We start from the raw sequence: 54222 nt of genomic DNA on the forward strand, positions 1-54222 counted from the left end.
CGGATCTACGAGTTCGAGGTCCACGGCTGAGCCTTCTGCCGCAGCTCGTCGTGAGTGTTCAGGGCGGTTCTAACCGCCCTGAACACTCACGACCGCGACCCCCACTGCTCGCGCGTGATCGCGTACTCGACTTCGCCGTGTTCCGCACCCGGGGCGAGGTCGTGCTCCGGGAACTCGTCGAAGTACGTGCGGATGAACGTCATCCCCAGCTTTTCCATGACGCGCCGCGAGCGCTGGTTCACCGTCATGGTGAACGCCGTGACGCGCTTGACCCCCAGGTCGTCGAAGCCTTTCGCGAGCAGCGCCATCGAGCCTTCGGTGCCGTAGCCCTTGCCCCAGGCCGCTCGGTGCAGCCGGTAGCCCAGTTCGGGTTCGTCGGGCGGGTCCGCCGGCCGCGGGCGGAAGTGGAACCAGCCCAGGAAATCGCCCGTGCTCTTCTCGATCGCGGCCCAGAACCCGTAACCGGGGAACCGCTCGTAGTAGCCGAGGAACGCGGGGAGGTCGAGGGTGACGATCTCCGTGCGATCCGCGGGCCGGCCCCCGTTGAGGTACTTCATCACCGCGGCGTCGTCGTAGAGGTCGAACAGCGCGTCGGCGTCGCTCTCGGTGAACCGGCGCAGGATCAGCCGCTCGGTCTCGAGGAATACGTGCATTCGGGCGATGCTGGCAGGGCCCCCACTGCGCGGCAACGCAATTACGCGGCGGTCGCGAAGACCTCACCCAGTGCTTGCGAACCGGCTTCGGTGAGTAGTGCCGGGACGCGCTGGCCGCACTTGCCCGGGCGGGCCGGCGCGATCAGGCCCAGGCGGGCGAGCCGGTGCACGGTGGACTGGTCGCAGCAGCTCAGGCCGTCGATGAAGAGGTCGGGCTCGCAGCTGCAGCTGATTTCGGCGTGACCCTCGGCCACGGCTCTCAGTGTGGCCCGCTCACGATGGTTCAACGTGGTGATCATGGCGGTGCCTCCTTCCGTCGTCAATCATTAGACGCTTCACCACCGGCAGTTTCCCCTCTCAGCGTGCGAATCCGGGTATTCAGGGGGTGTATTCAGGGGTGATGCGCAGTCTTCGTCCGGGTACCCCTTAGGCCAGTGGTTCCAACGTCGTCTTGCGCAGGTGCCGGAAAATGATCGAAGTGCGGAAGCCGACGATCTCCCGGCGGATCGCGAGGCGGTCGGTGAGGAAGGCGTGCAGCCCGTCGATGTCGGGGGCGGTGACTTCGATCAGGAAATCGTCGCTGCCGGCGGTCACGTAGACCGAAAGCACCTCCGGCAGTTCGGCGATCGAACGCTGGAAGGTGTCGATGACGGCCCGGCTCAGCGGCCGCACCTGCGCCGCGACCAGGGCCCGGACGCCGCGGTTGAGGCTCGCGAGGTCGATGTCGGCGTGGTAGCCGCGGATGACGCCGCGCTCCCGCAGCAGCCGGATCCGTTCGAGGCACGTCGACGGCGCGATGCCGACCTTCCGGGCGATCTCGCGGTTGGTCTGCCGGGCGTCCTCCTGCAGCATGCGCACGATCGCCGAATCAAGTTCGTCCAGCACCGGGACCTCCCGTTGGTAACCGAATTTAGTTCGGCGACATGTCGATATCGCCGATGATCACTCTAACTTCAGTGCTCATGACCGCACATGAGCAGCTCATCGCCCGCCGTGGCCGCCGATCCGGCGTCACCACGATGGTGGCGATCCATTCGAGCGTCCTCGGCCCGGCCGTCGGCGGCTGCCGCCTCAAGGCCTATCCGAGCCTGACCGACGCCGTCGACGACGTCCTGCGCCTGTCGGCGGCGATGACCGCGAAGTGCGCGGTCGCCGGCCTCGGCTTCGGCGGCGCGAAGAGCGTCATCGCGCTGGAGCCCGGCCGGGTGCTCTCTCCGGCGGAACGGCGAGACGTCCTTTTGGACCACGCGGAGCTGATCGCCTCGTTCGACGGCGCGTACCTCGCGGGCCCGGACGTCGGCACCGGCCCGGCCGACATGCAGGTGCTGCGCGAGGTCTCGCCGCACGCGTTCTGCACACCCGAGTCCGCGGGCGGCACGGGCTCGTCCAGCGGCCCGACGGCGATCGGCGTCCTCGCCGCGCTGCGGGCGGCGTCGGGCACACGCTCGATGGCCGGCCGCCGGGTGGTGATCAGCGGCTACGGCGCGGTCGGGGCCCACCTGGCCGCGAGCCTGCGGGCCGCGGGTGCGTCGGTCGTCGTGTCGGACGTCGACCCGGCGAAGCGTGCCGAGGCTCGCGACTTCGAGTGGGTTCCGCCGGAGAAAGCGCTCACCCTGACGGCGGACGTCGTGATCCCGGCGGCGGTGGGCGGCGTGCTGAGCCCGGAGAGCGTGGCCCGGCTCGACACGCCGCTGGTGGTGGGCCCGGCGAACAACCAGCTGACCGACGACGCCGTCGCGGACGCGCTGGCCGCCCGGGGTGTGCTGTGGGTGCCGGACTACGTCGCGAGCGCGGGCGGGATCCTGTACACGCTCTCGCGGGAGGCGGAGGGCCAGGACCACGACGCGGCGCTGGCCCGCGTCGAGTCGATCGAAGGGACGGTCGAAGCCATCCTCGCGGCGGCGCGGTCCCACTCGACGACGCCGTTGCAGGAGGCGGCCGCGCTGGCCGAGCGCCGCCTCACCGCGCCCGGCTCTCGCTGAAGCCGGAGGTCGTGAGGGGCACCTTCAGGGCGGTAAGCGCCGTGAGGGGCACCTTCACGGCCGTGAAGTCGTGAGGGGCACCCTCAGGGACTTGAGCGCCCTGAGGGTGCCCCTCACGGCACGGCGGCCGGGGCGCGCGCGGCTCACCCAGGCTCAGGGGCGCAGGGCGGCCAGCACCTCGGGCGCCGTCGTGAAGTCGCCGAGGCGCACCGGCTTGCGGTCGCCGTGGAAGTCGCTCGAGCCCGTCGCCAGCAGCCCCAGCTCCGCCGCGACCTCTCGCAGCCGGCGTCCGACCTCCGGCGGTTGCTCCGGGTGGTCCGTCTCGACCCCGGTGAGGCCCGCCGCGGCCAACGTCGCCAGCTGAGTGTCCGACACCTCCGCCCGGCGCTTCGACGAGCGTGGGTGGGCCAGCACCGCCGTGCCGCCGGCCGCGCGGACCAGGGCGATCGCGGCCGCTGTGGGCAGGACGTGCTTCGGGACGTCCGCGCGGCCGCCGTCGGCGAGCCAGTCCGGCGTGAACGCGTCGGTCGTCACCCCCGAGGCCACCAGCGCCGCCGCGATGTGGGGGCGGCCCAAGGGGGCGCCAGCGGCGATCGTCTCCACCTGGGCCAGCGTGATCGGTGCGCCCAGCTCGCGGCAGCGGTCCACCATCCGGACCGCGCGGCGGGCGCGGTCGGTGCGGATCAGCTCCAGCTCGGCCGCCAGCGACGCGTCCGCCGGGTCGGCGAAGTAGCCGAGCAGGTGCACCTCGGCGTCGTCGAGGCGGCAGGAGATCTCGACGCCGGGCACCAGCTCGATCCCGGCTTCCGCGGCGGCGGGCGCCGCAAGAGCCAGGCCTGCGAACGTGTCGTGGTCGGTGAGCGCGACCACGGTCAGGCCCGCCCGGGCCGCCAGCCGGGGCAGGTCCGCGGGCGGGGTCGTGCCGTCCGAGGCCGTGCTGTGGGCGTGCAAGTCGATCGTCACACAGCGGATCGTGCCACCGATCGACTTGAATGGGGGCGTGGAGATCCTCACCGACACCGCCACGCTCGCGCTGTACACGACCGACGCCTCCAACTACCGCCACGTGCCCCGGGGCGTCGTGCTGCCGGAGACCGTCGACGACGTCGTCGCCGCGGTCGCCGCCGCCCGCGCCCGGGACCTGCCGGTGATCGCCCGCGGCGGCGGCACCAGCGTCGCCGGGAACGCGTGCGGGCCCGGGCTGGTGATCGACACCTCGCGCCACGTCGGCGGGGTGCTCTCGCTCGACCCGCAGACGCGGCTCGCGCGGGTGCTGCCCGGGACCGTGCTGGACGACCTGCAAGCCGTCGCGGCGCCGCACGGACTGCGGTTCGGCCCGGACCCCTCGACGCACAGCCGCTGCACGATCGGCGGGATGATCGGCAACAACGCGTGCGGCTCGCACTCGGTGGCGTGGGGCCGCACGGCCGACGTCGTGCGCTCGCTGGACGTCCTGCTCTACGACGGCACGCGGCTGCGGCTCGGCCCGGACGAGCCTGCCGAAGGCCGGATCTTCGACGAGCTGCGCGCGCTGGTGCGGGACAACCTGGCCTTGCTGCGCAAGGAACTTTCGCCGTGGCCGCGGCGCGTCTCCGGCTACGGCCTGGAGCACCTGTTGCCCGAGAACGGCTTCGACGTCGCCAAGGCGCTGGTCGGCTCGGAAGGCACATGCGTCACGGTGCTGGAGGCGACGGTCGCGCTGGCCGAGCTGCCGCGGCACCGGGTGCTGGCCGTGCTGGGCTTCCCGTCCGACATCGCGGCGGCCGACGCGGTGCCGTCGATCCTGCCGTGGTCGCCGCTGACCGTCGAAGGCGTCGACGCCGAGCTGGTCGCGATGCTCCCCGGCCGCGGCAACGACCTGCCGCCGGGCGGCGCGTGGCTGTTCGTCGAGCTGGCCGGCGCGGACCCGGCCGAGGCCGCCGGACGCGCCCGCGCGCTGGCCGCGTCGCTGGAGCTGACCGGGTCCGTCGTGCTGGACGACCCGGTCGCGCAGCGCAAGCTGTGGCGGATCCGCGAGGAGGGCGCGGGCCTGGCGACCCGGCTCGCGGACGGCTCGGAGGCGTGGCCGGGCTGGGAGGACGCGGCCGTCCCGCCGGAGCGGCTCGGCGCGTACCTGCGCGAGTTCAAGGACCTCATGCGCGCGCACGGGCGCAAGAGCGTCGTCTACGGCCACTACGGCGAGGGCTGTCTGCACCTGCGGCTGGACTTCGATCTCCTGTCGCAGCAAGGGATCGCCGCGTTCCGGCGGTTCCTGGAGGAGGCCGCGGACCTCGTCGCGGCCCACGGCGGCTCCCTGTCCGGCGAACACGGCGACGGCCAGGCCCGGTCGGAGCTGCTGTCCCGGATGTACAGCCCGGATATGATGGCCGTCTTCGCGCGGTTCAAGGCGATCTTCGACCCGGCCGGGCGGATGAACCCCGGCATCATCGTCGAGCCGCGCAAGGTCGACGCGAACCTGCGCGTGCGCCCGGCGCCACTGTCCCTCGAGGACGTCACGGTGCTCGGCTACCCGGAGGACCGGGGGAGTTTCGGGCAGGCGATGCGCCGCTGCGTCGGCGTGGGGAAGTGCCGCAACACCAGCGGCGGCGGCGTCATGTGCCCGAGTTACCGCGCCACCCGTGAAGAGCAGCACTCGACGCGCGGGCGGGCGCACCTGCTCGCGGAGATGCTCAACGGCGAGGTCATCACGGACGGCTGGCGCTCCGCCGAGGTCCACGACGCGCTCGACTTGTGCTTGTCCTGCAAGGGCTGCCTGTCGGACTGCCCGGTGGACGTCGACATGGCGACGTACAAGGCGGAGTTCCTGCACCAGCACTACCGGCGGCGGCTGCGCCCGGCGGCGCACTACTCGATGGGCTGGCTGCCGCTGTGGCTGCGGGCCAGCGCGCGGGCGCCGCGGCTGGCCAACGCCGTCGGCCGCTCGCCGCGGCTGTCCGGCCTGCTGAAACGGCTGGGCGGGATCGCGCCGGAGCGCGCGCTGCCGGAGTTCGCGCGGAAGCCGTTCACGACGGCGCGGGCGGACCTGCGGCGCCGCGCGTCCGGCGACCGGAAAGTGGTGCTGTGGCCGGATTCGTTCAACAACTACCTGACGCCCTCGGTCCTCGACGCGGCCCACGAGGTGCTGACCGCGGCCGGCTACGACGTCGTGCTGCCCGGCCGCGGTGTCTGTTGTGGACTGACGTGGGTCTCGACCGGCCAGCTCGACGTCGCCCGCCGGGTGCTGCGCCGGACCCTGGACGTGCTGGCGCCCTACCTGGACGCGGGGTACGAGGTCGCCGGGCTGGAGCCGAGCTGCACGGCGCTGTTCCGCGGCGACCTGCCGGCCCTCCTGCCGGACGACGAGCGCGCGTCGCTGCTGGCGTCACGCACGGCCACCTTCGCGGAGCTGCTGGAGCGCGCCCCGATCCCGTTCGCGGCGCTGGACGTCGACGCGATCACCCAGGTCCACTGCCACCAGCACGCGGTCCTCGGCTTCACGGCCGACGAGTCGGCGATGGCGGCGGCGGGCGTCCGCAACACGACGCTCGACTCGGGATGTTGTGGCCTGGCGGGCAACTTCGGCTTCGAGCGCGGCCACTACGACGTCTCGAAGGCGGTGGCGGAGGACCGCATGCTCCCGGCGATCCGCGCGGCATCCCCCGAAACGGTGGTCGTCTCCGACGGCTTCAGCTGCCGGACGCAGATCGCCCAGGAGTCGGGCCGCCAAGCGGTGCACCTGGCGGAGTTGCTGCGGCGCGCGTTGCCCTGACGAGGCGGCACTTTCACGTGAAAGTGCCGCCTTGGTCGAGCGTTATTCGGTGCGCTCCAGCAAGGTCCGGGTGGCGGCCAGCACCAGACGGCAGATGTCTTCCGGGTCGGCGCTGGCCAGGGGTTCCTTCGCGGTGACCTCGCGGACCAGCCCGATGCCCAGCAGCCAGGCCAGCGCGAGATCGGCGCGCAGCTCGGCGTCCGGTGCGTCGGTCAGGCCCGCCAGCGTGCCGGCGTACTCGCGGCCCAGCTCCTGCCGCATCGCGGCCGCGGCGCTGTCGCTGCCCGGCGACCGCAGGTACGTCTCCAGCGTGCGGTTCCGCTCGCCGCCCGGCTCCAGCATGGCGCGCAAGGTCGCGCTGAACAGCCGTTCCGGCGCGTTCGAGGCGATCTGCTCACGCGTGTTCCGCGCGATGACCGCCTCGAACAACGCCTCTTTGCTGCCGAAGTAGCGGAAGAGCAGCGACTGGTTGGCGCCCGCTTCCTTCGCGATGTCCCGCACGGTGGTCCGGTCGAAACCCCGGTCGGCGAACAGGTCCGCGGCGGCGTCGAGCAGCGCCAGGCGCGTCGCGGCGGCGTCCCGCTTCCGGCCTGGCTGTTCGGTCACCGCTGAAGGTTAACCGGCAAACCGGACGCGGGTGCGGTGCGGTCAGGCGTCGGCGAGCCGGATCGCCGCGGCCGGGCAGGACAGCTCCGCCTGGCGCGCCGCGTCCCGCTCACCGGCCGGCGGTTCCTCCGCGAGGAGGACCACCGTGCCGTCGTCTTCGTTCTGGTCGAACGTCTCCGGCGCCAGCAGCACGCACTGGCCCGACGAGACGCACTTCCCGGTGTCGACGCTGATCTTCACGGGGTGCTCCTCACCAGGTGACGGGGACGCGGTCGACGCCGCCCGCGACGCGGTTCACGCGGACGGCGATGTCGTCGAGGCCGACGGCCAGGCGCATGTCCGGGAAGGCGCGGAAGAGGGCGGGGAAGACCGTCCGCAGCTCGGTGCGGGCCAGGTTGGCGCCGATGCAGACGTGCGCGCCGGTGCCGAAGGCGAGGTGGACGTTCGGGGTGCGGCCCGGGTCGAACTCGTCCGGGTCGGCGAACGCCGCGGCGTCGCGGTTGGCCGCGTCGCTGGAGATGAGCACGGCGTCGCCGCGCATGATCCGGGTCCCGGCGACCTCGACGTCCTCGTGCGCGTAGCGCAGCAGGCCGGTGCCGCTGGTGGCGGTCATCCGCAGGATCTCCTCGACGGTCTGGTTCACCTCGCCATCGGGATCGGCCACGAAGCGGTCGCGGCGGGCGGTGTCGGTGAGCAGGAACAGCACGCCCATCGCGATCCGGGTGGACGTCGTCTCGTGGCCGGCGAAGAGCAGCCCGGCGGCGAGCCGGGCGAGGTCGTCGTCGGTGAAGGCCGGGTCGTCGGCCTGGACCGCGACCATGTCGGAGATGACGTCCGGCTGCGGGTTCGAGCGCTTGGCGTCGGCCAGGCCGGTCATGTAGTCCTTGAACTCGGTCATCGCGGCCTGCGCGTCGGCGCCGCCGTCCATCACCGCGATCCGCTCCGACAGGTTTCGGAAGTGCTCGCGGTCGTCGAACGGGACGCCGAGCAGCTCGCAGATCACCAGCACGGGCAAGGGGAACGCGAGCAGCTCGGTCAGGTTGACCGGCTCGCCGGGGTGGGCGTCGTGCGCCGCCCGCATGTCGTCGAGGCAACGGGTGGTCAGCTCCTCGATCCGGTCGCCGAGGGCGCGCATCCGCGGCGCGGAGAACGCGGGCGCCAGCATCCGGCGCATCCGCTTGTGCTCCTGCTCTTCGGTGTCGAAGTCGCCGCTCGGGCCGTCCTGGATCGCGGCGTGGGAGATGCGCGACGCCTGCTCGGGCGCCGGGTGCGACCGGCCGAAACGCTTGTCGCGGAACACTTCCTTGGCTTCCTCGAACGACGTCACCAGCCACGCCGGGTCGCCGGCGGGGGTGAGCACCCGGCTGACCGGGGCCTGCCGCCGGAGCGCTTCGTAGTCCGGCGCGATCGCGAGCGCGTTGGCGCGGGCGAAGGGCAGCCGAGGGGTCTCTTCGGTGGTGGTCATGAAACCGCTCCTCGTTTCAGTTCGGCGAGCCAGGCGCGTTCGGTGTCGAACTGCTCGCAGACGTGCTGCATGGTCGCCCGGCTCCACGGATCGGCCTGCTCGGCGAGCAGCCGGGTCAGCCGGTCGCGCTCGGCCGCGAGCCCGCGGTCGCGGACGTCGATGACGCGGCTCCGCTCGCCTTCGCGCAGCCAGCCGAAGTTCCCCACCCTGGCGAGGAACTCGGCTTCGTTGAGCGCGAGGTCGTCCGGGAAGTCGGCGAGCATGTCGTGCAGCAGCTCCCGCCCGACGTCGGTGACGGTGTAGACGTGCCGCGGCGGTTTGGCCTCCTGTTCCTCCGCGCTGCGGCTCACCGCGCCGGCGTCGACGAAGCGCCGCAGCGTCGGGTACAGCGAGTTGTTCGACAAGGTGTGGCCGGTCGAGGCCTCCACGGCCTTGCGCAGCTCGTAACCGTGCATCGGCTCGCGGGCCAGTCTCGACAGCAGCAGGATCTCGATCCACACCTAGGTCACCGTAACCTAGGTTTCCGTGACTCGGCAATGGCTCGTGGTGACAACCGGCCGGAAACTTTCCGTCGTCCGGGGCGGCGCCGCGACCTGGCAGGATCGCGGCATGGAACGTGTGACCGGCATCGGTGGGTACTTCCTCCGCGCGGCGGATCCGGCGGCGCTCGGCGCCTGGTACCGGGAGAAGCTCGGCCTCGACACCGACGAGCACGGAGCCTGGCAGCAGGAGGCGGGCACCACGGTCTTCGCGCCGTTCGAGGCGGACACCGACTACTTCGGCGCGCGCTCCCAGCACACGATGCTCAACTTCCGGGTCCGCGACCTCGACGCCATGCTGGCGCAGCTGCGCGACCTCGGCGCCGACGTCGCGGCCGAGGCCCAGGAGTTCGACGGCGTCGGCAAGTTCGGCTGGGTCACCGACCCCGAGGGCAACCGCGTCGAACTCTGGCAGCCCGCCGGCTGAGCCGCCCGCGGTGTACGCAGCGTGGTCGCCGGAACGCTCGACGTGAGCCCCGAAGCTGTGTAGCGTTTGCAAGCGGTTGCTTACAAACGAGACCACGGGGGTTCCCGCATGACCACCACGCACACCGCGGCGCTCGCGTACCCGTTCAACGAGGAGGCCGGGCTCGACCTGAACGAGGCCTACGCCGCCGCCCGTGACGCGGACGGCATGGTGCGGGTCAAGATGACCTACGGCGAGCCCGCCTGGCTGGCCACGCGCTACGCCGACGCCCGGCTCGTGCTGGGGGACCGCCGCTTCTCACGGGCGATGGAGAAGGAGAAGGACGCTCCTCGCCGCTCGCCCGTGCAGCGCGACGGCGGCATCCTGCAGATGGACCCGCCCGACCACACGCGGCTGCGGACGCTCGTCGCGAAGGCGTTCACCATGCGCCGCGTCGAGCTGCTCCGGCCGCGCGTCGCCCGGCTCGCGGCCGAGCTGATCGCCGACATGAAGGCCGCCGGGGCGACCGCGGACCTCGTCGACGCCTACGCGCTGCCGATCCCGGTCGCCGTGATCTGCGAGCTGCTCGGCGTCCCGGTCGCGGACCGGCCGAAGTTCCGCGTCTGGAGCGACGCCGCGCTGTCCACCAGCGGGCTGACGCCCGAGGAGTTCGAGCGCAACCGCGAGGAGCTGCGCGACTACATGCGCGGCCTGATCGCCGAACACCGCTCGGCGCCGCAGGACGACCTGATGACGGCGTTGATCGAGGCCCGCGACACCCGCGACCGGCTGACCGAGCTGGAGCTGGTGGACCTGTGCGTCGGCATCCTCGTCGCCGGCCACGAGACCACCGCGAGCCAGATCCCCAACTTCGTCTACGCGCTGCTGGACCAGCCCGGGCAGTGGAAGCGGTTGCGGGAGGACCCGGACCTGATCCCGGCCGCGGTCGAGGAGCTGCTGCGGTTCGTGCCGCTGGGCGCCGGCGCCGGGTTCGCGCGCTACGCCACCGAGGACATCGAGGTCGGCGGCGTGCTCGTGCGGGCGGGCGAGCCGGTGCTGGTGGCGGTCGGCGCGGCCAACCGCGACCGCCTGCAGTTCGACGACGCGGACCGGCTGCGCTTCGACCGCGGCGACAACCACCACCTCGGCTTCGGTCACGGCGTCCACCACTGCCTCGGCGCGCCGCTCGCGCGCCTCGAGCTGCAGGAGGCGCTCCGCGCGTTGGTCACCGAGCTGCCCGGGCTGCACCTCGCGGGCGATATCGTGTGGAAGACGCAGATGCTCGTCCGCGGACCGCGGTCGATGCCGATCGGCTGGTGATTCGGAAGGTGACCATGAGCTGGCACGTGGAGGTCGACGAACACACCTGCATCGGATCGGGGATGTGCGCGTCCCTGATGCCCGAGGTGTTCGCCCTGGACGGTGCCGTCGCGCGCACGGTCACGAGCGAGGTCGACGCGGACGAGACGGTGCTCGACGCCGCCGACTCGTGCCCGGCGATGGCGATCCTGGTGACCGACGGCGGCCGCGAGATCGGCCCGCGTCCCTAGGGAACGTAGCGGCCGTTTTCGGTGACCACGGCGGTGATCAGTGCCGCCGGGGTGACGTCGAACGCGGGGTTGAACACCTCGGCGCCCGGCGGAGTGATGCCGGTACCGGCGTATTCGGTGAGCTCGCGGGCGTCGCGTTCCTCGATGGTGATGCCCGTGCCGTCCGCGAGTGAACTGTCCACTGTGGACGACGGCGCGACGACGACGAACGGCACTCCGTGGTGTGCGGCGGCGATGGCCAGGCCGTAGGTGCCGATCTTGTTGGCCACGTCGCCGTTCGCGGCGATCCGGTCGGCGCCGACGAGCACGCAGTCGACCATCCCGCGGGCCATCGCCGCGGCGGCCGCGCCGTCCGGCTGGACGCGGTAGGGCACGCCGGCCTGCGCCAGCTCCCACGCCGTCAGCCGGGCGCCCTGCAGCAGCGGGCGCGTCTCGTCGACGAGCACCTCCTCGACGAGCCCGCGCTCGTGCAGGTGCCAGACGACGCCGAGCGCGCTGCCCCACCCGACGGTCGCGAGCCGGCCGGCGTTGCAGTGGCTGAGCAGCCGCAGCGGCCGGCGCGGGCACGCGGCCAGCACGATCTCGGCGGCGTGCGCGGACGCCGTCCGGTTGAGTTCTTCGTCCTCGGTCAGCAGGGCTCGCGCTTCGGCGAGGACGGCGTCGGCCCCCTGGTCGAGCTTGGCCAGCGCGCGTTCTACCCCCCACCGCAGGTTGACGGCGGTGGGCCGGGCGGCCGCGACCAGCTCGGCGTCGGCCCGGACGTCGCCGCCGTGCTGGGCCGCGAGCGCGACGCCGAGCGCACCGGCACCGCCGAGCGCGGGCGCGCCGCGGACGGCGAGCCGCTTGATGGCGTCGACCAGCTCGCCGACCGTGCGCAGCTCCAGCAGCCGGTAGTCGCCGGGCAGCGCGGTCTGGTCGATGATGACGATCGCGCCGTCCGCCCAGTCGATGGTCCTGCGCACGCGCCCTCCCGAAATCCGGTTGCCCGCCCGGAGATGATGCGGGTCGTGACCATTCAACGGCAGAACCCGCCCGGCCTGCACGCGACGCCGGGCTACCACCACGTGACGGTGGCCGCGGCGGGCCGCACGGTGTACCTGGCGGGCCAGTGCCCGCTGGCCGCGGACGGCAAGGTCGTCGACGGAGACGTGCTGGCCCAGACCGATCAGGTGGTCGCCAACACCCTGGCCGCGCTGGCCTTCGCGGGCGCGACCCCGCAGGACGTGGTCCGCACGGTGATCTACGTGGTCACGGCCGACCGCGCGACGCTGTCGGCGGTCTGGGACCGCCTGACGGAGTCGCCGCTCGGCGCGGCCTTCACCACGGCGAGCACGTTGCTGGGGGTGGCGCAGCTCGGGTACCCGGACCAGCTGGTGGAACTGGACGTCACGGCGGCGCTCGCCTGAGCACGCCCGGCCTTCGGCGGGGCGGCCGAATGGCCTTCGGCCGCCCCGCTCGCTCAGCGCGATCCAGCGGACCCGGCTCCGTCCGAGCCGACTCCGTCCGAGCCGACTCAGCCCGAACCGGTCCGCTCGCCTGCGTCCGGCCCGCGATTCCCGGCCCTGCCGGGTTCAGAGTCCGGCCATCAGGTCCGTCTCCGTGATGCCCGGCCCCTGGCCCGCGCGGATGTACCACTCCGTGCCGAACGCGAAGGCGAACGCCTCGTCCGGCATGGCCAGCATGAACATGTCCTCGCTGATCTGGCTCGGGTGGGCGCGCATCGCCGCGCGCTTGGCGTCGACGTACTTCGAGACGTCCACCGCCGCCGTGATCTCGGCCTCGGGCTTGCCGAACTCGACGTTCTCCGGCGGGTTCGGCCGGGCCTCCGGCGGCATCAGGCCCTCCTCGACCGCCGCGTCGAAGCCGCGCTGCATGAACTCGCGGTTGAACGTCGCCTGGAAGACGCGGGGCGTGCCGGCCAGCTCGGCCGCGCGGACGCCGACGCGGTGGACCTGGATGTGGTCGGGGTGACCGTAATCGCCGTTGTCGTCGTAGACCGTCAGCACGCTCGCCGACTCCTCGCGCAGGATCGCCGCGAGCTGGACGGCGGCCGCTTCGACGTCGGCTTGCCAGAAGCACGCCGGATCGTCGTTCGTCGCTTCGCCCATCATCCCGGAGTCGCGGTAGCCGAGGAACTCGACGCGTTCCACGCCGAGGATCTTCGCGGCCGCGTGCGCCTCCTGGACGCGGCGGTCCTCGAGCTTTTCGCCCTCGGCGAGGAATCCGTCGGGTACTTCGCCGACCTCGCCGCGCGTCGCGACGACCAGCACGACGCGGTGGCCGTCCTCGACGGCCTTGCGCATGACGCCGGCGGTGCGCAGGCACTCGTCGTCGGGATGGGCGTGGAAGGTGACCAGTGTTGCCATGAAACCGACGCTACCGGCAACCCCCGACAAATTCCGCGCGGACCGCTAAGGTCCGCGGTCGTGGACGGCGAGAAGCGCATGCTGCTGAGGTACCTGCACGCCCAGCGGGCCGCCGTCCTGGCGATCCTCGACGGACTGGGGGAGCCCGCGCTGACGACCCCGGTCCTGCCGTCCGGCTGGACCCCGCTGGGCATGGTGGAGCACCTCGGGTACGCCGAGCGGTTCTGGTTCCAGGAGATCGTCACCGGCACCGCCGGCCCGGTCGCCTGGCCGGACGACGACCACGCGCCGCTGACCACCCCGCGTGCCCCGGACGTCGTTTTCGCCTTCTACCGCGAACAATGCCGCCGGTCCGACGAGATCTTCGCCGCGACGCCGCTCGACACGCCGTCGAAGGGACGGTTTCCCGACCTGCCCGAGGCGGAGATCGCCGACCTGCGCGGGGTCGTGCTGCACGTGATCGAGGAGACGGCCCGGCACGCCGGCCAGCTGGACGTCGTGCGCGAGCTGATCGACGGCCGCACCGGGCTCGGTCCGCGTTAGTTCAGCTGTTCCTTCGAGCACCACCAGGTCGACCGGCCGCCGACCGTGCCGTGCGCCATCTCCGCGCCGCAGCGGGGGCAGTGGTCGCCGGCGCGGCGGTGCCCGATGATCTCGCCGGTGTGCACCCCGCCGTGCTTGATCGCGGCGCGCAACGCCTTCTTCAGTGCCTTGTGGAGCTCGGTGAGCTCGTCGCCGGTCAGGCCGTCCACCGGCCGCGACGGGCTCAGCGCGGCCTGCCACAGGGTTTCGTCGGCCAGCAGGTTGCCGATCCCGGCCACCACGGACTGGTCGAGCAGCCGTGCCTTCAGCGGCGCCCGGCCGCGGCCGACGCGCTCCCGGAAGTCCGCCCGTGAGATCTCGCCGGCGTCGGGGCCCAGCGCGTCGAGATCGGGGTCGAGCCGCACCCGGCCCAGCCGTCGCGTGTCGAACAGGAGCAGCTGTTCGCCGTCGGTGAAGGTGATCCCGAACCGGAACCACTCGGGTTTCTCCACGCGGCCGCTGAGCTGCTCCGGGCCGAGCGGCCCGCGCTCGTCGCCGAGCCGCAGCTGGCCGGCCATCCCCAGGTGCAGGCCGAGGTTCGGGCCCGGCTGCCCGTCGCCGCCCTCGGTTTCGCACCACAGTGTCTTGCCGCGCCGGCGCGCGGCGGTCAGCCGCCCGCCGGTCAGCGCGGCGGCGATCTCGCCGGGCGGGTGCGGGCGGCAGACCCAGTCGTCGTGGTCGTCGACGTCACGGATCTTGCGGCCGAGCGCGCCGATGAGGACCTGACGGGCGAGCTCGACCTCGGGGAGTTCCGGCACGCCGCCCAGTCTGCCTCAGCTCAGCCGGGTCGGCCGAGCCACTCGTCCAGCAAGGTGCGTTCGGCGGCGGTCAGCTTCGACAGTCCCGGCACGACGGCGCCGGGCGCCGGTGCGTCGCCGAGGATCGCGTGCAGCACGGCCTGGTAAATGGTGTCGGCGAGCCCGGGCTCCCGGTCGTCCGGCGGCACGGCCAGCAGCGTGAGCACGGCGCCGGTGCCGGCGGCGTGGATCACCTCGACGGCACGGCGTTCGGTGACCCGCAGGCGCCCGGTCGCCGCGACGCGCCGGACGCGGGCGCGCAGGACCTCCAGCCCGGCGGCCGCGGCGCCGCCGGACGTCCGCCGCGGGTCGATCAGCAGGCCGAACAACGCCGCGTTGGCGAGGCCGAAGGCGATGTGCGCGTCCCAGCCGGCGCGCAGGTCGGCTACGGGATCGGCCGTCTCGTCGATTTTCTTCCCGGTGACGTAGGTGCTGAAGACGTGCTCGGCGACGACGTCGAGCAGGGCGTCCTTGTCCGCGAAGAACCGGTAGATGGCCGGCGGTTGCAGGCCGGCCGCCTGCGCGACGGCGCGGATCGTGACCGCGGCCACGCCCTGTTCGCGCAGGAGCCGCGCCGCGACCTCGACGATGTTCGTGCGCGTCTCGCCCCGGACCGTCCTCATGGTTTCGATGATAACGCATCTGTGGTATCCATGATGCTAACGTCGTTACTATCAACGTTAGCGAGAGGTGGACCATGATCGTCATCACCGGTGGGACCGGCAAGCTCGGTTCCCGGATCGTCGAGCGGCTGCGCGAGCGCGTCCCGGCCGAGCGGATCGGCGTCAGCGTGCGCGACGTCGGCCGCGCCGGAGACCTCGGCGTGCGTGTGCGGCGCGGCGACTTCGGCGACCCGCAGTCCCTCGCGGAGGCTTTCGAGGGCGCCACGCAGGTGCTCATCGTTTCGGCGAACGAGACGGGCGGGAAGGCGGTCCAGAGCCACGTCACGGCGATCGAGGCCGCCCGGGACGCGGGTGCGGAGCGCATCCTCTACACGAGCCACCAGGGCGCGGCCGACGATTCGCTGTTCGCGCCGATGCCCGACCACGCGGCGACGGAGGCGTACCTGGCCAAGACGGGTACGCCGTTCACCGTGCTGCGCAACGGTTTCTACGCGAGCACGGTGCCCCAGCTGCTCGGCGCGGCACTGGAAACCGGCGAGCTGATCGCCCCGGCGGACGGCCCGGTGTCCTGGACCGCGCACGCCGACCTGGCCGAGGCGGCGGCGATCATCCTGGCGTCCGACGGCTCCTTCGAGGGCCCGACGCCGCCGTTGACCGCCCCGGTCGCGCTGGACCTCACGGACGTCGCACGCATCCTCTCGGAGCTGACGGGCCGCACGATCCGGCGAGTGGTGGCGGACGACGAGGAGTGGGTGCAGTCGCTGACCGGCCACGGCGTCCCGGCACCGCAGGCGCGGATGCTGCTGGGCATGTTCCACGCGTCGCGCCGCGGCGAGTTCGCGACGGTGGACCCGGAGCTGGAGCGGCTGCTCGGTCGTCCGGCGACGTCGATGCGGTCGGTGCTGGAGGAGGCCATCGCCGGGTCGGCGTAACAAAGTGACGCCCGGCGCGACCATCGGAGCATGACGGCGTTCGTGCAGTTTCCGCACCCGGGGGCGGAACACTGCCCGGACAGCGACGACATGCCCTGGAACGTCGGTCGTCACGGGCGCAAGTTCCTCATCTCGGACGGTCGTTACGTCGGCGCCGACGGCCGTTGCCGGGAGGGTGAAGTGGTCTTCTGGGGTGAGTGGGAGCCCCCGTCGCACGTGGAGCGCCGTTGGTCGCGGGACGGGCGGTTGCCTCGGGTGCTGCACCGGCCGTACTGGGTTCACGGGAGTGGGCAGAACACCGATCCGTGGGTGTTCGGTGATCGGATGCGCTACAGCAACTGCAAACAGGCCCTCGGCGACGCACGTAAGGCCACCTCGATGCAGGCGCTGTCGCCGGGATCGGTGATCTGCTTCGGATCGAGCCTCGACCACGAGTTCTGCGTCGACACGGTGTTCGTCGTCGCGGAGTCCAAGCCGTGGACGCCGGCACAGTCTGCCGACCTCGACGAGGACGAGGCGTTCATGGCCTGCACCGCCGAGCCGATGGCCGCCGGGGCCGATGCCCACACGAGGTTCACCCTCTACCGCGCGGCGACGATCGAGAACCCCGTCCACGACATGTACAGCTTCGTGCCGGCCAAGCCGGCTGACGGCGAGGGATCACCGTTCGTCCGGCCCGCGCTCGACATGCCCGGACTGATCAACCCGGCCAGTTGGCAGAGCACCCGCGGTTCGAAGCAGCCGCTTGCCGAAGCCGAAGTGCGAAGCGCCTGGAACACCGTCCGCGAGCAGGTCTTCCAGGCCGGCCTGGTCCTGGCCACCCACCTCAAGACCCCCGACCGGTCCGCGAACGCGCCAGAGCCCGAAGCAGTCAGCGGCGGCTGCTCGCCGGTAAATGAGTTGGACTGTTGAAGCCGAGCCGGTACCTTCACCAAAGACCGTGTACTGCCTGAGGAGGTGAGCCCCGTGAACGTATTGCCGTGGGTGCTCCCTCCCCGAGTCACGGCCGGGTGGTCGGCGTAGGTGTCGCCGGGAGCGTCCTGACTCTCCCGAAAGGCAGCACCTCATGCACTTCACCGCAGAAACTTCTTCGAACGGCGTTCTCGAACGCGACTTCACCGTGGGCGACGTCCCCGGTGTCCTCTGGTCACCCGCCGCGGGTGGCGAGCACCTTCCCCTGGTCCTGATGGGCCACGGCGGCGGCACGCACAAGAAGGCCCCCGCCATGACCGGCCGGGCCGAGCGGATCGTGGCCGGTTGCGGGTTCGCCGTCGCCGTTCTCGACGCGCCCGGGCACGGCGACCGGCCGCGCACCGCCCATGACGAGCGGGAGATTGCCGTCATGCAGGCGGCGATGGCCGCCGGCGAGCCCGTCGGACCGATCGTCGTCCGGTACAACGCGCACCTGGCGGAGCAGGCCGTCCCCGAATGGCGGGCGACGCTCGACGCGCTCCAGGACGCCGGTTTCGACGGGCCGGTCGGCTACTTCGGCCTCAACATGGGTACCGCGATCGGGGTGCCGTTGACGGCGGCCGACCCCCGGATCGCCGCCGCCGTCTTCGGGCTCTTCTGGCCCGAACCCCTTGCGGAGACGGCGAAACGCATCACGATCCCGATCGAGTTCGCGCTCCAGTGGGACGACGAGCACATCCCGCGCGAAGCCGGCCTCGCGTTGTTCGACGCCTTCGGTTCGAAGGAGAAGTCGTTGCACGCCAACGCGGGCGCGCACAAGGAGCTGCCGCGGTTCGAGGCCGACAGCGCCGTCCGGTTCTTCGCCCGGCACCTCGGCGGTGCCCGATGAACCCGCCGGACACGCACGAGAAGACGGTCGTCACCCGGGTCGCGGAGCGGCATTGGCACGCGCTGGAAGACGACCTCGTCGTCGGCCGCGGCGAGGCGTCCCGGCGGCCCGACGGGCGGGTCTTCCTCAGCGTCGACGCCTGGCACGGCGTCGTCTTCGACCACCTCGCCGAGGCCATGCTGCGCGATCTGCCACGGCCGCTGTACACCGTGGTCGACGAGGCCGACCTCGACCTGACTACCGACTGGTTGCGCGCCGGCTTCTCGATCCGCCGTCGCGAGTGGGAGTACGTCGTGCCCACCGGCGCCGACCCGGCACCGGCGCCGGCCGGCGTGACCATGATCGGCGTCGGCGATGCGGCGGCGGAGCCGTTAAAAGAGCTGGATCGCGTGATCCGCGACGAGGTCGAGGCCACGATCGGCTGGCAGGAGATGCCGGCCGAGGTGCGGTCCGTGCTGGACCCGTCGCGGTACGCGGTGGCGGCGCGGGCCGGCGACTACGTCGGCATGGTGCGGGTCGTGCCGCTCCGGCAGCCGCGGATCGGGCTGATCGCCGTTCGCGCCGATCTGCGACGCCGGGGCATCGCGCGGGCGCTGCTCGCCTACGCGCTGGGTGCGCTGCACCGCTCCGGCGTCGCCACGGTGTCGGCCGAGGTCAACGAAGCCAACGCGGCCGCCACGGCGTTGGTCGAGGGCACCGGCGCCCGGCGGGCGAGCAGCAACCTCGAGCTGGTGATCCGCTGATGGCGAAGACCGGCAGCATCGAAATCGAGGGCACGGTCGTGGAGTGCCTGCGCAACGCCACTTTCCGGGTGGAGCTGGAAAACGGGCACAAGGTGCTCGCGCACATCAGCGGGAAGATCCGGCGGAACTACATCAAGATCCTGCCGTACGACCGGGTGCTGGTGGAGCTCAGCCCGTACGACCTGAGCCGCGGCCGGATCCTGTTCCGCTACCGGAGCTGAACGCCCGCCGGTAGGCACCCGGCGTCGTGCCGACCAGGGTGCGGAAGCGGCGGCGGAGGTTGACCGCGGAGGTCAGGCCGACGCGCGCCGCGACCGCCTCCACCGGCAGATCGGTCTCCTCGAGCAGGGTGCGGGCCTCGGCGACCCGGCGCGACAGCAGCCAGGCGCCGGGGCTCGTGCCCAGCTGCTCGGCGAAGCGCCGGGCCAGCGTGCGCGGCGAGACGCTCAGGTGCGCGGCCAGGTCGCCCACGGACAACGACGTCCCGAGGCGCGCGCCGGCCCACTCGAGGAGGCCGTCCAGGGCGTCCGCGGGCGGGGCCGGCGGCGCGTACTGCGCCTGGCCGCCGTCGCGGTGCGGCGGCATCACCATGTGCCGCGCGACGAGCGCCGCGTGCGCGGCCCCGTGGTCCTGCCGGACGAGGTGCAGGCACAGGTCGATCCCCGCGCCCGCACCGGCGCTCGTCGCGACGTCGCCGTGGTCGACGTAAAGCGCGTCGGCTTCGACCCGCACAGCGGGGAACTCCCGCTGCAGCTGGGCGGCGCGCTGCCAGTGCGTCGTGGCCGAGCGGCCGTCCAGCAGCCCGGTGCGGGCGAGCGCGAACACGCCGGAGCAGATCGTGACGAGCCGCGCGCCCCGGGCGTGGGCCCGCAGCAGAGCGCGGCGCACGCGGGCGGGGAGCGGCGCCTCGACCGGCGCCCAGCCCGGGATGATCACCGTGTCCGCGGCCGCGAGCGCCGAAAGCCCCAGCGGCACGGACATCGTGTACCCGGCCGACGTCGGCACCGGGCCGGGCGTCTCGGCGCAGACGTCGAACTCGTAGTGCCGCGGCACGCCGGTCCGCGGCGTGCCGAAGACCTCGGCGGCGCAGCCGAGCTCGAAGGTCGACTGCACCGGCCGGACCAGGGCCACCACACGATGCATGGCAGAAAAGTACCCCAAGGTGTCTTTGTCGACACTGTCCCCGCGCCACCCGGGCGCGGCACGGTGGGGACATGCACCCCGAGATCCTCGCCCAGCCGGGCTACACCGCTGTCTCCGTCGAGGAAGCCCCCGTCCGGGAACTGTTCCCCGGGATCCGTCACCGTCCGTTGTGGACGGACCCGGCCGGCGCGCACGCCGGCGTGCTGGAGATGGACCCGGGCACGTCGTGGCCGCGCCGCGACGTCCACGAGCCCGGCCCGGAAGAGGTCTACGTCGTCGCGGGCACCTTCAACGACGGCGCCCGCGACTACCCGGCCGGGACGTTCCTGCACGCGCCGGCCGGCTCGTGGCACGTGCCCGCGACGGCCACCGGCTGCACGCTGTTCCTCTTCTACCCGCAGGGCTGAGGATCGAGGCTCTCCTCGGGCGACGGGACTTCGTCGCCGGCCGGCGGGGTCTCGACGTCGTCGTCCTCGGACAGCTCGGCGAGCCGGGCGAGCAGGTAGTGGTGGCACATCAGGACTTGGCGGCCATCGAGGCGGCTTCCCAGGTGAAGCCGTCGGGGTCGGTGAGGGGCGCGTCGCCGCCGACGACGGCGATCCGGTGCGAGCCCCGGCCCTCGGGGGAGACTCCGGCGTCCTTCGCGAGGGCCTTGTGCCGGTAGAGCCCCAGCTTGACGCCGGTGGTCGCGAACTCGACGTACATGCGGCCGAAGCTCTTCCCGACGGCGAGGCCGTGGTCGGCGTAGAACTTCTTGCTCGCCACGATGTCGGCGACGCCGAGCAGGAGCGCGACGTCGTCGACCTGCTTGGTGGCGGGGCCGGTGTCCTTCTTCGCGGAGGTCGCGACCTTCCAGATGGTGCCGTCCGGGGCCTGGACGACGCCGCCGTAGCCCCACATCGACTTCGCGGCGGGCTTGAGCGTCGTGGCTCCGGCTTCGAGGGCGGCGTCGATCAGGGCGTCGACGTTGGCCGGCTGGGACACGATGAGCGACAGGGTGAACCCGCGGAAGCCGGTGCTGGGGGCCTCGGAAGCCCGCAGGCGAAGCCGGTCGCCCAGCCCGAAGGCGGCGGCGTAGAAGCGTTCGGCGGCGGCGGTGTCGGCCACCTCGAGGGTGATGTTTTCGATGGAGGTCATGGCGGTAACGCTAGGCGTGACCCGGTGACCAGGGCTTCTCGATTCCTGATCGGTCTGGGGCGGGTCCGCGCGTAGGGTGGCGCTGCTGTTCCTCCTTCGCAGAGAGAGCGTCACATGGACTTGAAGCTGTCCGGCAAGATCGCCGTCGTCACCGGAGCCAGCAAGGGCATCGGGCTGGCCATCACCCGCGCCCTGGTCGCCGAGGGCGTCCACGTCGTGGCCGGCGCCCGCACGGTCCCGCCCGAGCTGCCCGGCGTCCGGGTCGTCCAGGGCGACCTCACCACCCCGGAGGGACCCGCGCAGCTGATCGACGCCGCGATCGCCGAGTTCGGCGGGCTGGACATCCTGGTCAACAACGTCGGCGGGGTCACGCCGCGCACCGGCGGCTTCCTGTCCGTCACGGACGACGACTGGCTCACGGCCCTGACGATCAACTTCCTCGCCGCGGTCCGCACGACCCGCGCGGCTGTCCCGCACCTGCTCGAACGGGGCGCGGGCAGCATCGTCACGATCGCGTCGGTCAACGCGACGCTGCCGGATCCGCTCGTCATCGACTACAGCGCGGCCAAGGCGGCGTTGCTCAGCTTCTGCAAGTCGCTGTCGAAGGAACTGGGGCCGCAGGGAATCCGGGTGAACACGATCAGCCCGGGCCCGGTGAGCACGGGCCTCTGGCTGGGCGACGCGGGAGTCGCGGCCACGGTCGGCCAGGCGAAGGGCCTGGACCCGGACGCGGTGGCCAAGCAAGCGGCGGGCGACGCGGTGACGGGCCGGTTCACCCAGCCGGAGGAGGTCGCGGACCTGGTGCTGCTGCTGGCCGGAGGCCGAGCGGCGAACGTGACGGGCACGGACATCCTCATCGACGGCGGGATGACACCGACTCTGTGATTCCGGGCGCGGAGTTCAGCCTCGTTCCGGCCACTTGAGCCAGACGAGGGCCGCGGTGCTCAGCACGACTGCGACGGTGTCGATGCGGGGTCAGTACTCGTTCTTGATGACGAAGTAGGAGCCGCGGATGGTGCCGGCCAGTTTGGACTTCTGGCGGGCGAACTTGAACGCTCCGAGCTCCTCCGGGATCTCCATCCCGTCCGACAGCTTGAACCCGACCGCGCGCTTCCCGCCGTCCTCGAGGGTGTACATCACGTTGATCGACAGGCCGCTTTCGTAGAAGACGTACGCCATCCGGATGTTCTCGACCTGGAACCCGGTCGCCTCGAGCGGGGGCGAGGCGATGACGATGCCGCGTTCTTCCTCGAGGATCCGGGTCACCCAGTCGATGGACTGCCGGGCGTCGCTCGCGGGCTCGACCGTGAAGGTGTGGTCGTACTTGTTCTTGAAGTAGCGGGCCTCGTTCGCCCGCAGGCCGGCGAGGGCCGCCGCGACCGGTGACGATTCCAGGCCGGCCGTCGATACGGTGGCGAAGTCCACGGTGTGGGGCATGGCGGATCCTCCGGGTGGTGTCGGGCGGTGAGCTGCCACCGCCGGCCGGGCTCAGCGTAAGCGAAGCCGGCGCCCGGCGCGCACGGTCGTGGGTACCGCTGGCTTCCCCGGCGGACTCGTCCTAAGTTCGAGCAGCGAGCCGAGCATGGAGGCGTGATGGCCGAACGGACCAAGTACATCCTGGACGAAGCCGATCTCCCGACCCAGTGGTACAACGTCATCTCCGATCTTCCCGAGCCGCCGCCCCCGCCGTTGCACCCCGGCACCCGTGAGCCGGTCGGGCCGGCCGATCTCGCTCCGCTCTTCCCGCAGGCGCTCATCGAGCAGGAGGTGACGACCGAGCGCTATGTCGACATTCCCGAAGAGGTGCTCGAGGTCTACCGGCTCTGGCGGCCGTCGCCGCTGTTCCGCGCCCGCCGGCTCGAGAAGGCGCTCGGGACGCCGGCGCGGATCTACTACAAGTACGAGGGCGTCAGCCCGGTCGGCTCCCACAAGCCGAACACCGCGGTGCCGCAGGCGTTCTACAACGCGCAGGAGGGTGTCACCCGGCTGACCACCGAGACCGGCGCCGGCCAGTGGGGCAGCGCGCTCGCGTTCGCCTGCGCCCAGTTCGGCCTCGAATGCGAGGTCTGGCAGGTCCGGGCGTCCTACGACCAGAAGCCCTACCGCAAGCTGATGATGGAGACGTTCGGCGCGACCGTCCACCCCAGCCCGTCCGAGCTGACCGAGTCCGGCCGGGCGATCCTCAAGCAGCACCCCGATTCGACCGGCAGCCTCGGCATCGCCATCAGCGAGGCGGTCGAGCAGGCGGCGCAGGACCCGGACACGCGGTACGCGCTGGGCAGCGTCCTCAACCACGTGCTGCTGCACCAGACGATCATCGGCGAAGAGGCGCTGCGGCAGTTCCAGCTGGCCGGCGACACCCCGGACCTGCTGGTCGGCTGCACCGGCGGCGGCTCGAACTTCGGCGGGCTGGCGTTCCCGTTCCTGCGGGAGAAGCTGGCCGGCCGGATGGACCCGGTGATCCGCGCGGTCGAGCCGGCCGCGTGCCCGTCGCTGACGCGCGGCAGGTACGCCTACGACTTCGGTGACACCGCCGGGCTGACGCCGTTGCTCAAGATGCACACCCTCGGCCACGACTTCATCCCGGACCCGATCCACGCGGGCGGCCTGCGCTACCACGGGATGTCGCCGCTGATCTCGCACATCCACGAACTCGGCCTGATCGAGGCGATCGCCATCGGGCAGCAGGAGTGCTTCTCCGCCGGCGTCCGCTTCGCCCGGTCCGAGGGCATCATCCCGGCCCCGGAGCCGACGCACGCGCTCGCCGCGTGCATCCAGGAAGCGTTGCGGTGCAAGGAAACCGGCGAGGAGAAGGTGATCCTCACGGCGCTGTGCGGGCACGCGCACCTGGACCTGCCGGCCTACGGCGCGTACCTGGCGGGGGACATGGTCGACAACGAGCTGTCCGACGCGGTCCTGGCGCAATCCCTGGCCACGCTGCCTTGACGTCCGGTGGGGCCTCGCCCGCGCGAGGCCCCACATCGGGCTCAGACGGTGAGGGCGACCTTGCCCCGGAGGTGACCGCCTTCCAGGAGCCGGTGCGCGTCGGCGACGCGCTCGAACGGGAACGTTTCCTGCACGTGGACCCGGAGCTTGCCCTGGTCGACGAGGTCGACGAGACCGCGCAGGGCGACCGGATCGGGTTCGACCGCGATGCCGCTGAAGCGCATTCCGGCCGCTTCGAACTTCGCGATAAGCTGCGCATCCTCGTCGGCGACCGCCGTCACCAGGTGGCCGCCCGGCCGGAGCACGCCGAGCGACCGCAGGGCGGTGTCACCGCCGATCGTGTCGAGCACGACGTCGACGTCGCGGACGACCTCGGCGAAGTCGACCACCGTGTAGTCGATCACCTCGTCGGCGCCGAACTCCTCGACGAACGCCCGCTTGCTCCCGCTCGCGGTCGTGATCACGTGCGCGCCGAGCGCTTTCGCGAGCTGGATCGCGACGTGGCCGACCCCGCCGCCACCGCCGTGGACCAGGACGCGGTCGCCCTCGGTCACGTGGCCGAGGTCGACGAGGCCCTGCCACGCCGTCAGCCCGGCGACCGGCAGTGCCGCCGCCTCGACGTGCGAGAGCGACGCCGGCTTGCGCACCAGGTGCAACGCCGGAGCGGCCACGACCTCGGCGTACGCGTTGGCCGCCCGCGGGAACAGCGGCATCCCGAACACCTCGTCGCCGGGCCGGAACCGCCACGTGTGCGCCTGCTCGACCACGCCGCTGATGTCCCAGCCGAGGACGAACGGCGGCCGGCCGAGCAAGGGGAACTCGCCGGCGCGCAGGCGGGCCTCCAGGGGGTTCAGCCCGATCGCCGCGACGCGGACGAGGACCTCGGTCGGCAGGGCCCGGGGCGCGGGCGCGTCGACGACGGTGAGCACTTCGGGACCGCCGAGCGTTTGCTGGGTGATGATTCGCATGACGCCCAGGCTAGGTTTCCCATAGGAACCCGCAGGTACCTTAGGTGTCATGAGCGGTTTCGGTCCCGGTGATCCCTTTCTCGCCGACTGCCCGGCACGCCTGGCGCTCGAGCTGATCGCCGACAAGTGGACGGCGGTCGTGCTCTACGGCCTCAGCGAGGGCCCGGTGCGCCACGGCGACCTGGTCGAGCTGATCGGCGGCATCTCCCGCAAGGTGCTCACCCAGACGCTCCGGCGGCTGGAGGCGCACGGACTCGTCCGCCGCCACGCCTACGCCGAGGTGCCGCCCCGCGTCGAGTACGAGCTCACCCCGCTCGGGGCGACGCTGATCGAGCCGATCCACATGCTGACGGAGTGGGCGCGGGCGCACGGCGACGCGGTGCTCGACGCGCTCGACACCGCGCCCGAGCGGACTGAATTGTCCTCTTAGGACGAATCGGCGTTTCGGCGTTTCGGCGTGAAAGTGCTGTCGCCGGGCCGGGCTCAGAGCACGTCGGGGACTTCGGGCCGGGCCAGCTCGCTGCGGGTGTCGGCCAGGACGACCTGGTCGCGGCCGGCTTCCTTCGCCGCGAACACGGCGTCGTCGGCCGCTTGCAGCAGGATCGTGTAGTCCGTGGCCGTCTCCGGGTACACCGCCGCGCCGATCGACGCCGTCAGGCCGGTGATCACCTCGGGCTTGCCCGGGCGGACCACCGGGACCTTCACCTCGATCCGCGCGATCGCCGCGCGGATGCGGTCGGCGACGGCCACGATCTCCGTGGTCGTCGTGCCCGGGAGCAGGACCACGAACTCGTCACCGCCGAAGCGCCCGACGTAGTCGCCGCCCCGCACCGAGTTCTGGACGACCGCCGCGATCGCGCGCAGCACCTCGTCGCCCGCCAGGTGGCCGTTGCCGTCGTCGATGGCCTTGAAGTGGTCGATGTCGATCATCAGCACGCCCGCGGTCGACGACAGCTCGGCCGCGCGCGCCAGCTCGTTGCGCGCCAGCTGCACCCAGAACTCCGGCGCCAGCAGCGAAGTCTTCGAATCCGTGCGCGCGGCGGCCTGGAATTGCGGCAGCAGCAGGCCGATGTGCAGCGCCACCGGCGTCACCATGAGCACGGGCAGCAGCCACGGCCGGACCGTCATGACCAGCGCGATGCCGCAGCCGACGCCGACCGCGGCGAGCACGATCAGCACGTCGGACGGGTTGCCGAACGCCTGCCGCGGCGGCTTGCCCGGGTTGCTCATCACGATCGCGAGGATCACCAGCACGTAGTTGAGTCCGAAGTAGACGATTCCCGAGGCGAGCAGCGCGGTCATCCCGCCGAAACCGTCGAGGTAGGGGATGTACGGCGCCACGTGCCCGCCCGTGCCGACGGTCAGCACCACGCCGGCGGCCGTGCAGGCCAGGATTACCGTGGCGCCGGAGAACACTTTCCGGTGAACCACGCCACGCCTCTTGTAGACGCGAACCCACGAATGGGCGTAACTGACGACGATCACCACGGTGGCCAGTGGCGGTGGCAGCAGGAGGAGCCCGGCGAAGATCCAGATCGACTGCAGGTGCATGTGCGGCCGGCCGTCGGCGGCGAGCTCGCGGATGCGCTCGATGCGTTGCGCCGCTTCGAGGTGCACGATTTCGCCGGCCAGGATGAGGCCGCACCAGAGCATGGCTTGACCGCTGATCGGCACGAGGCCGGCGGTCGCCAGGATCGCGACCAGGGCGAGCGCGTCGACCACGAGGACATAGCCGAACACCGGAGTGGGCAGCTTCCACATGGCCCACGTACGGATACCCGATCGTGGACGTTCTGAGCTGGGCTTACGCCCTTGGGACCCGGAGAATCCCACGGAACGCCCCTCTTTCCAGGACGGAACTCTTCGCGGAATCGTCACTGTAATCGAATGAACGCGGTGTGTCATTAGGCTGGTCGGGCTACCGTCCGATTACGCACCGTACAAGATCGCCCCACATTCGTACACCACAAGGAGAAATCATGTCGCACTTCCTGTCCAACGCCAACATCGTCCCGTCCCGCCGTCGCGCGCAGCGGCCGACCGACTGGACGCGGCAGCTGCCGACCGACTGGACCCGCGCCATCCCGACGGACTGGACCACGCGTCAGATGCCGACCGACTGGACCGCGCGCGAACTGCCGACCGACTGGACCGCGCACCAGATCCCGACCGACTGGGCCAATGCCGACACCGACGTCGACGTCGCACCACTGCCCGCGTGCCCGACCGACTGGACCACCCGCACCGGTCAGCGCCCGACCGACTGGACGCGGTTCTGAGAACCGGCACCCGGTGACGGGACCCACTGGGGACCGGTCACCGGGTCCGGACCGCCCGGCTCGCGGCCGGGTGGCCCGGAAAGCTCGGCTTGTCGGGTACCCGTGTTGGCCGTTCCGGTCAGCGTGTTGGCGCTTCCGGTCACCGTGTTGGCCGCTGGCGTGCGTTCGGTCGTTCGCGAACGGCCAACTTGGTGACCGGAGTGGCCAACACGCTGACCGGAGTGGCCAACACGGCATTGTCGGGCAAGCGCAGCGGCTCAGGACGGCTCGGTTGCCGGCTGGGCCTGGCGCCAGAGCCGGGCCGCGCCGACCGCCGCGAGCACGCCCAGGGCCCCGGCCGCGGCGACGACGCCGTGCGGGGCCGCCCGCTCGGCCGCGAGCCCGGCGAGCACCACGCCCAGGCCCTGCGAGACCCGCAACGCCGTCAGCGCGAAGCCGAACGCTTGCGCGCGTTGGGCTTCCGGTGTCAGCTGGACGAACGTCGTGTTGGCGATGAGGTTGTACGAACTGGCGATCCCGGACAGCGTGAGCAGCGCGAGCGTCGCTTCGAGGTCCGGCCGCAGCGCGCAGCCCAGCAGGGCCGCGCACGCCAGCACGGCGAGCGGCCCGAGCAACCGCGCGCGCCGCTCCGGTGGCACGCGGGACAGCGCGGCCATGCCCACGACGTTGCCCAGCGCGTACGCCCCGAGCAGCAGCCCGACGACCACCGCGCCGCCGCCCAGCTCGGCCGCGTACGGCGCCGCGATGGCCTCGCCCGCGATGTAACTGCCGGACACGCAGCCCAGCGCCACCAGTGCGAGCCGTCGCGGGTCGCCGACGACCACCGTCCAGCCCGCGCGGACGTGCCGCCACCAGCGGACGCCGGGTTCGGCGCGTGGCGGGCGCGGGCGCACGCCGATGGCCAGCACCACCGCCGACGCCGCGAAGCTGACCGCGTCGGCCAGCAGCGCCCCGGCGGTGCCGAGCCCGGCGACGAGCAGCCCGCCGAGCGCGAACCCGGCGACCTGCCCGGCCTGCACCAGGATCATCAGCAAACCCATGCCGGGCACGAACGTCTCGGCCGGCAGCACCTGCGGCATCAGCGCGGCTCGCGCGGAGTTCCACACCGGGTTGAACAGCTGGACGCCGACGAGCAGCGCCGCGACCGCGGGCAGCGGCAAGCCGGGCCAGGCCATCGCCGTCACCGCGACCGCGCGCACGACGTCGGCGACGACCATCACCCGCCGCGGCGGGTAGCGGTCGGCGAGGCCGGACAGCAGCGGGCCGCCGACGAGGTCGGGCAGGAACGTCAGCGCGTAGGTCAGTGCGGCCCAGCCGGGCGAGTTCGTGCGGTCGTACACCAGGATCGACAGCGCGACGCGCGCGAGCTGGTCACCGGTGACGGAGACCAGCTGGGCGCCGAACAGCGCCCGGAACTCCGGTACCGCGAGGACGTCCCGGAACCCTGCCGCACGTGCCGTCATGGCGCCCCCGGTGACTCGCGGAAGCACTCAGCGTACCGGCGCGGACGCAGCCGGTGAACGGCCGTTAGGAGGGGTCGCAGGTGATTTTCGGTTGCGGGTTGTAGCGGACGGTCCGCGTCGAGCGGCTGACCTCGCGGCCGGACGAAGCGTCCTTGAGCACGCGGGTGTCGGTCGTGGTGAACCCCGGCGCGCCGTTGGAGGCGTGGCAGTTCTCCGCCGGTCCCGGCTTGGTCTGCGGGTCGGTCGGGTTGGACCGGCTGCCCGGGATCGACTCGACGGTGTAGCGCTTGGTGCCCCACAGCTTCACGGTGATCGACGACGGCGTCCAGATCGTCTGGATCGCGATGCCGGTCGCCGAGTCGTTCGTGAACTTGATGTCGATGACGCTGGCCCCGTTGGGGTTCTGGAACACCGTCGCCTCGCGCGCGGCGGGGTAGCGGCTGATGTAGTAGCTGTGTTCCTTGTGGCCGGCGTCTTTCATGCCCGAGAAGTAGGACGCGTTGTACAGCGTCGTCGCGAACTGCGAGATGCCGCCGCCGACCTCACGCGCCGGGGCGCCGTTCTCGATCACGCCGGCCTCGACGTACCCCTGCGGCTTGCCGCGCGGGCCGGTGAACCCGTTGAGGCTGAAGGTTTCGCCCGGCTTGACGATGGCGCCGTTGACCTTCTGCGCCACCACGCGGATGTTCGTGCCGGAGTCGGCCGCGAAGCCGTTCGTGGTGAACTCGCCGACGACCTCCTTGACGCCGAGCTGGTTCGCCTGCTCGGTGGTCACCTTGGCCGGGCTGTCCTTGTAGATCGCCGGGACCTCGCGGCCGTCGGTCTTCTTCAGCACCTCGGGCAGCGGCTTGAGGCTCGGGTCCCAGTCGATCGCCCGGCCGTCGGTCGACGGGTCCACGGTTGGCTTGCCGCCTTCGAAGACGATGGTCGCCTCCTTGCCCTCCTTCTCGGTGGACTTCAGCTGCGGCCCGGCGGCTTCGGCGATCTTGGCGTTGTCGATCTTCGGCGTCAGCCCGCCGCCCTCGGCGGGCTCGAAGCTCAGCGCCGCGGCGATCGCGGCCGGCTTCACGGTGGCGTTCTTGCCGTCGCCCTTGACGACGAGCGGGCCCGAAACGGCGGGCTTCGCGAACTGCTCCAGCGCGGCCTGGACGCCTTCGGGCGTGGTGCGGACCGGTGTGCTCGCGACCGGCAGGGCGAGGGTCTCGCCGCGGGCCCACTTCTCGACGACGGCGGCCTTCGCGGCCTCGACGTCGAGCTTCTGCCCGGGCTTCGGCGCGACGGCGACCGGGTTCGTGCCGTCGAACTTCACGGTGCCCTCGGTGGGCTCGCGGTCGACCTGGCCGCGGAGGCTGTCGAGCGCGGCGGCGAGCTCGGTCTCGTCGGCGTGGCTGACGACGCCGACCTCACGGCCGGAGAACAGCGACGCGAGGCGGGTGAACGGGTTCAGCGGCTGCTCGCCGGCCTGGTCCAGGGTCTGCGTCCAGTCGAGGCGCAGCCCGGCCAGAGTGGGTGACAGGCTGCCCTGGACGTCGCCGGCCGTCACAGCCAGCGGACGGGTGAGCCGCGGCTCGATCTGCCCGCGCAGCTGCTGCTCGGCGGTGGCGCGGTCCATGCCGCCGACGTCGACCCCGGCGACGGTCACGCCGCGCGGGACGCTGCCCTGGCTGACCATCAGGTCGACGCCGTAGACCACGACGAGCAGCCCGAAGACGCCACCGGCGATCCAGCCGGCCTTGCGCAGGCTCTTCGGCCGGTTCGCCGGAGCTTCGGGTTCCGGTTCGGGTTCGGTGTCGGGGCGGACGACCGGCAGGACGTCCGTCTGCTCACCGTGTGACTCGGGCCAGCGCGGTTCGTACGGCAACTCTCCACCCCTTCAACGCGGCGCCCGATCGCGCCGGTGACGAGGTCAGCGTACGTGGCACCCGGACAAGCCGTACGACTCGCCCTAACGGGGGATGAACCGGTCACGGTAGGGGTACGCGAGGCAACCTTCAGCGTGCGTCGGGCTCCGGGTTGTGGCCCGCGCGGGCCAGGAAGTCGAAGTCGCAGCCTTCGTCGGCCTGGGTGATGTGCTCGGCGTAGAGCGCTCCGTAACCGCGCTCGAACGGGGGCGCCGGGCGAGTCCACGCGGCGCGACGCCGGGCCAGCTCCTCATCGGACACCTCCAGCCGCAGGACCCGTGCGGGGACGTCCAGCGTGATCGGGTCGCCGTCGCGGACCAGGGCCAGCGGGCCGCCCACGTGGGACTCGGGCGCCACGTGCAGCACGCACGCGCCGTAGCTCGTCCCGCTCATCCGGGCGTCCGAAATCCGGACCATGTCGCGGACCCCGGCCTCAAGCAGGTGCGAGGGGATCGGCAGCATCCCGTACTCCGGCATCCCGGGGCCGCCGAGCGGGCCCGAGCCGCGCAGCACCAGCACCGAGTCCGCCGTGATCGCCGGGTTCTCGATCCGCTTCTTCAGGTCGCGGTAGTTCTCGAAGACCACCGCCGGGCCGGTGTGGGTCAGCAGGTGCGGCTCGGCGGCGAGGTGCTTGATCACCGCGCCCGACGGCGCCAGGTTGCCGTGCAGGACCGCGACCCCGCCCTCGGCCGCCACCGGGTTGTCGCGCGGCCGGATGACGTCGTCGCTGTGCACCGACGCCGCGGCCAGGTTGTCGCCGAGCGACCGGCCGGTGACCGTGAGGCGGTCGGTGTGCAGCAGGTCGGTCAGCCGCGACAGCAGCCCGGGCAGGCCGCCCGCGTAGTAGAAGTCCTCCATCAGCCAGTCACCGCCCGGGCGGATGTTGGCCAGCACCGGCACGTGCCGCGCGATGGCGTCGAAATCGCTCAGGCTCAACGGGATCCCGCTGCGCCCGGCCATCGCGATCAGGTGGATCACGGCGTTGGTCGAGCCACCCAGGGCGAGCACGGTGGTGATCGCGTCCGCGTACGCGCGCTTGTCGAGGACCTGCCCGATGCGCAGGTCCTCCCAGACCATGCCGACGATCCGCGCGCCGCTCGCCGCGGCCATCCGGTGGTGGGCCGAGTCGACGGCCGGGATCGACGCCGCGCCCGGCAGCGTCATGCCGAGCACCTCGGCCGCCGACGTCATGGTCGACGCCGTGCCCATCGTCATGCAGTGGCCGGGCGACCGGGCGAGCCCGCGCTCCAGTTCGGACATCTCGGCGTCGCCGATCCGGCCGGCGCGCTTCTCGTCCCAGTACTTCCACATGTCGGTGCCGCTGCCGAGGACTTCGTTCCGCCAGTGCCCGCGCAGCATCGGCCCGGCCGGGACGAAGATGGCGGGCAGGCCCGCGCTCGCCGCGCCCATCAGCAGCGCCGGGGTGGACTTGTCGCAGCCGCCCATCAGCACCGCGCCGTCGATCGGGTAGGACCGCAGGATCTCCTCGGTCTCCATGGCGAGGAGGTTGCGGTAGAGCATCGGGGTCGGCTTCTGGTAGGTCTCCGAAAGCGTCGCCACCGGGAACTCCAGCGGGAACCCGCCGGCCTGCCACACCCCGCGTTTGACCTGCTCGGCGCGTTCGCGCAGGTGCATGTGGCACGGGTTGATGTCGCTCCACGTGTTGAGGATGCCGATCACCGGCTTGCCGAGGTGCTCCTCCGGGTTGTACCCGAGCTGACGGCTGCGGGCGCGGTGGCTGAAGTCGCGCAGGTCGTCGCCGCCGTACCACCGGTGGCTGCGGAGCTCCTCGGGCTTCTTTCGGGGACTCGGGTTCATGCCGTCCAGTATGGCATCTGATATATGATCCTGGGGGGCTGGTTGAATGGGCTCCGACACGACCGAGGGAGCCACGCCATGACCGGGACGTTCAGCCTGCCCGCATCCCGGACCGAAGTGGTCCTGGAGGAGATCCGCCGTGGCATCCTCACGCGCGAGCTGCTCCCCGGCCAGGCGCTGGTCGAAGCCGAGCTGGCCGCGCGGCTGGGCGTGTCCAAGACGCCGGTGCGCGAGGCGCTCAAGGTGCTGTCCAACTCGGGCCTGGTGACGTTCAGCCCGTACAAGGGCGCGTCGGTCTGCGTGGTCGACGCCGACCTGGCCCGGTCCGTCTACGACGTGCGGATGGTGCTCGAGCCCGAAGCCGTCCGGCGCACGGTCGAGCGGCGCGACGCCGACCTGCTGGAAGACGCCGCGGACGCGCTGAAGGAGGCGTCGGCGGCGATCGCGGACAAGGACCAGGTCGCGCTGAGCCTGCTCAACCGCCGGTTCCACCGCGCGCTCTACCGCGGCTGCGGCAACCCGCTGCTGGTCTCGATCCTGGATGACCTCAAGGACCGCGCGGCCCTGATCAGCGTCGTCGGCTGGGAGGCCAACCCCAGCTGGAAGAAGGAGTGGACCGAGCACCGGGCCGTGCTGGCCGCGGCCAAGAAGGGCGACGCCGAGGGCGCGGCCGCGCTGCTGCGCGACCACATCGGCGGGTTCCTGGAACGGATCCTGAAGGCCATCGAGTGAAGCTTCTCCTCATCTCCGACACCCACCTCCCGGGCCGCGCACGGGTACTGCCCGAGCAGGTCTGGCGGGAGGTCGAGGCCGCCGACGTCGTCGTGCACGCGGGCGACTGGGTCGACGTCACCCTCCTCGACGAGCTGGAAGCGCGCAGCACGCGCCTGATCGGCGTTTACGGCAACAACGACGGGCCGGAACTGCGCGAGCGGCTGCCGGAGATCGCCCGCGCCGACCTCGACGGCGTCCGCCTGGCCGTCATCCACGAGACGGGTGCGAAACAGGGCCGCGAGCAGCGGTGCGACGCGCAGTTCCCGGACACCGACGTCCTCGTGTTCGGCCACAGCCACATCCCGTGGGACACGGTCGCGCCGTCCGGCCTGCGCCTGCTCAACCCGGGCTCGCCCACCGACCGCCGCCGTCAGCCGTTCTGCACCTACCAGACGGCCCGGATCTCGGAAGGTGCGCTGACGGACGTCGAGCTGCACGAACTGCCCCCGAGGGGGTAGGAAGGTCCCATGGATCCGGCGTGGGCGTTGCGGGAGATCGCGTTCCAGCTCGAACGCGCGGGGGAGCCGAGCTACCGGGTGCGGGCGTTCCGCAACGCGGCCGCCACCGTCGACAAGACCGACGCCGAGCGGCTGGCTTCGATGGCCGGGAACGGCACGCTCACCGCGTTGCCCGGGATCGGGAAGGCCACCGCGGGTGTCATCGAGGACGCGCTGGCCGGCCGTGATCCGGCCTACCGCGAGAAGATCGTCGAGGCGAAGCTGCCCGACGGCGAACCGCTGCGGTCCGCGCTGAAGGGCGACTGCCACACCCACTCCGACTGGTCGGACGGCGGCAGCTCGATCGGCGAGATGGCCGTCGCGGGCCGGGAGGTCGGGCACGAGTGGATGGTCCTGACCGACCACTCGCCGCGGCTGACCGTCGCGAACGGGCTGTCGCCGGAGCGGCTGCGGACGCAGATGCAGATCGTGGCGAAGGCCAACGAGCTGATGGCGCCGTTCCGGCTGCTGCAGGGCATCGAGGTCGACATCCTCGACGACGGCGCGCTCGACCAGGAGGAAGAGCTGCTCGGGCAGCTCGACTTCGTCGTCGCGAGCGTGCACTCGAAGCTGCGGATGCCGGCGCGGGACATGACCCGGCGGATGCTCGCCGCGGTGCGGAACCCGCACGTCCGGGTGCTGGGGCACTGCACCGGCCGGCTCGTCGTCGGCCGCGGCCGGCCGGAGTCGGAGTTCGACGCCAAGGCCGTGTTCACCGCGTGCCGCGAAAACGGCGTCGCGGTGGAGATCAACTCGCGGCCCGAACGCCTCGACCCGCCGATGAAGCTGCTGCGCCTGGCCGCGGAGCTCGGCTGCGAGTTCGCCATCGACAGCGACGCGCACGCCCCCGGCCAGCTCGACTGGCAGGGTTACGGCTGCGAGCGGGCGATCAAGGCCGGGATCGGGCCCGAGCGGATCATCAACACCCGGTCGGTGGACGAGCTGCTCAGCCGCTGACCGAGATGTCGGCGACCGGGTGCCGCGCCGGGTCGAGCCAGCGCATCACGGCGTCGAGGTCGGCACCCGGGATCGAGACGCAGCCCGCGGTCGGCTTCCCGTTCGAGACGTGCAGGAAGAACGCGGACCCGGCGCCCGGCACCGCGGGCGAGCGGTTGTAGTCGAGGACGACGGCGTGGTCGTAGACCGGGCCCGCTTTGCCGAGATCCTCACCGGCGGCCTCGTTGAACGGGCACGTGCCGGGAACGCAGGAGAAGTGCGTGTTGTAGTACGGGGACTTCACATCGGACACCCACCAGTCCGACGTCGTGACCTGCCGGTACGGCAGCCGGGTCCCGTTGTTCGGCTGGATCCCGAAGGCCTCGGTCAGCTTCCACACGCCGGCCGGGGTGTGCGACGTCGCTTCGCTGGCCTGGCCGACGCCGTCCTTGCCGACGAACGCGCTGACCGGACCGTAGGCCCTGGACCAGCCGGTTCCGGTGCGCTGCCAGGCGGTGAGCACGGCGGTGGTCGCGCTCGCCGAGTCCGCGACGACGGTGACGACCTGGCCCGCGTCGCCGCGGAAGGACAGCGGGACCGCGTCGGCGGGGGTGGCGGCGGTGCTGGTCAGCAACGTGGCCGCGACCAGTGCGGCCACGACCAGCGTGGCGCCGAGGAATCTCCTGCCCATGCCGGAGACCCTAGCGGCGCCACGCGGGTCGCGCACCTACGTCAGTTGATGGTGTAGGAGTCCCCGTAGACCTTCCACTTCAGCGGGGTGTGCAGGTCGAAGTTGCCCGCGTTGAGGAACGTCACCTGCTCGGTGTCGATGCGTGAGGTGTCGGAGTGCGCTTCTTCCTCGTTCATGACGATCTTGCGGGCGGCGAAGAACGCCTTGAGGTAGGTCGCCTCGTCGCCACCCTGTGACGGCGGCTTCGCCTTCTTGATCGCGGCCGAGCGGATGCCGCCGAAGCTGCTGTGGTCGGTGCCGGGGCCGTGCATGACGATGGCGTCGTAGTACGCGAACTGACCGAGGTTGCTGAGGCCGTCCGTCTTGCCCTGGCTCACCGCGGGGTTGAAGTAGACGCGGTCGCGCTCGTTGTTCTGCGCGGTCTGGAACGCGGTGGTGGCCGCGGCCGACTTCCACGCGCTCTCGAACGCCGAGCCGAGCCCGCTGTGCGAGTCGGTGCCGTTCACCTTCTTCAGCGCGGGAAGGTACTTCGCGAGCGGGTTGTTCGGGACGGCGTCGGTGTAGGCCTGGACGAGCTCGAGCATGTCGCCGGTGCCGGAGCAGAAACCGATGATGCCGGCGGTGTACCCGCGGCCGTCACCGATGTCCTCGATGTACTTGTACTGCGCTTTCCAGTCCAGGGAGGAGTTTTCCGCGCTGGAGACCAGCTTCATCGCGATCTCCTTCTTGGCCGCGACGGAGAGGTCGCCGACGGCTTTGACCGCACTGACCGAGGCGGCGCTCGGTGCGGGGGCGGCCGAGGAGAGCGCGGGCGTGGTGATCACGAGGGCCGCGACGGAGGCCGCGCCGAGCGCGCCGATCAGGACCGGCCGCAACTTCTTGCTCATGGGGGAAAACCCTTTCCGCGGGAACGTGCCGTGGGGGATCACGGCGTCTCGGGCATGGCGGACAGCACCCGGAATTCGACGGCCTTCGGCTGCCGGAAACGGGATACTGGGTGGTGCTGCGGCGTAGCGCCACGGTAGCGAAGGGTCAGCACCGCCACAAGGGGGGACGAAGTTGTTTGCAAATAGGGAAAAAAGCCCGGGGAAAGCAGACGATTTCGGTGTGGTCAGCGGGCGCCGGCGAAGATGCGGATGACGTCCGGCAGCACGTTCACCGGGATCGTCGGGTCGATCGCCCGCTGCACGCCCAGGCCGATCCCCAGGCTGAGCAGGGCCGTGGCGGCGTCGTCGGCCGACATCGGGAGCGTGATCCCGAACCGCTCCGCGTAGCCCGAGAGCAGGCCCGCGATCGTGTCGCGGATGGTCTTGTCCCGCGCGGCCAGCTCGGCCCGCACGTGCGGGTTGCGCCGGGCGTTCGTGGCGAACTCGACCTCCAGGGCCGTCCACGCCTCGTCGCCGATGCTGCGTTCGGCCCACGCCTGGAACGCCGTCAGCAGGTCTTCCATCCCCTCGGCGCCGACCAGCGCCCCGGCGATCGCCTCGACCTGCTCGTCGTGGATCCGGTCGAGCACGGCGAGGCAGAGCTCGTCCTTGTTGCGGAAGTTCGAGTACACCGCGCCCTTCGAGTACCCGGCCTCGTCGGCGACCTTCTCCAGCGACGTCACCGAATAGCCGTCACGCAGGAACAGCTCCCGGGCGGTCTCGATGAGCTGTTCGCGGGTGCGCGCCTGGCTTTCCGCGCGGGTGAGTCGGGCCATGCCGCCACTGTAGCGAGTCGCGGAATCGGGGTACCAACAGTATCGAGATACTGTTAGTCTCCGAAAATGGAACAACGCGACTTCGCGGTCCTCGTCGTCGGTGCCGGGGCGTCGGGCCTGGGCGCCGCCGTCCGTCTCGGCCAGGCCGGGGTCGACGACCTCGCCGTGCTGGAGAAGGCGGCCGAGCTCGGCGGGACCTGGCGCGACAACACCTATCCCGGCTGCGCCTGCGACGTGCCGTCCGCGCTCTACTCGTACTCCTTCGCCCCCAATCCCGGGTGGACGCGCGCGTTCGCCGGTCAGGCCGAGATCAAGACCTACCTGCGTGAGACGGCTTCGCGGTTCGGGGTCACCTCGAAGATCCGCTTCGGCGTCGAGGTGACGCGCGCGCAGTGGAACGCCCGTGAGGCGCGCTGGGAACTGGAGACGTCCCGGGGCCCTTACACCGCGAGGATCCTGGTCGCCGGCACCGGGCCGTGGCACGAGCCGCTGATCCCGGACCTGCCCGGCCTCGGCACCTTCCCGGGCGCGGTCTTCCACTCCGCGCGCTGGAACCACGGCTACGACCTCGCGGGCCGGCGGGTCGCGGTGATCGGCACCGGCGCGTCCGCGGTCCAGTTCGTTCCGGAGATCGTGCCCGACGTCGAGCGGCTGCACCTGTTCCAGCGCACCGCGCAGTGGGTGCTGCCCAAGCCGGACCACCACGTCCCGGGTGTCGAACGGGTGCTGCTGCGGCGGTTCCCTTTGCTGCAGAACGCGTTGCGCCGCGTCGAATACGGCGCCATGGAGACGCTCGGGTTCGGCTTCCGGCACCCGTGGCTGCTGCGGCAGGTCCAGAAACTCGGGCTCGCGCACTTGCGGCTCGCGGTGCGGGACCCGGTGCTGCGCCGGAAACTTACGCCGGACTACACCCTCGGCTGCAAGCGGCTGCTGATGTCGAACACGTACTACCGCGCGCTCACGAAGTCCACAGTGGACGTCCACGCGACGGCTGTCTCGTCGGTTTCCGGAAACCGGGTGGTGGGCGTGGACGGCTCCACGGCGGAGGTCGACGCGATCATCTTCGGCACCGGCTTCCACATCCTCGACATGCCGGTGTCGGCCCGGGTGTTCGACGACGCCGGCCGCAGCCTCGACAACCACTGGAAGGGCAGCCCTTCGGCGTACCGCGGGACGACGGTGGCCGGGTTCCCGAACCTGTACCTGCTGCTGGGCCCGAGCCTCGGCACCGGCCACACGTCGGCGTTCATGATCCTGGAGGCCCAGCTGCGGCACACGGTCGCGGCGGTGACGCGCACGCTGCGCTCGGACTGGGCGTCGGTGTCGGTGCGGCCCGAGGCGCAGGCGGCGTTCAACGCCGAGGTCCAGGCGGCCCTGCCGGGCACGGTCTACCAGTCGGGCGGCTGTTCGAGCTACTACACGGACGTCAACGGCCGCAACAGCTTCAGCTGGCCGTTCTCCACGAGCCGGCTGCGGTCACAGGTGGGCTCGTTCGACGAAAAGGACTATGAGATCACGCCGGCCCACGCTGTTCGGTAGCCGGTCGTGAGTGTTTAGGGCGGTTAGAACCGCCCTAAACACTCACGACCGTCAGTCCCACTCCCAGACCATGCCGTAGACGCCCGGCTGCGCGTCCAGCACGGCGATGTGGCTGGTCAGGCTTGGGCCGACCGGGAGTTCGGGCTCGCCGACGACGTCCGAGGAGCCGTCGCGGGGGCGGTGGTAGCGGTAGCAGCGCACCGGCACCGCCGCCGGGTCGAAGTGCGCCTGCAGCACCAGCTGCCGGGCCGGGGCGCGGATGCCGAACTGCAGGTAGCTCGTCTCCGGCGGCTCGCCGTCGTAACCGAAGCCGAAGTCGAAGACGTACGTCTCGCCGGCGCGCAGCGGGTAGTCGAACCGCAGCTCCACGGCCAGCAGCTCGGACGACGGGTCGCGGCGGATCCGGCCGGGGCGGCAGCAGCGCGCCGACCGCAGCGCCGGGTGGTGGGCGCCGCCGGTCTGCGGCCGGAAGAACGACACCCAGCGGTCGACGCCGTCCTCGCGGCTGGTCACCACCATCTCGGTGCGGACCGACCCCTCGGTGCGGTCCGCGGTCAGCGTCGCCCGCTGGTGCACCGACGCGATCGCGAGCCGCGCGTTGCCGTCGAGGTCGATGCCGTCACAGGAGCCCAGCTCGGTCGGCTCGGCGCCGAGCGCGCTGGCCAGGCTGACGCCGCCGGGAAACGGCTCGGCCCGGCGGGCGCGCGGGCGGGCCGGCGTCACCAGCGCGGTGAGGGCGTCGGCGGGCAGGCCGAGACAGCCTTCCGCGACCCGCACGGCGTGCAGTGAACGTCCCCCTTCAGGGTGACGGCGGCCGCGTCGCCAATAGCTCAGCGTCGCCAGGCTGACCTGGGCGCCGCGGATCGCCATCCGCCGCTGCAGGCCCTCCAGGCTCAGCCCGCGATGCCGGATCACCAGGTCGAAGGCCACGTCGAACGGCCCTTCGCGGACGGCCGCGGCCGCCTCGGCGGGCAGGTCCGCGTCGGCCGGTTCGAGCGCACTCGCCTCCATGCTCACCTCCGATCGGGTAAGCATGAGTACTCGGCGCAGCCGACGCAACGAGGCCTGCCACCAAAGTAGGGGGCAGGCCTCGCCGGTCACCGAGCGCGGATCAGCTCACGGTGAGCGCGGTGTCGTCGACGACGAACGATGTCTGCAGCGACTGGTCCTCGATCCCGGCGAACTTGAGCGTCACCGTCTGGCCGGCGTAGGACGACAGGTCGATCGTCTTCTGCGCGTAGGCCGAGTTGCGGTCGAGGTTCGAGTACGTGGCCACCGCCGTCGAGCCGGCGAACACGACGAGCTTGTCGTAGACGACGTTCTCGGTCTCGGCGGTCCCGACGCGCAACCAGAAGGTCAGGCTCGCGTGGCAGCCCGCGGGGATGGCCACCGACTGCGTCAGCGTGTCGGTGTGGGTCACGCCCTGGCCGCCGAGCCACGACGCGTAGCCGCCCGAGCGCGCCGGCGCCCGGCTGCCCCACTGGCCGATGGTGGTGTTCGGGTCGGACCACGACGTCTTGCCCGACTCGAAGCCCGGGTTCAGCAGCTTCTGGCCGGTGCAGTCGCCCGGCGGCGGCGTGGTCGTCGGCGGCGTCGTGGTGGGGGGCGTGGTCGTCGGGGGCGTGGTGGTCGGGGTCGAGTCGGTGCACGTCGGGTCGCCCGACTGCGCCGGCACGCTGACCGCGTTCCAAGCCGCCTTCACGGCGTTGAACTCGGTGCAGCTGTTCGGGTACAGGTTCTTCGCGGCCTGCAGTGTCCACGTGCGGTAGCGCACGTACGAGCTGCCGGACGTCTTCAGCTGGACGGCGCCGTGCATGATGTTGATCGCCTTGCGGATGCCCAGGCCGGCCACGGTGGTGCTGTTGCAGGTCGGGCTGGTCGGCTGGCCGTTCGCCGGGTTGCTGCCCTCGGCGAGCAGGTAGAACCAGTGGTCGCCGGGCCCGGCCGCCTTGTGCACCTCCGCGTTCGGGGTGGAGCTGGAGTAGCAGTTCGGGTCGCCGACCTTCGACGGGTCGTACATGTAGCGGATCGCGCCGGTGCCGACCAGGTTGACCTCTTCGCCGATCGCGTAGTCCGGCGGGTCGTACTGCGACGGCTCGTTCGCGTAGAACTCCGTCGCCGTGCCGAAGGTGTCGGCGATGAACTCCTGCGTGCCGCCGCCGGAGAAGCCGCCGGAGCCGGAGTAGTCGTCGACGCCGTGGCCCATCTCGTGGCCCAGGATGTCGAGCGAGCCGACCCATTCGCCGCTCGGGTTGTGCCCGAGGTTCACGTACGCCGGGCGCGAGTTGTAGTAGTAAGCGTTTTCGTCGTCGAGGCCGACGCGGATCTTCCAGGCGCCGCCGTTGCCGGTGAAGCCGTTGCGGCCCACCCATTCCGAGAGCATCTTCTTCTCGGTCTGGGTGACGAACAGCGCGTCCGCGCAGCCGGTCTCGATGTTCGTGCCGGTGCCGTTGCCCCAGCTGTCGTCGGTCCCGGTGAGGATCGAGTCGCTGCTGTAGTTGCGGCAGTCCAGGTTGGGCGTGTTCGGGTCGGCCATCGAGTACGTGCTGCCGGACTTCGTGGTGTTCAGCGGCAGCGGGGCCGGCCCGTTCCACTTGCCGGTGCCGGTGCCCGCGGCGACGTGCTGCACGGTCCGCAGCACCCGGCCGTCCACGGCGTCGACGTAGACGCTCAGGCTGCTCGGCTCACCGTGGTCGTCCGTGCCTTCGACGTTGCTCTCGTAGGCGAGGCGGCCACTGCCGTCGGCGACGACGACGAGCTTCCCGCCGGGCAGGCCCTTCGGCCCGCGGACCTGCTTGGCGGCGACGGCGTCCGCCTGGGCCGCGGTGAGCTTGGCGCCGCGGACGTTCAGGTCGCCGAGGGGCTGCTGCTGGGCGACGGAGGTGGTCTTCACGGTGCCCGCGGAGTCGGTGGCGATGACCAGGTCGCCGCCGATCACGGGCAGGCCGTCGTAGGTCCGGTCGTAGACGACGTAGGACAGGCCGGACGCGGACCGCACATCCCGCTGGACGAACTTGTCGTGCGACCCGGCGAACAGGGCGGCCGGGCGGGCGCCGACCAGGCCGGCCGCCGCGGTGGTGGCGTTGGCCTGGGCCTGCGCGGCGGACACCGCCGGGGGTGGCGTGGGGTCGGGCTGCGCGGGCGCGGCGACGGCGATGCCGACCACGACCATGCCCGCCGCCGTCGCCCCGCCGAGCGCGGCGAACCGTTGGGGCAATCTCATGACGCTCCTCGGGAAAACTGGGGGAAAGGGGAGGTTCCGCCCAAAGTCGATGCAGAACCCGACAGACGCTAATCGCGTGCCGGGAGCGGCAGAAGATCCATCACACCCGCAAAGTTTCACGCCACGGCCCTGTGAAACCGCGTGAAAACTTCGGTCGCGGCACAGATCGCCGCGCCGCGCACCCCTCGTGTGATCCAGTTCATTTCCCGGACGAGGTGATTTGTCTCATTCATCCCCCGCGCGGGGCAAAACGATCACCAAGCCTGGTGCGTTAGGCCATTCGGCCCAATGCTGAAGGTGTTACCGCGCAGTAACTCTCCGTTGAACACAGTGGCGAAAGGACTTTCCATGGGTATCTCGGACATCGTCTACGCGGCCGCCGACATCGCCTACTTCGCGATCCACAACGTCGGCCACCTGGTCCACCTGCTGGTGGGCTGACCGGGGTTCCTCGGTGGACGGCCCGCTTGGGGCCGTCCACTGAGGACGGTCAGAGCGTCTCGAAGCGGATCCCCGCCTTGGTGAGCCGGTCGATCAGCGCGTCGCCCATCGCGGCCGCCGTGGTCACCTGGCCGGCCGTCTCCGGGAGGTCGTCGGTCGCCAGGCACAGCGCCGACTCCGCGAGCATCTTCGCCGTCTCGTCGTAACCCGGGTCGCCGCCGGACACCTCGGTCACCACGCGCCGGCCGCCGCCCTCGCCGACGAACCGCACCGAGAACCACGACCGCGCCCGGCGCTCGGGGCTCGGTCCGTTGCCGGGCGCCAGCAGCCGGGACAGCGCCCGCCGGGCCGGCGGGACCTGCGCGGCGGCGAACAGCGCGCCGACGCCGGCCGCGCCGCCCGCCAGCACCGGCAGGTGCTTGACCGCGGCGAAGTGCCGGTAGGTGAAGTCCGGGCCGTAGCGCTCGACCGCGGCCGCGGACCGGCGGACGATCTCGGGGTCGATCGTCGGCAGCGGTACCGCCCACCAGCCCGCGCCGGCCACCCGGTGCGGCCGGCCGAGCGGGGCCCGCGCGAACCGGCCCGCCGGCCGCGGCTCGGCGGCCGCGCGCTCGCGAGCCGCCCGCGCCCCGGCCGGCATCCGGGACATCACGGTCAGCGCGCTGAGGAACGTGCCGCCCGACGGCATCCCGCTCGCCCGCACGTAACCGTCGACGCGCAGCGGCACGCCCTCGGGCAGCTGCCGCACGGTGAACCAGGCGCCGAGGTCGTGCGGGATCGAGTCGAACCCGCACGCGTGCACCAGCCGCGCGCCGGTCTCGCGCGCGCGTCGATCGTGCTTCAGGTACATGAGGTCGGCGAACTCGGGCTCGCCGGTCAGGTCGACGTAGTCGGTGCCCGCCTCGGCGCACGCCGCGACCAGCGGCTCACCCTGGTTCAGGTACGGCCCGACCGTCGTGATCACGACCTTCGTGGCCTCGGCGACGGCGCGCAGCGACGCCGGGTCGCCCGAGTCGGCGACGAGCAGGTCGAGCGTCGCGAACCGGTCGTCGATCTCCGCGAGCTTCGCGCGTACGGCCTCGAGCTTGCCGCGGTTGCGCCCGGCCAGCGCCCAGCGCAGGTCCGCGGGCGCGTGGCGGGCCAGGTACCCGGCGGTGAGGCCGCCAGTGAAGCCGGTGGCGCCGAACAGGACCACGTCGTGCGCGCGCATGTCTCCTCCAGGGGACGTCGACGGCTGACGCGCCCAGGTTACTCGCCGGTCACTTGCGGTCGCCGGTGTAGACGACGGCCGCCGCCACGGCTTCCACCGCGGTGATCACGTCGGCGATGCGGCGCGGCAGCGACTCGTGGGTGTCGGCCATCCAGGCCCGCACCTGCGCCCGGCCGAGCTCCGGTTCGCACAGGTCGGAGACCCCCGCGGTCCACGCGAGCAGCGCCAGGCACGCCGAGTGCGGGTCGGGCCGCTCGACGCCGAACACCGCCGACCGGGCCTTGCTGCGCGCGGCCGTCGAGACGAGCAGGTCCGCGGGCGGGTAGCGGTGCGTGCGGCGCAACAGCACCCGATCCGGGGCCCGGCGCACGAGCCCGAGCGAGACGAGGTTGTCGGCGGTGATCGAGGGCAGCGTCGTGCGGAGGTGGTCGATCCAGTCGCGCACGCCGTACGCGGCGGATTCGGTGAGGATTTCGGAAAAGATCCGGTCCATGGTCGGAACTCCCGGCGGCCGCCGGGAGATCGGCCGGACTTTGCGGTCCTGGACGGTGATCCGGTCGGCGAACAACAGGTCGCACAACACCGCGCCGGCGAGCCCGATGCCGAGCGACGTCCGGCCGAGCACCGCGCGCCCGGTGAACTCGTCGTGCCCGAGGAAGAAGAACGAATCGACCAAGGTGAGCCGGCGCATGACGGAAATGGGCCCCCTGGGCTGTCGACGGGAAGGATCCCGAAGATAGCGGTAGGGCTTCCGGCGGTTTCCGGCGCCACGGGTGTTTTACCCCGATCGGCCGTACCGCGGGCGGGGGCGCTGCCCCTACTCTGTGGACCGCCGCCAAGATCAGCTACGGCTCGAACGGCGCGGGGGCAATGGGGCGCGCCCGGCGGCACCACGGGTTTTCCAAGCAGTGGGAAAGGTTCATGCGCACGCACACGCCGGAACGGCGCGGCCTCGGCACCCGGCGCCTCGGTGCCGTTCAGATAGTGTTCTTCGTGGTCGCGGCGGCGGGCCCGCTCTACGCGATCGCCGGCGGGGTTTCGGCGACCTACGCTGTGACAGGCAGTATCGGCGTGCCACTTTCGTTCGTGGTGCTGGCTCCGGTGCTCGCGTTGTTCGCCGCCGGGTACGCCGCGATGAGCCGCTACATCACGAACGCCGGCGCGTTCTACCCGTACGTCGCCCACGGAATCGGGAAATCGGCGGGCACCGGCGTCGCCTACGTCACAGTGGTCGCCTACAGCTCGATCCAGCTCGGGATCTACGGCATCTTCGGCCTTTCCGTTTCGACGTGGCTCGCCGCACTGTTCGGCGTGCACGTGCCGTGGTGGCTGATCGCGCTGCTGATGGTGCTGGTCGTCGGCGCGGCCGGAGTGCTGCGGATCGACCTCAACGCCAAGGTGCTCGGTGTCGCGCTGGCGCTGGAGGTCGCGGTGCTGGTGGTGGCGGACATCGGGATGTTCGCGCACCCGGCCGGCGGCCAAGTCTCGCTGACGCCGCTTTCGCCGTCGAGCCTGTTCACGACGGGTGTCGGCGCGGTCTTCGCCTTTTCCATCGCGGTTTTCCTCGGTTTCGAAGGCGCCGCGACCTACGGCGAGGAATGCCGCGACCCGAGCCGGACGGTCGGCCGGGCGACCTACATCGCGATCGGCCTGACCGCCGTGCTGTTCGTCGTTTCCTCGCTCGGAATGGCGGTCGCGACCGGGCCGGACCACATCGTGGAACGGGCCGTCGCCGAAGGGCCGGGACTGCTGTTCGGGCTGGCCGGGGAACACCTCGGTCCGGTGTTTTCCCACGTGGCCTACGTCCTGTTCCTGACGAGCCAATGCGCCGCGATGGTGAGTTTCCACAACGCGGTCGGACGGTATTTCTTCGCGCTCGGCCGGGACGGGCTGCTGCCCGTCGGGTTCAGCCGCACGAGCATGCGCACCGGCGCCCCGATCGGCGGCTCGCTGGTCCAGACGACGATCGCGTTCGTCGTCGTCGCGGTGTTCGCGCTGGCCGGCCGCGACCCGTTCACCGACCTGTTCACCTGGACCGGCGTCACGGCCTCGACCGGCGTCACGATCATCATGATCGCGGTTTCGCTGTCGGTGGTCGGCTTCTTCCGGCGTCATCCGGGGGCGGAGACGCGCTGGCGGCGCCTGATCGCGCCGCTGCTGGCCACGCTGGCACTGAGCGTGATCCTGGTGCTCATCGTCGCCCACTTCGACGTCCTGCTCGGGCCGGCGGGCGCGAACCCGCTGCTGCGCTGGGGCCTGCCGGGGCTGCTGGTGCTGGCCGGGCTGGTCGGCTTCCTGCGGGGCGAGTCGCTGCGCACCCTGCGCCCGGACGTCTACGCCGGGATCGGCGGGCCGGTCCGCGAGGCCGAGGAGCCGGTCAGCCGATGAGCGACGTCCGGGCCGCCGATCCGTCCGAAGTGGACGTCGTCATCGGCATCCTCGTCGCCGCGTTCCAGGACGACCCGATGAGCCGCTGGGTCTTCCCGGGCGACGACCGCCGCCGCACCCGCGCCCACCCGGCGTTCTTCCGCGCGCTCGCCGAGTTCGGTTTCGCGGCCGGGAGCGTCGATCTGACCACCGACCACTCGGCCGCGGTGATCTGGACCCCCGCCGGCGGGGACGGCGACCTCATGATCCCCGGGCTCGACGACGACGAGCTGCACCGGCTGGGTGCGCTGCTCGGGCTGATGGCCGCCCGCGAGCCGCGTGAACCGCACTGGCACGCGCAGTTCATCGGCGTCCGGCCGGGCCGGCAGCGGGAAGGCGTCGGCGCGCGGCTGCTCCGCCACGGCCTCGACCGCTACGACGCCGTGGGCGCGCCGACCTACCTCGAAGCCAGCTCGCCGGACAGCACACGGCTCTACCGGCGGCTCGGGTTCGCCGACCACGGCCCCGCGTTCTCGCCACCCGGCGGCCCGCCCATGCAGCCGATGCGGCGTCCTCCCGCCTGAGGCACGGGGGCGTTACCGGCGAGTACAGTGCGCGTTCGAACGCGAGGAGGCAGACGTGACCGAACGCTTCGGCAGCTACCAGAACGAGCTCTACCTGCAGGGACTCGGTGGTCAGCTGCCGCCGTGCTCGACCGACGCGACGAAGCTCGAAGCGTCGGCGCGCGAGGTCATGGCGCCCGGGCCGTTCTCCTACGTCGCGGGCGCGGCCGGCTCCGGCGCCACCGCGCGGGCCAACCGCGAGGCGTTCGACCGCTGGCGCGTCGTGCCGCGGATGCTGACCGGTGCCACCGACCGCGACCTGGCGACCACGGTGCTCGGCACCCGGCTGCCCGCGCCGGTGGCCGTCGCGCCCGTCGGCGTCCAGTCGATCGTGCACTCCGGCGCCGAGTCGGCCACGGCGCGGGCCGCGGCCTCGGTCGGCCTGCCGTTCATCCTCTCCACGGCGTCGTCGACCGGCATCGAGGACGTCGCCGCGGCCAACGGCGACGGCCCGCGCTGGTTCCAGCTGTACTGGCCCGGCGACCCGGACGTCTGCGCGAGCCTGCTGGCGCGGGCGAAGGCGGCCGGCTACACGGCGCTGGTCGTCACCCTCGACACCTGGACGCTGGCCTGGCGACCGTCCGATCTGGACCAGGGCTACCTGCCGTTCCTCAAGGGCGAGGGGCTCGCCGTCGCGTTCACCGACCCGGTGTTCCGCGGCCTGCTGGAGAAGACGCCGGAGGAGGACTCGGGCACGGCGATCCTGCGCTGGCTCGGCATGATCACCGGCGCCGACCGGACCTGGGACCAGCTGCCGTTCCTGCGCGAGCACTGGGACGGCCCGATCGTGCTCAAGGGCATCCAGCACGTCGCCGACGCGCGCCGCGCCGCCGAGGCCGGGATGGACGGCATCGTCGTCTCCAACCACGGCGGCCGCCAGGTCGACGGCGCGATCGGCGCGCTGGAGGCGTTGCCCGGCATCGTCGCGGCGGTCGGCGACCGGCTGGAGGTGCTGTTCGACTCCGGGATCCGCACCGGCGCGGACGTCCTCAAGGCGATCGCCCTCGGCGCCCGCGCGGTGCTGGTGGGCCGCCCGTGGGTCTACGGCCTGGCGCACGCGGGCGAGGACGGCGTGCGGCACGTGCTGCGGAGCTTGCTGGCCGACTTCGACCTGACGATGGGACTTTCCGGCCACCGGACGCTCGCCGACCTGGGCCCGGACTCGCTCCAGCGGACGTGAGGTAACAAATCGGGAAACCCGGGGACAGGGTCCGGACCGGTCGTTATCGTTCGAGTCCCATCGCGGGCCGTCGGGGGCGGTCTGCTCCCGTTTTCCTTGCCCGTTGGGGGTTTTCCATGTCTTCCATCATGATGCGGATCGGCATCCTGTTTGCCGTCCTCGGCTTCGGCACGTTCGTCCTCGAGCAGTTCGACATGGAGTTCCGGCTGCTCTCGTGGGCCGACGACATGCAGCCCACGTTCGGGATCGTGCTGGGCCTCGTCGGCGTCGCGCTGATCGTCGTCTCGCTGGTGCTCAACCGGTCCAAGGCCGCGCCGCAGCCGCAGCAGCAGTTCGCGCAGCAGCCGCCGGCGCCGGGCGCCCCGCAGGGCTACCCGGGCCAGCCGCAGCAGCAGTTCCCCGGCCAGGCCCCGCAGCAGCAGCCGTACGCCCAGCAGCAGCAGTACCCGCAGCAGCCCGGCCAGCCCGGCTGACCCCGAACGCCCCAATGTGGCGTTGGGTGCGTTGGACGCACCGAACGCCACATTGGGTGCGTTGAGCGCACCCAACGCCACATTGGGGCGCTGGTCGCGGGTGGGCCCGGTCACGCCGCGGGGATATTCAGGAGCCCGCCTCGTCACGCACGGCTATCCTTGGCCCGAGTATGTCCACACCATCCCCGTTCGAAGCGCTGCGTGCGCGCCTGCCCGAGCTGATGCCGCGCGACGAGCACCGGCTGCGCAGGCGGCTCGACGGTGCCCGCAAGGCCCGCGACCGCGACTCCGCTCTCGCCAGGATCGCCGCCGACGTCGACGCCGCCGAGCTGCGCCTGCTGTCGCGCCGCGAGAGCGTGCCCAAGATCGAATACCCCGAAGAGCTGCCGGTCAGCAGGCTCAAGGACGAGATCGGCGCGGCCATCGCCGCGCACCAGGTCGTGATCGTCGCGGGGGAGACCGGCTCGGGCAAGACCACCCAGCTGCCCAAGATCTGCCTCGAGCTGGGCCGCGGCGTCCGCGGCCAGATCGGGCACACGCAGCCGCGCCGGCTGGCCGCGCGCACGGTCGCCGACCGGATCGCGAGCGAGCTCAAGACCGAGCTGGGCGACACCGTCGGCTACAAGGTGCGGTTCACCGACCAGTCCGGGCAGGACACGCTGGTCAAGCTGATGACCGACGGCATCCTGCTGGCCGAGATCCAGACCGACCGGGCGCTGCGCCAGTACGACACGCTGATCATCGACGAGGCCCACGAGCGCAGCCTCAACATCGACTTCATCCTCGGCTACCTCAAGCAGCTGCTCCCGCGGCGTCCCGACCTCAAGGTGATCATCACCTCGGCGACCATCGACCCGGAGCGGTTCTCGAAGCACTTCGACAACGCGCCGATCGTCGAGGTCTCCGGCCGCACGTACCCCGTCGAGGTCCGCTACCGGCCGCTCGTCGACCCCGAAGACCCCGAGGGTGACGACGAGCGCGACCAGACCCAAGGCATCCTCGAAGCCGTCGAAGAGCTGTGCGCCGAGGGCCCGGGCGACGTGCTGGTGTTCCTCTCCGGCGAGCGCGAGATCCGCGACACGGCGGACGTGCTCAACCGCGCCGACCTGCGCGGCACCGAGGTCCTGCCGCTGTACGCGCGGCTGTCGGCGGCCGACCAGCACCGGGTGTTCCAGCAGCACACCGGGCGCCGGGTCGTGCTCGCGACGAACGTCGCCGAGACGTCGCTGACCGTGCCGGGCATCAAGTACGTCGTCGACCCGGGCACCGCGCGGATCTCGCGCTACAGCCACCGCACCAAGGTGCAGCGGCTGCCGATCGAGCCGGTGTCGCAGGCGTCGGCGAACCAGCGCAAGGGCCGCTGCGGCCGGACGTCGGACGGCATCTGCATCCGGCTCTACTCCGAAGACGACTTCGAGGCGCGGCCCGAGTTCACCGACCCGGAGATCCTGCGGACCAACCTGGCCTCGGTCATCCTGCAGATGACGTCGCTGGGGCTGGGCGACATCGCCGCGTTCCCGTTCGTCGAGCCGCCGGACCGCCGTCAGGTCACCGACGGCATCGGCCTGCTCCAGGAGCTGGGCGCGTTCGACAGCGAAGCCGCCGGCAACAGCGACCGGCGGCTCACCGAGACCGGCCGCAAGCTCGCACAGCTGCCGGTGGACCCGCGGATGGGCCGGATGGTCCTGGAAGCCGCCCAGAACGGCTGCGTCCGCGAAGTGATGATCATCGCGGCCGCACTGTCCATCCAGGACCCGCGCGAGCGGCCGTCGGAGAAGCAGCAGCAGGCCGACCAGCAGCACGCGCGGTTCGCGGACCCGACGTCGGACTTCCTGGCCTACCTGAACCTGTGGGAGTACGTCGCCGAGCAGCAGAAGGCGTTGTCCAGCAACCAGTTCCGCCGGCTGTGCCGCAACGAGTACCTGAACTACCTGCGCGTGCGCGAGTGGCAGGACATCTTCAGCCAGCTCCGTCAGCTGGCCAAGCCGCTCGGCATCTCGCTGAACACGAACACCGACGCGGTCGACCCGCAGAAGGTGCACACGTCGCTGATCGCCGGGCTGCTCTCGCACATCGGGCTCAAGGACCCGGCGAAGGGCGACTACCTGGGCGCGCGCGGCGCCCGGTTCGGCGTGTTCCCCGGTTCGGCGCTGTTCAAGAAGCAGCCGCGCTGGGTGATGTCGGCCGAGCTGGTCGAGACGTCCCGGCTGTGGGCGCGGGTCAACGCGCGCATCGAGCCGGAGTGGGTCGAGCCGCTGGCGCAGCACGTCGTCAAGCGCAACTACTCCGAGCCGCACTGGGAACGCAAGCAGGGCGCGGTGATCGCGATCGAGAAGGTGACGCTCTACGGCGTCCCGCTGATCGCCGACCGGCGCGTCAACTACGGCCGGATCGACCCCGAGATGTCGCGGGCGCTGTTCATCCGGCACGCGCTGGTCGAGGGCGACTGGCAGACGCGCCACCACTTCTTCGCCGAGAACCGGGCGCTGCTGGAAGAGGTCGAGGACCTCGAGAACCGCGCGCGGCGCCGCGACATCCTGGTCGACGACCAGACGCTGTACGAGTTCTACGATTCCCGCGTGCCCGCGGACGTCGTCTCGGTGCGGCACTTCGACACGTGGTGGAAGAAGACCCGCCACGAGCAGCCGGACCTGCTGTCGTTCGAGAAGTCGATGCTCATCAACGAGACCGCGGGCGGCGTCCGCGAGGGCGACTACCCCGACTCGTGGACGCAGGGCACGCAGGTCTTCACGCTGACCTACCAGTTCGAGCCGGGCGCGGACGCCGACGGCGTCACCGTGCACATCCCGCTGCCGGTGCTGAACCAGGTCACCGAGGACGGCTTCGACTGGCAGGTGCCGGGATTGCGTACGGAACTGGTGACGCAGCTGATCAAGTCGTTGCCGAAGGCGGTGCGCCGCAACTTCGTCCCGGCGCCCGACACGGCGAATTACGTCCTTTCGCGAGTGTCCCCTTCGGACGGTCCGCTGCTGGAGGTGCTCGGCCGCGAGCTGCGTGCGTTGCGCGGTATCACGATCCCGTTCTCCGACTGGGACCTTTCTTCGGTGCCGGACCACCTGAAGGTGACGTTCCGGGTGGTGGACGAGCGCGGCAAGCGCGTGGCCGAGGGCAAGGACATCTCGCTGCTGCGGCTCAAGCTGGCGCCGAAGGTCCGGGAGACCATCTCGAAGGCGGCCAACAGCTTGGAGAAGGCGGGCCTGACGAAACCGTCGTTCGGTTCACTGCCAAGGGTTTTCGCCTCGACCCAGCGCGGCCACGACGTCAAGGCGTACCCGGCGCTGGTCGACGAGGGCGCGACGGTGGCGGTCCGGATGCTGGACACACCGGCCCAGCAGGAACACGCGATGTGGGCGGGTACGCGGCGGATGCTGCGGCTCAACCTGAGCTCGCCGATGAAGTTCATCACGCGGTCGCTGTCCAACTCCTCGAAGCTGGTGCTGAACCGCAACCCGCACGGCAGCGTCGCGGCGCTGCTGGAGGACTGCGTCGACTGCGCGGTGGACGCCCTGATGGCCACCGCGGGCGGCCCGGCGTTCGACGAAGCCGGGTTCGCGTCGCTGCTGGAGAAGGTCCGGGCCGGCCTGCACCAGACGGTGCTGGAGGTCCTGACCGAGGTGGAGAAGATCTTGCGCGCGGCGAACGACGTCGAGGTGGCGTTGCCCTCGACCCGCGGCCCGGCGGAGTCCCTGGCGGACGTGCGCGCGCAGCTGTCGTCGCTGGTGTACCCCGGCTTCGTGACGGCGACGGGCGCGTCCCGGCTGCGCAACGTCGTCCGCTACCTGCAAGGGATCTCGCGCCGCCTGGAGAAGCTGGTGTCGGAACCGACCCGCGACCTGCAGCGGACGGCGGACATCGCCTGGATCACGACGGAGTACCGCGAGGCGGTCGCGTCCCTCCCGCCGGGCACGTCGTCCCCGGCGCTGGACGAGGTCCGCTGGATGATCGAGGAGCTGCGGGTCTCGTTCTTCGCCCAGACTCTGGGCACCGCCCACCCAGTCTCGCTGAAGCGGATCACGAAGGCCTTGGACGACGCCCTGGCCTGACGCCGTGTCGACCCTCCAATCACGAGTGATGCGTCCCCAATCACGCGTGTTACGCCCCCAATCACGCGAGATCCGTTTCTGATCACGCGAGATGCGCGCCGGATCACGCGAGATCGGTTTCTGACCAGGTCATTTGGCGATCAGGGTCGCGGTGGCCACACACGCGGAAAGCATTCCGGCGAAGGCGGAGAAGGTTGCAGCCTGCCCGCCGACGCCGCTGAACACCCGCCGCCCCAGTTTGCCCCAATACTGCTGCCGGACGGCCATCTTGATCTTCTGCCACTTATGGTGTCGGACGTGGCAGCCGAGCAGGATGCCGTAGGCGTTGTTGCGGCACAAACCACCGTCGCGGTTCTCGGCACAGCACCACATCGGTGCTTGGAACAAGCTGTAGAGCACCACGAAACCGGAGAGGATGGCGATCACGCCGGGACCGATCGACGGCAGGAACCACAGCCAGATCACCGAGGCCAGGAGCAGATAACCCCATAAACTTCCCAGCAGTCGTCTGGTTGATTTCTTCGCCATATGCTCCGAACGTAGTCAGTAGGGTTCGGTGTGCGACAGGGCTGGCTGGTTGATGTACTACCACCCGGTCGGAGTCGCGTGTTCACTGGCTGCACACTCCGCTGCGCCGACCGGAGGTTTCGCAGTGCTCCTTGTGGTCTCTGATTTCTGAAGTATCTCGTGTGACTGAAGGGGCATTATTTCGCGTCGGCGTAGGTGTCGACCGGGGCTATGTGCATCGGGAAGCGGACCGGGCACGCCTCGCCGAACAGCATGGTCGCCGCCTCCGTGATGCTGTCCATGATGGACGTGGTGACCTCCGGCGCCAGGTCGGCCGGCGTGTGGACGATCACCTCGTCGTGCTGGAAGAACACCAGGTGCGCCGGTGACGGCAAGCGGCGGCGCAAGGTCGCCAGCATCACCGCCGTCATGTCCGCCGCGCTCGCCTGGACGACGAAGTTGCGCGTGAACCGGCCCCAGCCGCGCGACGCCCGGCGGGCCTTCAGCTCCGCCGCTTCGTCCGACGCCAGGCCGCCGGTCAGGGCACGCCAGGCCGCGGAGGGGGCCGGCGAGGTGCGGCCCAGCCGGGACCGGACGCGCTCGCCGCGCTCGCCCGCTTGGGCCGCGTGCTCCACATAGGACACCGCGTCCGGGAACCGCTGCCGCAGGAGCGCCAGCAACGGCCCCGCTTCGCCGGACGTGCCGCCGTACATCGCCGACAGCATCGCGATCTTCGCGCGCGCCCGGTCGTCGCGGTCGTCGTCCGGTGACAAGGGGACCCAGCGGGCGCCCGAGAACAGCGCCTCGCCCAGCCGCGCGTACAGGTCCGTCGCCGCCGCGACGTCGGCCAGGCGGCGGTCGCCCGACAACGCCGTCAGCACCCTCGGCTCCAGCTGCGCGGCGTCGGCCACCACCAGCTTCCAGCCCGGGTCCGCGCGGACGCACGTGCGCAGCACCTTCGGGATCTGCAACGCCCCGCCGCCACGGCTGGCCCACCGCCCGGACACCACCCCGCCGACGACGTAGTGCGGGCGGAACCGGCCGTCGGTGACCCACTCCTCGAGCCACGTCCAGCCGTTCGCCGTGTAGAGCCGCGACAGCTCCTTGTACTCCAGCAGCGGCCCGACCGCCGGGTGGTCGATCCCCTTCAGGAAGTACTTCCGCGCGGACGGTATCTCGATCCCGGCCCGGGCCAGCGCCCGCACGACGCTCGGCGGCGAGTCCGGGTTGACCGCGCGCCCGCCGAACGCCTCGGTGATCTTCGCCGCCAGCTCCACCAGCACCTTCGGCCGGTGCCCGGCCGGCACGCGGGGACCCAGCCGCGAGACCAGCAGCGTCTCGTGCAGGTCCGCGCGCCAGGGGAGGCCGTCGGCCGCCATCTCCACCGCGGCCAGCGCGCTCGCCGACTCCGCGGCCAGCAGCAGCCGGAACCGGTCCGGGTGCTCGACCGCCGCGGCCCGCCGGTCCTGCTCCGCGAGGACGCGCTGGACCGCCGTGACGACCGTCACGCCGTCGGGCAGCGTCGGTGTTCGCGTGTCGAACAGCGT

Annotated in this window: 56 protein-coding genes (1 of these 56 only partly in view); 26 read left to right on the plus strand and 30 right to left on the minus strand. The window is 71.5% G+C overall.

The genetic code is table 11. From position 1 onward, the window contains the following. Positions 1-86: 86 nt before the first annotated feature. The 3 genes from ACLJQZ_RS42660 to ACLJQZ_RS42670 form a co-directional block, all read right to left on the minus strand. The gene (locus ACLJQZ_RS42660; protein ID WP_410626776.1) at positions 87-653 is read right to left on the minus strand and encodes a GNAT family N-acetyltransferase; all 567 of its coding nucleotides are present in this window, start codon (positions 651-653) and stop codon (positions 87-89) included. 41 nt (positions 654-694) lie between these two features. Then, positions 695-952, minus strand: a complete 258-nt coding sequence (locus tag ACLJQZ_RS42665; RefSeq protein ID WP_247055854.1) for a hypothetical protein — start codon at positions 950-952, stop codon at positions 695-697. Positions 953-1079: 127 nt separating this feature from the next. Further along, positions 1080-1535, minus strand: a complete 456-nt coding sequence (locus ACLJQZ_RS42670) for an Lrp/AsnC family transcriptional regulator (RefSeq protein WP_410626903.1) — start codon at positions 1533-1535, stop codon at positions 1080-1082. 80 nt (positions 1536-1615) lie between these two features. Between ACLJQZ_RS42670 and ACLJQZ_RS42675 the strand changes: the two genes are divergently transcribed. Continuing rightward, positions 1616-2635, plus strand: a complete 1020-nt coding sequence (locus ACLJQZ_RS42675) for a Glu/Leu/Phe/Val dehydrogenase dimerization domain-containing protein (protein WP_410626777.1) — start codon at positions 1616-1618, stop codon at positions 2633-2635. Between the two features lie 153 nt (positions 2636-2788). Here the strand turns inward: ACLJQZ_RS42675 and ACLJQZ_RS42680 are convergent, their stop codons facing one another. Further along, on the minus strand, positions 2789-3598 hold the full coding sequence (locus ACLJQZ_RS42680) for a PHP domain-containing protein (RefSeq protein WP_410626779.1): 810 nt from the start codon (positions 3596-3598) through the stop codon (positions 2789-2791). A gap of 37 nt (positions 3599-3635) precedes the next feature. Between ACLJQZ_RS42680 and ACLJQZ_RS42685 the strand changes: the two genes are divergently transcribed. Further along, positions 3636-6383 carry an FAD-binding and (Fe-S)-binding domain-containing protein gene (locus ACLJQZ_RS42685; protein WP_410626780.1) on the plus strand — a complete coding sequence of 916 codons (2748 nt, stop codon included), beginning with the start codon at positions 3636-3638 and terminating at the stop codon, positions 6381-6383. 42 nt (positions 6384-6425) lie between these two features. Here the strand turns inward: ACLJQZ_RS42685 and ACLJQZ_RS42690 are convergent, their stop codons facing one another. The 4 genes from ACLJQZ_RS42690 to ACLJQZ_RS42705 are packed head-to-tail and all read right to left on the minus strand — an operon-like array spanning position 6426 to position 8954. Further along, positions 6426-6989 (minus strand): TetR family transcriptional regulator, encoded by a 564-nt coding sequence (locus ACLJQZ_RS42690; protein ID WP_410626782.1) that lies wholly within the window; start codon positions 6987-6989, stop codon positions 6426-6428. A 42-nt stretch (positions 6990-7031) separates the two neighbouring features. Continuing rightward, positions 7032-7229: a ferredoxin gene (locus tag ACLJQZ_RS42695; protein ID WP_410626784.1), complete on the minus strand. Its 198-nt coding sequence runs from the start codon at positions 7227-7229 to the stop codon at positions 7032-7034. Positions 7230-7239: 10 nt separating this feature from the next. Beyond that, a complete protein-coding gene (locus ACLJQZ_RS42700; protein ID WP_410626786.1) occupies positions 7240-8454 on the minus strand; it encodes a cytochrome P450 in 1215 nt (404 codons plus the stop codon). Beyond that, positions 8451-8954, minus strand: coding sequence for a PadR family transcriptional regulator (locus ACLJQZ_RS42705; RefSeq protein ID WP_410626788.1), 504 nt, complete (start codon positions 8952-8954; stop codon positions 8451-8453). The genes ACLJQZ_RS42700 and ACLJQZ_RS42705 overlap by 4 nt, the downstream gene beginning before the upstream one ends. Positions 8955-9063: 109 nt before the next feature. Here ACLJQZ_RS42705 and ACLJQZ_RS42710 point away from each other — a divergent pair, with 109 nt between their 5' ends. From ACLJQZ_RS42710 to ACLJQZ_RS42720, 3 genes are all read left to right on the plus strand, one after another. After that, positions 9064-9420 carry a VOC family protein gene (locus tag ACLJQZ_RS42710; RefSeq protein ID WP_410626790.1) on the plus strand — a complete coding sequence of 119 codons (357 nt, stop codon included), beginning with the start codon at positions 9064-9066 and terminating at the stop codon, positions 9418-9420. Positions 9421-9528: 108 nt separating this feature from the next. Then, positions 9529-10719: a cytochrome P450 gene (locus ACLJQZ_RS42715; RefSeq protein ID WP_410626792.1), complete on the plus strand. Its 1191-nt coding sequence runs from the start codon at positions 9529-9531 to the stop codon at positions 10717-10719. Between the two features lie 14 nt (positions 10720-10733). Then, on the plus strand, positions 10734-10949 hold the full coding sequence (locus ACLJQZ_RS42720) for a ferredoxin (protein WP_247055834.1): 216 nt from the start codon (positions 10734-10736) through the stop codon (positions 10947-10949). Here ACLJQZ_RS42720 and mtnA read toward each other — a convergent pair. Continuing rightward, positions 10946-11911 carry an S-methyl-5-thioribose-1-phosphate isomerase gene (gene mtnA, locus ACLJQZ_RS42725; RefSeq protein ID WP_410626794.1) on the minus strand — a complete coding sequence of 322 codons (966 nt, stop codon included), beginning with the start codon at positions 11909-11911 and terminating at the stop codon, positions 10946-10948. The two genes, ACLJQZ_RS42720 and mtnA, sit on opposite strands and share 4 nt — an antisense overlap. A gap of 36 nt (positions 11912-11947) precedes the next feature. Here mtnA and ACLJQZ_RS42730 point away from each other — a divergent pair, with 36 nt between their 5' ends. Beyond that, a complete protein-coding gene (locus tag ACLJQZ_RS42730) occupies positions 11948-12355 on the plus strand; it encodes a RidA family protein (protein ID WP_410626905.1) in 408 nt (135 codons plus the stop codon). 165 nt (positions 12356-12520) lie between these two features. Here ACLJQZ_RS42730 and ACLJQZ_RS42735 read toward each other — a convergent pair whose 3' ends face one another. Then, positions 12521-13315 (minus strand): PIG-L family deacetylase, encoded by a 795-nt coding sequence (locus ACLJQZ_RS42735; protein WP_410626796.1) that lies wholly within the window; start codon positions 13313-13315, stop codon positions 12521-12523. A 60-nt stretch (positions 13316-13375) separates the two neighbouring features. On the opposite strand from ACLJQZ_RS42735, the gene ACLJQZ_RS42740 reads away from it, so the two are divergent. Further along, positions 13376-13858, plus strand: a complete 483-nt coding sequence (locus ACLJQZ_RS42740; RefSeq protein ID WP_410626798.1) for a DinB family protein — start codon at positions 13376-13378, stop codon at positions 13856-13858. Here the strand turns inward: ACLJQZ_RS42740 and ACLJQZ_RS42745 are convergent. Further along, on the minus strand, positions 13855-14655 hold the full coding sequence (locus ACLJQZ_RS42745) for an Fpg/Nei family DNA glycosylase (protein ID WP_410626800.1): 801 nt from the start codon (positions 14653-14655) through the stop codon (positions 13855-13857). The two genes, ACLJQZ_RS42740 and ACLJQZ_RS42745, sit on opposite strands and share 4 nt — an antisense overlap. A 20-nt stretch (positions 14656-14675) precedes the next feature. Next, entirely contained in the window at positions 14676-15317 is a 642-nt protein-coding gene (locus ACLJQZ_RS42750; protein WP_410626802.1) for a TetR/AcrR family transcriptional regulator, read from the minus strand. 74 nt (positions 15318-15391) lie between these two features. On the opposite strand from ACLJQZ_RS42750, the gene ACLJQZ_RS42755 reads away from it, so the two are divergent. The 5 genes from ACLJQZ_RS42755 to infA all read left to right on the plus strand — a co-directional run bounded on the left by ACLJQZ_RS42755 (position 15392) and on the right by infA (position 19014). Continuing rightward, positions 15392-16249, plus strand: coding sequence for an NAD(P)H-binding protein (locus tag ACLJQZ_RS42755; RefSeq protein ID WP_410626804.1), 858 nt, complete (start codon positions 15392-15394; stop codon positions 16247-16249). A gap of 30 nt (positions 16250-16279) precedes the next feature. Next, positions 16280-17161 (plus strand): hypothetical protein, encoded by an 882-nt coding sequence (locus ACLJQZ_RS42760; protein ID WP_410626806.1) that lies wholly within the window; start codon positions 16280-16282, stop codon positions 17159-17161. 154 nt (positions 17162-17315) lie between these two features. Continuing rightward, positions 17316-18050 carry an alpha/beta hydrolase gene (locus tag ACLJQZ_RS42765; RefSeq protein ID WP_410626808.1) on the plus strand — a complete coding sequence of 245 codons (735 nt, stop codon included), beginning with the start codon at positions 17316-17318 and terminating at the stop codon, positions 18048-18050. Continuing rightward, positions 18047-18793, plus strand: coding sequence for a GNAT family N-acetyltransferase (locus ACLJQZ_RS42770; protein ID WP_410626810.1), 747 nt, complete (start codon positions 18047-18049; stop codon positions 18791-18793). The genes ACLJQZ_RS42765 and ACLJQZ_RS42770 overlap by 4 nt, the downstream gene beginning before the upstream one ends. Next, on the plus strand, positions 18793-19014 hold the full coding sequence (gene infA / locus ACLJQZ_RS42775; protein WP_305879353.1) for a translation initiation factor IF-1: 222 nt from the start codon (positions 18793-18795) through the stop codon (positions 19012-19014). The genes ACLJQZ_RS42770 and infA overlap by 1 nt, the downstream gene beginning before the upstream one ends. On the opposite strand, the gene ACLJQZ_RS42780 is transcribed toward infA, so the two are convergent. Further along, positions 18962-19936, minus strand: coding sequence for a GlxA family transcriptional regulator (locus ACLJQZ_RS42780; RefSeq protein WP_410626812.1), 975 nt, complete (start codon positions 19934-19936; stop codon positions 18962-18964). The genes infA and ACLJQZ_RS42780 overlap by 53 nt on opposite strands. Before the next feature lie 71 nt (positions 19937-20007). Here ACLJQZ_RS42780 and ACLJQZ_RS42785 point away from each other — a divergent pair, with 71 nt between their 5' ends. Further along, positions 20008-20343: a cupin domain-containing protein gene (locus ACLJQZ_RS42785; protein WP_247055812.1), complete on the plus strand. Its 336-nt coding sequence runs from the start codon at positions 20008-20010 to the stop codon at positions 20341-20343. Here ACLJQZ_RS42785 and ACLJQZ_RS42790 read toward each other — a convergent pair. Then, positions 20328-20453 (minus strand): hypothetical protein, encoded by a 126-nt coding sequence (locus ACLJQZ_RS42790; protein WP_410626814.1) that lies wholly within the window; start codon positions 20451-20453, stop codon positions 20328-20330. The two genes, ACLJQZ_RS42785 and ACLJQZ_RS42790, sit on opposite strands and share 16 nt — an antisense overlap. Beyond that, positions 20453-21073: a glyoxalase gene (locus ACLJQZ_RS42795; protein WP_410626816.1), complete on the minus strand. Its 621-nt coding sequence runs from the start codon at positions 21071-21073 to the stop codon at positions 20453-20455. Before ACLJQZ_RS42795 ends, ACLJQZ_RS42790 begins: the two co-directional genes overlap by 1 nt. 114 nt (positions 21074-21187) lie before the next feature. On the opposite strand from ACLJQZ_RS42795, the gene ACLJQZ_RS42800 reads away from it, so the two are divergent. Next, complete coding sequence (locus tag ACLJQZ_RS42800; RefSeq protein ID WP_410626818.1) at positions 21188-21958, plus strand: oxidoreductase; 771 nt, start codon at positions 21188-21190, stop codon at positions 21956-21958. Positions 21959-22048: 90 nt separating this feature from the next. Here ACLJQZ_RS42800 and ACLJQZ_RS42805 read toward each other — a convergent pair whose 3' ends face one another. Beyond that, complete coding sequence (locus tag ACLJQZ_RS42805) at positions 22049-22510, minus strand: phage tail protein (RefSeq protein ID WP_410626819.1); 462 nt, start codon at positions 22508-22510, stop codon at positions 22049-22051. 156 nt (positions 22511-22666) lie between these two features. Between ACLJQZ_RS42805 and ACLJQZ_RS42810 the strand changes: the two genes are divergently transcribed. Then, on the plus strand, positions 22667-24019 hold the full coding sequence (locus ACLJQZ_RS42810; RefSeq protein ID WP_410626820.1) for a TrpB-like pyridoxal phosphate-dependent enzyme: 1353 nt from the start codon (positions 22667-22669) through the stop codon (positions 24017-24019). Positions 24020-24060: 41 nt separating this feature from the next. Here the strand turns inward: ACLJQZ_RS42810 and ACLJQZ_RS42815 are convergent, their stop codons facing one another. After that, a complete protein-coding gene (locus ACLJQZ_RS42815; protein ID WP_410626822.1) occupies positions 24061-24987 on the minus strand; it encodes an NADP-dependent oxidoreductase in 927 nt (308 codons plus the stop codon). A gap of 49 nt (positions 24988-25036) precedes the next feature. Between ACLJQZ_RS42815 and ACLJQZ_RS42820 the strand changes: the two genes are divergently transcribed. Continuing rightward, on the plus strand, positions 25037-25417 hold the full coding sequence (locus ACLJQZ_RS42820) for a winged helix-turn-helix transcriptional regulator (protein ID WP_410626824.1): 381 nt from the start codon (positions 25037-25039) through the stop codon (positions 25415-25417). A 53-nt stretch (positions 25418-25470) separates the two neighbouring features. On the opposite strand, the gene ACLJQZ_RS42825 is transcribed toward ACLJQZ_RS42820, so the two are convergent. After that, positions 25471-26748 carry a GGDEF domain-containing protein gene (locus ACLJQZ_RS42825; protein ID WP_410626826.1) on the minus strand — a complete coding sequence of 426 codons (1278 nt, stop codon included), beginning with the start codon at positions 26746-26748 and terminating at the stop codon, positions 25471-25473. Positions 26749-26966: 218 nt separating this feature from the next. Between ACLJQZ_RS42825 and ACLJQZ_RS42830 the strand changes: the two genes are divergently transcribed. Continuing rightward, positions 26967-27266: a hypothetical protein gene (locus ACLJQZ_RS42830; RefSeq protein ID WP_247055794.1), complete on the plus strand. Its 300-nt coding sequence runs from the start codon at positions 26967-26969 to the stop codon at positions 27264-27266. A gap of 257 nt (positions 27267-27523) precedes the next feature. Here the strand turns inward: ACLJQZ_RS42830 and ACLJQZ_RS42835 are convergent, their stop codons facing one another. The 3 genes from ACLJQZ_RS42835 to araD form a co-directional block, all read right to left on the minus strand. After that, on the minus strand, positions 27524-28729 hold the full coding sequence (locus ACLJQZ_RS42835) for an MFS transporter (RefSeq protein WP_410626829.1): 1206 nt from the start codon (positions 28727-28729) through the stop codon (positions 27524-27526). 64 nt (positions 28730-28793) lie between these two features. After that, entirely contained in the window at positions 28794-30590 is a 1797-nt protein-coding gene (locus ACLJQZ_RS42840; RefSeq protein WP_410626831.1) for a VanW family protein, read from the minus strand. A 130-nt stretch (positions 30591-30720) separates the two neighbouring features. Beyond that, the gene (gene araD, locus ACLJQZ_RS42845) at positions 30721-32448 is read right to left on the minus strand and encodes an L-arabinonate dehydratase (RefSeq protein WP_410626833.1); all 1728 of its coding nucleotides are present in this window, start codon (positions 32446-32448) and stop codon (positions 30721-30723) included. A 78-nt stretch (positions 32449-32526) separates the two neighbouring features. Between araD and ACLJQZ_RS42850 the strand changes: the two genes are divergently transcribed. The 3 genes from ACLJQZ_RS42850 to ACLJQZ_RS42860 are packed head-to-tail and all read left to right on the plus strand — an operon-like array spanning position 32527 to position 34676. Beyond that, positions 32527-33180 carry a GntR family transcriptional regulator gene (locus ACLJQZ_RS42850; protein ID WP_326943588.1) on the plus strand — a complete coding sequence of 218 codons (654 nt, stop codon included), beginning with the start codon at positions 32527-32529 and terminating at the stop codon, positions 33178-33180. Further along, positions 33177-33680, plus strand: a complete 504-nt coding sequence (locus tag ACLJQZ_RS42855) for a metallophosphoesterase family protein (protein WP_410626835.1) — start codon at positions 33177-33179, stop codon at positions 33678-33680. Before ACLJQZ_RS42850 ends, ACLJQZ_RS42855 begins: the two co-directional genes overlap by 4 nt. Before the next feature lie 9 nt (positions 33681-33689). Then, positions 33690-34676 carry a PHP domain-containing protein gene (locus ACLJQZ_RS42860; protein WP_410626836.1) on the plus strand — a complete coding sequence of 329 codons (987 nt, stop codon included), beginning with the start codon at positions 33690-33692 and terminating at the stop codon, positions 34674-34676. Here the strand turns inward: ACLJQZ_RS42860 and ACLJQZ_RS42865 are convergent. The 3 genes from ACLJQZ_RS42865 to ACLJQZ_RS42875 form a co-directional block, all read right to left on the minus strand. Beyond that, on the minus strand, positions 34666-35346 hold the full coding sequence (locus tag ACLJQZ_RS42865) for a L,D-transpeptidase family protein (RefSeq protein WP_410626838.1): 681 nt from the start codon (positions 35344-35346) through the stop codon (positions 34666-34668). The genes ACLJQZ_RS42860 and ACLJQZ_RS42865 overlap by 11 nt on opposite strands. A 41-nt stretch (positions 35347-35387) precedes the next feature. After that, positions 35388-36233, minus strand: coding sequence for a chitosanase (locus tag ACLJQZ_RS42870; RefSeq protein ID WP_410626840.1), 846 nt, complete (start codon positions 36231-36233; stop codon positions 35388-35390). A 224-nt stretch (positions 36234-36457) separates the two neighbouring features. After that, entirely contained in the window at positions 36458-37048 is a 591-nt protein-coding gene (locus tag ACLJQZ_RS42875) for a TetR/AcrR family transcriptional regulator (RefSeq protein ID WP_410626841.1), read from the minus strand. Positions 37049-37114: 66 nt separating this feature from the next. On the opposite strand from ACLJQZ_RS42875, the gene ACLJQZ_RS42880 reads away from it, so the two are divergent. Continuing rightward, positions 37115-38587 (plus strand): flavin-containing monooxygenase, encoded by a 1473-nt coding sequence (locus ACLJQZ_RS42880; protein WP_410626843.1) that lies wholly within the window; start codon positions 37115-37117, stop codon positions 38585-38587. Between the two features lie 51 nt (positions 38588-38638). Here ACLJQZ_RS42880 and ACLJQZ_RS42885 read toward each other — a convergent pair whose 3' ends face one another. From ACLJQZ_RS42885 to ACLJQZ_RS42900, 4 genes are all read right to left on the minus strand, one after another. After that, complete coding sequence (locus ACLJQZ_RS42885; protein WP_410626844.1) at positions 38639-39598, minus strand: hypothetical protein; 960 nt, start codon at positions 39596-39598, stop codon at positions 38639-38641. A 100-nt stretch (positions 39599-39698) separates the two neighbouring features. Beyond that, positions 39699-41810 carry a M4 family metallopeptidase gene (locus ACLJQZ_RS42890; protein WP_410626846.1) on the minus strand — a complete coding sequence of 704 codons (2112 nt, stop codon included), beginning with the start codon at positions 41808-41810 and terminating at the stop codon, positions 39699-39701. Positions 41811-42300: 490 nt separating this feature from the next. Further along, positions 42301-43461, minus strand: coding sequence for a saccharopine dehydrogenase family protein (locus ACLJQZ_RS42895; protein WP_410626847.1), 1161 nt, complete (start codon positions 43459-43461; stop codon positions 42301-42303). A 49-nt stretch (positions 43462-43510) separates the two neighbouring features. Then, the gene (locus ACLJQZ_RS42900) at positions 43511-44152 is read right to left on the minus strand and encodes a GOLPH3/VPS74 family protein (protein WP_410626849.1); all 642 of its coding nucleotides are present in this window, start codon (positions 44150-44152) and stop codon (positions 43511-43513) included. A gap of 230 nt (positions 44153-44382) precedes the next feature. Here ACLJQZ_RS42900 and ACLJQZ_RS42905 point away from each other — a divergent pair, with 230 nt between their 5' ends. The 5 genes from ACLJQZ_RS42905 to hrpA all read left to right on the plus strand — a co-directional run bounded on the left by ACLJQZ_RS42905 (position 44383) and on the right by hrpA (position 52168). After that, on the plus strand, positions 44383-45849 hold the full coding sequence (locus tag ACLJQZ_RS42905; RefSeq protein WP_410626850.1) for an APC family permease: 1467 nt from the start codon (positions 44383-44385) through the stop codon (positions 45847-45849). Then, positions 45846-46412, plus strand: a complete 567-nt coding sequence (locus tag ACLJQZ_RS42910; RefSeq protein WP_410626852.1) for a GNAT family N-acetyltransferase — start codon at positions 45846-45848, stop codon at positions 46410-46412. The genes ACLJQZ_RS42905 and ACLJQZ_RS42910 overlap by 4 nt, the downstream gene beginning before the upstream one ends. A 55-nt stretch (positions 46413-46467) precedes the next feature. Then, positions 46468-47631, plus strand: a complete 1164-nt coding sequence (locus ACLJQZ_RS42915; RefSeq protein ID WP_326943575.1) for a lactate 2-monooxygenase — start codon at positions 46468-46470, stop codon at positions 47629-47631. A 116-nt stretch (positions 47632-47747) separates the two neighbouring features. After that, positions 47748-48104, plus strand: coding sequence for a hypothetical protein (locus tag ACLJQZ_RS42920; RefSeq protein WP_410626854.1), 357 nt, complete (start codon positions 47748-47750; stop codon positions 48102-48104). Between the two features lie 170 nt (positions 48105-48274). Next, on the plus strand, positions 48275-52168 hold the full coding sequence (hrpA, locus tag ACLJQZ_RS42925) for an ATP-dependent RNA helicase HrpA (RefSeq protein WP_410626856.1): 3894 nt from the start codon (positions 48275-48277) through the stop codon (positions 52166-52168). Positions 52169-52297: 129 nt separating this feature from the next. Here hrpA and ACLJQZ_RS42930 read toward each other — a convergent pair whose 3' ends face one another. Continuing rightward, entirely contained in the window at positions 52298-52696 is a 399-nt protein-coding gene (locus tag ACLJQZ_RS42930) for a hypothetical protein (RefSeq protein ID WP_410626858.1), read from the minus strand. Positions 52697-52872: 176 nt separating this feature from the next. After that, positions 52873-54222: the 3' portion of a bifunctional 3'-5' exonuclease/DNA polymerase gene (locus ACLJQZ_RS42935; RefSeq protein WP_410626859.1), read on the minus strand. It continues 342 nt past the right edge of the window; the window shows 1350 of its 1692 coding nt (coding positions 343-1692); the start codon falls outside the window, past its right edge; it ends in the stop codon at positions 52873-52875.

The sequence above is a fragment of the Amycolatopsis sp. cmx-8-4 genome, from assembly GCF_046548675.1.
Taxonomy (GTDB): domain Bacteria; phylum Actinomycetota; class Actinomycetes; order Mycobacteriales; family Pseudonocardiaceae; genus Amycolatopsis.

Excerpts from the sequence above, each read along its gene's own strand:
- ACLJQZ_RS42870 (WP_410626840.1), bottom strand. The coding sequence starts at position 36,233 with ATGAGCAAGAAGTTGCGGCCGGTCCTGATCGGCGCGCTCGGCGCGGCC.
- ACLJQZ_RS42920 (WP_410626854.1), top strand. The coding sequence starts at position 47,748 with ATGTCTTCCATCATGATGCGGATCGGCATCCTGTTTGCCGTCCTCGGC.
- ACLJQZ_RS42880 (WP_410626843.1), top strand. The coding sequence starts at position 37,115 with ATGGAACAACGCGACTTCGCGGTCCTCGTCGTCGGTGCCGGGGCGTCG.
- ACLJQZ_RS42860 (WP_410626836.1), top strand. The coding sequence starts at position 33,690 with ATGGATCCGGCGTGGGCGTTGCGGGAGATCGCGTTCCAGCTCGAACGC.
- ACLJQZ_RS42910 (WP_410626852.1), top strand. The coding sequence starts at position 45,846 with ATGAGCGACGTCCGGGCCGCCGATCCGTCCGAAGTGGACGTCGTCATC.
- ACLJQZ_RS42665 (WP_247055854.1), bottom strand. The coding sequence starts at position 952 with ATGATCACCACGTTGAACCATCGTGAGCGGGCCACACTGAGAGCCGTG.
- ACLJQZ_RS42885 (WP_410626844.1), bottom strand. The coding sequence starts at position 39,598 with ATGGAGGCGAGTGCGCTCGAACCGGCCGACGCGGACCTGCCCGCCGAG.
- ACLJQZ_RS42760 (WP_410626806.1), top strand. The coding sequence starts at position 16,280 with ATGACGGCGTTCGTGCAGTTTCCGCACCCGGGGGCGGAACACTGCCCG.
- ACLJQZ_RS42660 (WP_410626776.1), bottom strand. The coding sequence starts at position 653 with ATGCACGTATTCCTCGAGACCGAGCGGCTGATCCTGCGCCGGTTCACC.
- ACLJQZ_RS42765 (WP_410626808.1), top strand. The coding sequence starts at position 17,316 with ATGCACTTCACCGCAGAAACTTCTTCGAACGGCGTTCTCGAACGCGAC.
- ACLJQZ_RS42785 (WP_247055812.1), top strand. The coding sequence starts at position 20,008 with ATGCACCCCGAGATCCTCGCCCAGCCGGGCTACACCGCTGTCTCCGTC.
- ACLJQZ_RS42825 (WP_410626826.1), bottom strand. The coding sequence starts at position 26,748 with ATGTGGAAGCTGCCCACTCCGGTGTTCGGCTATGTCCTCGTGGTCGAC.
- ACLJQZ_RS42850 (WP_326943588.1), top strand. The coding sequence starts at position 32,527 with ATGACCGGGACGTTCAGCCTGCCCGCATCCCGGACCGAAGTGGTCCTG.
- ACLJQZ_RS42830 (WP_247055794.1), top strand. The coding sequence starts at position 26,967 with ATGTCGCACTTCCTGTCCAACGCCAACATCGTCCCGTCCCGCCGTCGC.
- ACLJQZ_RS42900 (WP_410626849.1), bottom strand. The coding sequence starts at position 44,152 with ATGCGCCGGCTCACCTTGGTCGATTCGTTCTTCTTCCTCGGGCACGAC.
- ACLJQZ_RS42805 (WP_410626819.1), bottom strand. The coding sequence starts at position 22,510 with ATGCCCCACACCGTGGACTTCGCCACCGTATCGACGGCCGGCCTGGAA.
- ACLJQZ_RS42730 (WP_410626905.1), top strand. The coding sequence starts at position 11,948 with ATGCGGGTCGTGACCATTCAACGGCAGAACCCGCCCGGCCTGCACGCG.
- ACLJQZ_RS42810 (WP_410626820.1), top strand. The coding sequence starts at position 22,667 with ATGGCCGAACGGACCAAGTACATCCTGGACGAAGCCGATCTCCCGACC.
- ACLJQZ_RS42770 (WP_410626810.1), top strand. The coding sequence starts at position 18,047 with ATGAACCCGCCGGACACGCACGAGAAGACGGTCGTCACCCGGGTCGCG.
- hrpA (WP_410626856.1), top strand. The coding sequence starts at position 48,275 with ATGTCCACACCATCCCCGTTCGAAGCGCTGCGTGCGCGCCTGCCCGAG.
- ACLJQZ_RS42780 (WP_410626812.1), bottom strand. The coding sequence starts at position 19,936 with ATGCATCGTGTGGTGGCCCTGGTCCGGCCGGTGCAGTCGACCTTCGAG.
- ACLJQZ_RS42820 (WP_410626824.1), top strand. The coding sequence starts at position 25,037 with ATGAGCGGTTTCGGTCCCGGTGATCCCTTTCTCGCCGACTGCCCGGCA.
- ACLJQZ_RS42790 (WP_410626814.1), bottom strand. The coding sequence starts at position 20,453 with ATGTGCCACCACTACCTGCTCGCCCGGCTCGCCGAGCTGTCCGAGGAC.
- ACLJQZ_RS42675 (WP_410626777.1), top strand. The coding sequence starts at position 1,616 with ATGACCGCACATGAGCAGCTCATCGCCCGCCGTGGCCGCCGATCCGGC.
- ACLJQZ_RS42750 (WP_410626802.1), bottom strand. The coding sequence starts at position 15,317 with ATGAGGACGGTCCGGGGCGAGACGCGCACGAACATCGTCGAGGTCGCG.
- araD (WP_410626833.1), bottom strand. The coding sequence starts at position 32,448 with ATGAACCCGAGTCCCCGAAAGAAGCCCGAGGAGCTCCGCAGCCACCGG.
- ACLJQZ_RS42710 (WP_410626790.1), top strand. The coding sequence starts at position 9,064 with ATGGAACGTGTGACCGGCATCGGTGGGTACTTCCTCCGCGCGGCGGAT.
- ACLJQZ_RS42905 (WP_410626850.1), top strand. The coding sequence starts at position 44,383 with ATGCGCACGCACACGCCGGAACGGCGCGGCCTCGGCACCCGGCGCCTC.
- ACLJQZ_RS42735 (WP_410626796.1), bottom strand. The coding sequence starts at position 13,315 with ATGGCAACACTGGTCACCTTCCACGCCCATCCCGACGACGAGTGCCTG.
- ACLJQZ_RS42715 (WP_410626792.1), top strand. The coding sequence starts at position 9,529 with ATGACCACCACGCACACCGCGGCGCTCGCGTACCCGTTCAACGAGGAG.
- ACLJQZ_RS42930 (WP_410626858.1), bottom strand. The coding sequence starts at position 52,696 with ATGGCGAAGAAATCAACCAGACGACTGCTGGGAAGTTTATGGGGTTAT.
- ACLJQZ_RS42755 (WP_410626804.1), top strand. The coding sequence starts at position 15,392 with ATGATCGTCATCACCGGTGGGACCGGCAAGCTCGGTTCCCGGATCGTC.
- ACLJQZ_RS42865 (WP_410626838.1), bottom strand. The coding sequence starts at position 35,346 with ATGGGCAGGAGATTCCTCGGCGCCACGCTGGTCGTGGCCGCACTGGTC.
- ACLJQZ_RS42795 (WP_410626816.1), bottom strand. The coding sequence starts at position 21,073 with ATGACCTCCATCGAAAACATCACCCTCGAGGTGGCCGACACCGCCGCC.
- ACLJQZ_RS42875 (WP_410626841.1), bottom strand. The coding sequence starts at position 37,048 with ATGGCCCGACTCACCCGCGCGGAAAGCCAGGCGCGCACCCGCGAACAG.
- ACLJQZ_RS42720 (WP_247055834.1), top strand. The coding sequence starts at position 10,734 with ATGAGCTGGCACGTGGAGGTCGACGAACACACCTGCATCGGATCGGGG.
- ACLJQZ_RS42815 (WP_410626822.1), bottom strand. The coding sequence starts at position 24,987 with ATGCGAATCATCACCCAGCAAACGCTCGGCGGTCCCGAAGTGCTCACC.
- ACLJQZ_RS42895 (WP_410626847.1), bottom strand. The coding sequence starts at position 43,461 with ATGCGCGCGCACGACGTGGTCCTGTTCGGCGCCACCGGCTTCACTGGC.
- infA (WP_305879353.1), top strand. The coding sequence starts at position 18,793 with ATGGCGAAGACCGGCAGCATCGAAATCGAGGGCACGGTCGTGGAGTGC.
- ACLJQZ_RS42835 (WP_410626829.1), bottom strand. The coding sequence starts at position 28,729 with ATGACGGCACGTGCGGCAGGGTTCCGGGACGTCCTCGCGGTACCGGAG.
- ACLJQZ_RS42890 (WP_410626846.1), bottom strand. The coding sequence starts at position 41,810 with ATGAGATTGCCCCAACGGTTCGCCGCGCTCGGCGGGGCGACGGCGGCG.
- ACLJQZ_RS42800 (WP_410626818.1), top strand. The coding sequence starts at position 21,188 with ATGGACTTGAAGCTGTCCGGCAAGATCGCCGTCGTCACCGGAGCCAGC.
- ACLJQZ_RS42700 (WP_410626786.1), bottom strand. The coding sequence starts at position 8,454 with ATGACCACCACCGAAGAGACCCCTCGGCTGCCCTTCGCCCGCGCCAAC.